This is a genomic window from Azospirillum sp. VT-I1 (assembly GCF_055698305.1).
The window spans coordinates 1-57671 of record NZ_CP168804.1; the positions used below are offsets into that span (position 1 = coordinate 1).

General features: G+C 69.6%; 46 protein-coding genes and 4 pseudogenes (1 of these 50 running past the window's edge). 14 read left to right on the forward strand and 36 right to left on the reverse strand.

Translation table 11 applies throughout. The features are described 5' to 3' along the window. Nucleotides 1-240 (forward strand): annotated as a pseudogene (locus AB8P05_RS22495) (ABC transporter ATP-binding protein/permease); the annotation flags it as partial. A gap of 636 nt (nucleotides 241-876) precedes the next feature. Here the strand turns inward: AB8P05_RS22495 and AB8P05_RS22500 are convergent. The 3 genes and pseudogenes from AB8P05_RS22500 to gcvA form a co-directional block, all read right to left on the reverse strand. Then, a pseudogene (locus tag AB8P05_RS22500) lies at nucleotides 877-972 on the reverse strand (glycosyltransferase family 2 protein); the annotation flags it as partial. A 17-nt stretch (nucleotides 973-989) separates the two neighbouring features. After that, nucleotides 990-1163 carry a glycosyltransferase family 2 protein gene (locus tag AB8P05_RS22505; RefSeq protein ID WP_472760962.1) on the reverse strand — a complete coding sequence of 58 codons (174 nt, stop codon included), beginning with the start codon at nucleotides 1161-1163 and terminating at the stop codon, nucleotides 990-992. 53 nt (nucleotides 1164-1216) lie between these two features. Further along, nucleotides 1217-2125 carry a transcriptional regulator GcvA gene (gene gcvA, locus AB8P05_RS22510; RefSeq protein ID WP_472760963.1) on the reverse strand — a complete coding sequence of 303 codons (909 nt, stop codon included), beginning with the start codon at nucleotides 2123-2125 and terminating at the stop codon, nucleotides 1217-1219. Nucleotides 2126-2242: 117 nt separating this feature from the next. Here gcvA and AB8P05_RS22515 point away from each other — a divergent pair, with 117 nt between their 5' ends. The 5 genes from AB8P05_RS22515 to AB8P05_RS22535 all read left to right on the forward strand — a co-directional run bounded on the left by AB8P05_RS22515 (nucleotide 2243) and on the right by AB8P05_RS22535 (nucleotide 8783). Beyond that, entirely contained in the window at nucleotides 2243-3901 is a 1659-nt protein-coding gene (locus tag AB8P05_RS22515) for a thiamine pyrophosphate-binding protein (protein ID WP_472760947.1), read from the forward strand. Nucleotides 3902-4105: 204 nt separating this feature from the next. After that, nucleotides 4106-5602 carry an L-piperidine-6-carboxylate dehydrogenase gene (amaB, locus tag AB8P05_RS22520; RefSeq protein WP_472760948.1) on the forward strand — a complete coding sequence of 499 codons (1497 nt, stop codon included), beginning with the start codon at nucleotides 4106-4108 and terminating at the stop codon, nucleotides 5600-5602. Nucleotides 5603-5677: 75 nt separating this feature from the next. Further along, a complete protein-coding gene (locus AB8P05_RS22525) occupies nucleotides 5678-6934 on the forward strand; it encodes a hypothetical protein (RefSeq protein ID WP_472760949.1) in 1257 nt (418 codons plus the stop codon). Nucleotides 6935-7045: 111 nt separating this feature from the next. Beyond that, nucleotides 7046-7897: a motility protein A gene (locus AB8P05_RS22530; RefSeq protein WP_472760950.1), complete on the forward strand. Its 852-nt coding sequence runs from the start codon at nucleotides 7046-7048 to the stop codon at nucleotides 7895-7897. Beyond that, entirely contained in the window at nucleotides 7884-8783 is a 900-nt protein-coding gene (locus AB8P05_RS22535) for an OmpA/MotB family protein (protein WP_472760951.1), read from the forward strand. The genes AB8P05_RS22530 and AB8P05_RS22535 overlap by 14 nt, the downstream gene beginning before the upstream one ends. 193 nt (nucleotides 8784-8976) lie before the next feature. On the opposite strand, the gene xdhC is transcribed toward AB8P05_RS22535, so the two are convergent. The 10 genes from xdhC to AB8P05_RS22585 all read right to left on the reverse strand — a co-directional run bounded on the left by xdhC (nucleotide 8977) and on the right by AB8P05_RS22585 (nucleotide 19054). Then, complete coding sequence (xdhC, locus tag AB8P05_RS22540; RefSeq protein ID WP_472760952.1) at nucleotides 8977-9807, reverse strand: xanthine dehydrogenase accessory protein XdhC; 831 nt, start codon at nucleotides 9805-9807, stop codon at nucleotides 8977-8979. Beyond that, nucleotides 9804-12188: a xanthine dehydrogenase molybdopterin binding subunit gene (xdhB, locus tag AB8P05_RS22545; protein ID WP_472760953.1), complete on the reverse strand. Its 2385-nt coding sequence runs from the start codon at nucleotides 12186-12188 to the stop codon at nucleotides 9804-9806. Before xdhB ends, xdhC begins: the two co-directional genes overlap by 4 nt. Next, entirely contained in the window at nucleotides 12181-13653 is a 1473-nt protein-coding gene (gene xdhA, locus AB8P05_RS22550) for a xanthine dehydrogenase small subunit (RefSeq protein ID WP_472760954.1), read from the reverse strand. The genes xdhB and xdhA overlap by 8 nt, the downstream gene beginning before the upstream one ends. 124 nt (nucleotides 13654-13777) lie before the next feature. Next, entirely contained in the window at nucleotides 13778-14437 is a 660-nt protein-coding gene (locus tag AB8P05_RS22555; RefSeq protein ID WP_472760955.1) for a hypothetical protein, read from the reverse strand. Nucleotides 14438-14499: 62 nt separating this feature from the next. Continuing rightward, nucleotides 14500-15519, reverse strand: coding sequence for a cytochrome d ubiquinol oxidase subunit II (gene cydB, locus AB8P05_RS22560; protein ID WP_472760956.1), 1020 nt, complete (start codon nucleotides 15517-15519; stop codon nucleotides 14500-14502). 5 nt (nucleotides 15520-15524) lie between these two features. Beyond that, entirely contained in the window at nucleotides 15525-16922 is a 1398-nt protein-coding gene (locus tag AB8P05_RS22565) for a cytochrome ubiquinol oxidase subunit I (protein WP_472760957.1), read from the reverse strand. A gap of 192 nt (nucleotides 16923-17114) precedes the next feature. Further along, a complete protein-coding gene (locus AB8P05_RS22570) occupies nucleotides 17115-17741 on the reverse strand; it encodes a MarC family protein (protein ID WP_455174663.1) in 627 nt (208 codons plus the stop codon). A 37-nt stretch (nucleotides 17742-17778) separates the two neighbouring features. Then, on the reverse strand, nucleotides 17779-18549 hold the full coding sequence (locus tag AB8P05_RS22575; RefSeq protein ID WP_472760964.1) for a DUF2161 family putative PD-(D/E)XK-type phosphodiesterase: 771 nt from the start codon (nucleotides 18547-18549) through the stop codon (nucleotides 17779-17781). Next, nucleotides 18546-18866, reverse strand: coding sequence for a CcdB family protein (locus AB8P05_RS22580; protein ID WP_472760959.1), 321 nt, complete (start codon nucleotides 18864-18866; stop codon nucleotides 18546-18548). Before AB8P05_RS22580 ends, AB8P05_RS22575 begins: the two co-directional genes overlap by 4 nt. Next, entirely contained in the window at nucleotides 18863-19054 is a 192-nt protein-coding gene (locus AB8P05_RS22585; protein WP_472760960.1) for a type II toxin-antitoxin system CcdA family antitoxin, read from the reverse strand. The genes AB8P05_RS22580 and AB8P05_RS22585 overlap by 4 nt, the downstream gene beginning before the upstream one ends. Nucleotides 19055-19331: 277 nt before the next feature. Here AB8P05_RS22585 and AB8P05_RS22590 point away from each other — a divergent pair, with 277 nt between their 5' ends. Beyond that, complete coding sequence (locus AB8P05_RS22590) at nucleotides 19332-19550, forward strand: hypothetical protein (protein WP_472760961.1); 219 nt, start codon at nucleotides 19332-19334, stop codon at nucleotides 19548-19550. Nucleotides 19551-19659: 109 nt separating this feature from the next. On the opposite strand, the gene scpA is transcribed toward AB8P05_RS22590, so the two are convergent. The 3 genes from scpA to AB8P05_RS22605 form a co-directional block, all read right to left on the reverse strand. Next, nucleotides 19660-21813, reverse strand: a complete 2154-nt coding sequence (gene scpA / locus AB8P05_RS22595) for a methylmalonyl-CoA mutase (RefSeq protein ID WP_472760965.1) — start codon at nucleotides 21811-21813, stop codon at nucleotides 19660-19662. A 180-nt stretch (nucleotides 21814-21993) separates the two neighbouring features. Next, on the reverse strand, nucleotides 21994-23994 hold the full coding sequence (locus AB8P05_RS22600) for an acetyl-CoA carboxylase biotin carboxylase subunit (RefSeq protein ID WP_472760966.1): 2001 nt from the start codon (nucleotides 23992-23994) through the stop codon (nucleotides 21994-21996). An 11-nt stretch (nucleotides 23995-24005) separates the two neighbouring features. Beyond that, complete coding sequence (locus AB8P05_RS22605; protein WP_455174659.1) at nucleotides 24006-25538, reverse strand: acyl-CoA carboxylase subunit beta; 1533 nt, start codon at nucleotides 25536-25538, stop codon at nucleotides 24006-24008. 232 nt (nucleotides 25539-25770) lie between these two features. On the opposite strand from AB8P05_RS22605, the gene AB8P05_RS22610 reads away from it, so the two are divergent. Next, on the forward strand, nucleotides 25771-27231 hold the full coding sequence (locus AB8P05_RS22610; RefSeq protein WP_472760967.1) for a helix-turn-helix domain-containing protein: 1461 nt from the start codon (nucleotides 25771-25773) through the stop codon (nucleotides 27229-27231). A gap of 134 nt (nucleotides 27232-27365) precedes the next feature. Continuing rightward, nucleotides 27366-28247 (forward strand): response regulator, encoded by an 882-nt coding sequence (locus tag AB8P05_RS22615; RefSeq protein WP_472760968.1) that lies wholly within the window; start codon nucleotides 27366-27368, stop codon nucleotides 28245-28247. Here the strand turns inward: AB8P05_RS22615 and AB8P05_RS22620 are convergent. The 4 genes and pseudogenes from AB8P05_RS22620 to petA form a co-directional block, all read right to left on the reverse strand. Next, complete coding sequence (locus tag AB8P05_RS22620; protein ID WP_472760969.1) at nucleotides 28244-28795, reverse strand: DUF924 family protein; 552 nt, start codon at nucleotides 28793-28795, stop codon at nucleotides 28244-28246. The two genes, AB8P05_RS22615 and AB8P05_RS22620, sit on opposite strands and share 4 nt — an antisense overlap. A gap of 113 nt (nucleotides 28796-28908) precedes the next feature. Further along, nucleotides 28909-29670: a cytochrome c1 gene (locus AB8P05_RS22625; RefSeq protein ID WP_472760970.1), complete on the reverse strand. Its 762-nt coding sequence runs from the start codon at nucleotides 29668-29670 to the stop codon at nucleotides 28909-28911. Continuing rightward, nucleotides 29670-30938, reverse strand: coding sequence for a cytochrome b (locus AB8P05_RS22630; RefSeq protein ID WP_472760971.1), 1269 nt, complete (start codon nucleotides 30936-30938; stop codon nucleotides 29670-29672). The genes AB8P05_RS22625 and AB8P05_RS22630 overlap by 1 nt, the downstream gene beginning before the upstream one ends. 28 nt (nucleotides 30939-30966) lie before the next feature. Beyond that, a pseudogene (petA, locus tag AB8P05_RS22635) lies at nucleotides 30967-31535 on the reverse strand (ubiquinol-cytochrome c reductase iron-sulfur subunit). Between the two features lie 271 nt (nucleotides 31536-31806). Between petA and AB8P05_RS22640 the strand changes: the two are divergent. Continuing rightward, nucleotides 31807-32285: pseudogene (locus AB8P05_RS22640) on the forward strand (tRNA (cytidine(34)-2'-O)-methyltransferase). Continuing rightward, entirely contained in the window at nucleotides 32282-33169 is an 888-nt protein-coding gene (gene hemF, locus AB8P05_RS22645; protein ID WP_472760972.1) for an oxygen-dependent coproporphyrinogen oxidase, read from the forward strand. Before AB8P05_RS22640 ends, hemF begins: the two are co-directional and overlap by 4 nt. 1 nt (nucleotide 33170) lies before the next feature. Here the strand turns inward: hemF and AB8P05_RS22650 are convergent, their stop codons facing one another. After that, nucleotides 33171-33515, reverse strand: coding sequence for a hypothetical protein (locus AB8P05_RS22650; protein ID WP_472760973.1), 345 nt, complete (start codon nucleotides 33513-33515; stop codon nucleotides 33171-33173). Nucleotides 33516-33700: 185 nt separating this feature from the next. Here AB8P05_RS22650 and AB8P05_RS22655 point away from each other — a divergent pair, with 185 nt between their 5' ends. Next, the gene (locus AB8P05_RS22655; RefSeq protein ID WP_472761192.1) at nucleotides 33701-34753 is read left to right on the forward strand and encodes a DNA topoisomerase IB; all 1053 of its coding nucleotides are present in this window, start codon (nucleotides 33701-33703) and stop codon (nucleotides 34751-34753) included. A gap of 147 nt (nucleotides 34754-34900) precedes the next feature. Here the strand turns inward: AB8P05_RS22655 and AB8P05_RS22660 are convergent, their stop codons facing one another. Then, nucleotides 34901-36886, reverse strand: a complete 1986-nt coding sequence (locus AB8P05_RS22660; protein WP_472760974.1) for a PP2C family protein-serine/threonine phosphatase — start codon at nucleotides 36884-36886, stop codon at nucleotides 34901-34903. Nucleotides 36887-37169: 283 nt separating this feature from the next. Here AB8P05_RS22660 and AB8P05_RS22665 point away from each other — a divergent pair, with 283 nt between their 5' ends. Further along, a complete protein-coding gene (locus tag AB8P05_RS22665) occupies nucleotides 37170-37544 on the forward strand; it encodes a hypothetical protein (protein ID WP_149226757.1) in 375 nt (124 codons plus the stop codon). A 9-nt stretch (nucleotides 37545-37553) separates the two neighbouring features. On the opposite strand, the gene AB8P05_RS22670 is transcribed toward AB8P05_RS22665, so the two are convergent. The 3 genes from AB8P05_RS22670 to wrbA are packed head-to-tail and all read right to left on the reverse strand — an operon-like array spanning nucleotide 37554 to nucleotide 39590. Further along, nucleotides 37554-37928, reverse strand: a complete 375-nt coding sequence (locus AB8P05_RS22670; protein ID WP_472760975.1) for a hypothetical protein — start codon at nucleotides 37926-37928, stop codon at nucleotides 37554-37556. Between the two features lie 60 nt (nucleotides 37929-37988). Further along, nucleotides 37989-38954, reverse strand: a complete 966-nt coding sequence (locus tag AB8P05_RS22675; RefSeq protein WP_472760976.1) for a glutathione S-transferase family protein — start codon at nucleotides 38952-38954, stop codon at nucleotides 37989-37991. A 33-nt stretch (nucleotides 38955-38987) separates the two neighbouring features. Continuing rightward, entirely contained in the window at nucleotides 38988-39590 is a 603-nt protein-coding gene (wrbA, locus tag AB8P05_RS22680) for an NAD(P)H:quinone oxidoreductase (RefSeq protein WP_455174646.1), read from the reverse strand. A 142-nt stretch (nucleotides 39591-39732) separates the two neighbouring features. On the opposite strand from wrbA, the gene AB8P05_RS22685 reads away from it, so the two are divergent. Continuing rightward, entirely contained in the window at nucleotides 39733-40683 is a 951-nt protein-coding gene (locus tag AB8P05_RS22685; RefSeq protein ID WP_455174645.1) for a LysR family transcriptional regulator, read from the forward strand. Between the two features lie 7 nt (nucleotides 40684-40690). Here AB8P05_RS22685 and AB8P05_RS22690 read toward each other — a convergent pair whose 3' ends face one another. The 11 genes from AB8P05_RS22690 to AB8P05_RS22740 all read right to left on the reverse strand — a co-directional run. Beyond that, nucleotides 40691-41083, reverse strand: a complete 393-nt coding sequence (locus AB8P05_RS22690) for a hypothetical protein (protein WP_108549148.1) — start codon at nucleotides 41081-41083, stop codon at nucleotides 40691-40693. A gap of 128 nt (nucleotides 41084-41211) precedes the next feature. Further along, entirely contained in the window at nucleotides 41212-41976 is a 765-nt protein-coding gene (locus AB8P05_RS22695) for an alpha/beta fold hydrolase (protein WP_472760977.1), read from the reverse strand. Between the two features lie 82 nt (nucleotides 41977-42058). Beyond that, complete coding sequence (locus tag AB8P05_RS22700) at nucleotides 42059-43699, reverse strand: alpha/beta fold hydrolase (RefSeq protein ID WP_472760978.1); 1641 nt, start codon at nucleotides 43697-43699, stop codon at nucleotides 42059-42061. Between the two features lie 8 nt (nucleotides 43700-43707). Then, nucleotides 43708-46035: a serine/threonine-protein kinase gene (locus AB8P05_RS22705; RefSeq protein ID WP_472760979.1), complete on the reverse strand. Its 2328-nt coding sequence runs from the start codon at nucleotides 46033-46035 to the stop codon at nucleotides 43708-43710. Between the two features lie 58 nt (nucleotides 46036-46093). Further along, nucleotides 46094-47719 (reverse strand): type VI secretion system-associated FHA domain protein TagH, encoded by a 1626-nt coding sequence (tagH, locus tag AB8P05_RS22710; protein ID WP_472760980.1) that lies wholly within the window; start codon nucleotides 47717-47719, stop codon nucleotides 46094-46096. A gap of 43 nt (nucleotides 47720-47762) precedes the next feature. Beyond that, entirely contained in the window at nucleotides 47763-48053 is a 291-nt protein-coding gene (locus AB8P05_RS22715) for a PAAR domain-containing protein (protein WP_472760981.1), read from the reverse strand. A 24-nt stretch (nucleotides 48054-48077) separates the two neighbouring features. Further along, nucleotides 48078-48641: a DUF4123 domain-containing protein gene (locus AB8P05_RS22720; protein WP_472760982.1), complete on the reverse strand. Its 564-nt coding sequence runs from the start codon at nucleotides 48639-48641 to the stop codon at nucleotides 48078-48080. Nucleotides 48642-48708: 67 nt separating this feature from the next. Further along, nucleotides 48709-51378, reverse strand: coding sequence for a type VI secretion system-associated protein TagF (gene tagF / locus AB8P05_RS22725; protein ID WP_472760983.1), 2670 nt, complete (start codon nucleotides 51376-51378; stop codon nucleotides 48709-48711). Continuing rightward, a complete protein-coding gene (gene tssM / locus AB8P05_RS22730; RefSeq protein ID WP_472760984.1) occupies nucleotides 51360-54869 on the reverse strand; it encodes a type VI secretion system membrane subunit TssM in 3510 nt (1169 codons plus the stop codon). Before tssM ends, tagF begins: the two co-directional genes overlap by 19 nt. Before the next feature lie 64 nt (nucleotides 54870-54933). Continuing rightward, nucleotides 54934-56316: a type VI secretion system protein TssL, long form gene (tssL, locus tag AB8P05_RS22735; protein WP_472760985.1), complete on the reverse strand. Its 1383-nt coding sequence runs from the start codon at nucleotides 56314-56316 to the stop codon at nucleotides 54934-54936. Between the two features lie 162 nt (nucleotides 56317-56478). Further along, on the reverse strand, nucleotides 56479-57671 hold the final stretch of the coding sequence (locus tag AB8P05_RS22740) for a caspase family protein (RefSeq protein ID WP_472760986.1). Its footprint extends 2212 nt past the window's final position; 1193 of the gene's 3405 nt are visible here — the last part of the coding sequence; the start codon falls outside the window, past its right edge; the stop codon is at nucleotides 56479-56481.

Genomic DNA, 57671 nt, shown 5'->3' on the forward strand with positions numbered 1-57671 from the left:
CAGCGCATCGCGGTCGCCCGCGCCCTGCTGCACGAGCCCGGCTGGCTCTACCTGGACGAGGCGACCTCGGCTTGCGACCCGGAGACGGAGGAGCGGCTCTACCGCCTGCTGCGCGAACGCCTGTCCGGCACCGCCCTGGTCAGCGTCGGTCACCGACCGAGCCTCGCCGCCTTCCACGACCGCAGGCTGACGGTGCACCGCAACGGTGAGGGGACGGCGGAGCTGGTGGCGGCAGGGTGACCTTGACTTACCCCTGCCGCAGGATCGCCTGTTGGAAGCGCAGCACCCGGTTGTTGACGATCTGGTCGAGCACCGAGCGCGCTTCGCCGAAGACCGGCTCGGTCCACCGCTTCGCCTTGGTTGCGGCGGCCACAGCTTCGCACAATGAGGAAAAGCTGAAGCTGCCGCCCCCGGCGGGCCGCCGGCGAACAGGTTGGCCAGCGCCGTCACCTCCAGTTGGGTCAGGTGGGGATAGAAATCAGCGATCAGCCCCTTGCGGATGCGATAGATGGCCGACGCCGTGCCGGCGGCGTTTCGGGACAGCGCCGTCGGGTAACGGCGGTAACGCAGCAGGGGCTTCTTCACGTTGGTGAAAACGGCGCCGGCCCGCATGCGATCGATCCAGAAGGCAAGATCACCGCCGGACACATAGGCCTGGTTCCAGCGGATCCGATGCTTCATGACGAAGTCGCGGCGGAACACGGAGGTCGGGTCATAGATGTTCCGCGCCGCCTCCAGGAACAGCGCCTTGATGTCGCAATCGGCAACGGGGGCGTCGCTCGCCCCGGTGTCGTCGCCGAACATCTCCAGATCGGCGCCGCAGACCGTCACCTCGGGCCGGCTGTCCAACACCGCCACCTGCAGCGCCAGGCGATCGGGTGCCGAGATGTCGTCGCTGTCCATGCGCGCGACAAATTCCCCCTCCGCCAGCGCCAGCCCGACATTGAGGATGCCCGACAGGCCGAGCTGCACCGGATTGCGGAAGACCTTCAGCCGCGATCCCCCATGGCAAGCACCCGGTCGGCCGTCCCGTCGGTCGATCCGTCGTCCAGCACCAGAAGCTCGAAGTCACCATAGGTCTGGGCCAGGATCGACTCCACGGCCTCCTCGACATACGCCGCCGCGTTCCAGGCAGGCAGCAGAACCGAGACGCGCGGAGCCATTCAACAATCCTCGAAATGGAATCGGCACAACCAAGCATGGAAGCGCCTTAGGATCATACTGCACATCCGCGCGCCTCCGCCAGCAGCCACTGCCGGAACGCGGCGAAGGGCGGGTGGTTGGCCTTGCCGCGGGGGTGGACCAGGTAATAGGCACGCGCGCTGCGGTGCGGCCGGTCGATGGCCGGGACCAGGGTGCCGTCCTCAAGCTCGGCGCGGACCAGCAGGGTCGGCAGCAACGCCACGCCCAGCCCGGCCTCCGCCGCCTGGGCGGTGGTGGCGAACTGTTCGAACACCATGCCGGCGCCGGGACGGGGCGCAAGGCCCTGGGCCGACAGCCACTGGTTCCAGGCGTCGGCGCGGGTGCTGGTGTGCAGAAGCGGCAGCGCCGGCAGGTCGGCCGGCTCCGCCACCGGATGCGCCGCAAGGAAGGCGGGGGAGCAGACCGGCAGCACCTCCTCGTCCAGCAGATGGTCGCAGACGGCGTCGGGCCAGTCGCCGAAGCCGTAATGGATCGCGGCGTCCAGGTCGTGCAGGCGGAAGTCGAAGGGCGCCAGCTTGGTGGTGAAGTGGATCGTCACCTGCGGGTGCGCCGCCTGGAAGGCCGGCAGCCGCGGCACCAGCCAGCGCGTGCCGAAGGTCGGCAGGATGGCAAGGTTCAGCACGCCGCCCTTGGGTGCGGCGATGGTCCGCACGGTGGCCGCCGCGATCTGGCGCAGCGCGTCGCGGATCGGGTCGGCATAGAGCGCCCCGGTCGGGGTCAGGCTCACCCGCTGGCCCTTGCGGGTGAACAGCGGGGTGCCGATCTGGTCCTCCAGCGCCTTGACCTGCCGGCTGACTGCCCCTTGCGTCAGCGACAGCTCCGCCGCCGCCGCGGTGAAGCTGCCGGTGCGGGCCGCCGCCTCGAAGGCGGTCAGCATGCTCATGGAGGAGGAGGCGGCGCTGCAGATCCATGACCGCTTCATTACCAAAGCTCATGACCTGTGGAAAGAAAGTCGTTTGCACCCTGGCGCCGGGCGCGGCACGGTCGGTATCCTGGAGATCCGGAACAATTCCCACAGGCAGGGCGGGGCGGCATCGCGATGAAGACCGGTGGTCAGTTGATCGTCGAGGCGCTGGAGGCGCAGGGCGTGCGGCGGGTGTTCGGCGTTCCGGGCGAGAGCTATCTCGCCGTGCTGGACGCCCTGCACGACAGCCCGATCGAGATGGTCGTCGCCCGTCACGAAGGCGGTGCTGCGATGATGGCGGAGGCGCAGGCGAAGCTGACCGGCCGCCCCGGCGTCTGCCTCGTCACCCGCGGCCCCGGCGCCACCAACGGCGCGTCGGGCATCCATGTCGCCCAGCAGGACGAGACGCCGCTGGTCGTGCTGGTCGGCCAGATCGAGCGCGGCATGCGCGGCCGCGACGCCTTCCAGGAGGTCGATTACGGCAAGCTGTTCGGCGGCATGTGCAAGTGGGTCGCGGAGATCGACAGCGCCGACCGTGTGCCGGAGATGATCTCGCGCGCCTTCCACACCGCGATGGCCGGCCGCCCCGGCCCGGTGGTGCTGGCCCTGCCGGAGGACACGCTGACCGAGACCGCGGACGTGGCCGCGGCCCCGCTGGCCGTGGCGGTGGACAGCGCGCCGACGCCGGCCCAGGTGGCCGCCTTCGGCGATCTGCTGGGCAAGGCGGAACGGCCGCTGCTGGTCGTCGGCGGCTCCCGCTGGACCGAGGAGTCTGTCGCCGCGCTCCGGGACTTCGCCGAGCGGCTGTCGCTGCCGGTGGCGGTCACCTTCCGCCGCCAGATGCTGTTCGACCATTGCCACCCGCTCTATGCCGGCGACATCGGGCTGGGCATCAACCCGAAGCTGACGGCGCTGGTCAAGGACAGCGACCTGCTGATCTTGCTGGGCGACCGCTTCTCCGAAGTGCCGTCGCAGGGTTACGGGCTGCTCGGCATCCCCGATCCCGGCAAGGCGGTGGTGCATGTCCACCCCGGCGCTGAGGAGATCGGCCGCGTCCATCGCCCGACGCTGGGCATGGTCGCCACGCCGGCCGCCTTCCTGGAGGCGATGGCCGGCCTCACCCTGGCGGCGAACCCCGGCTGGGCCGCCCGCGCCGAAGCCGCCCATGCCGCCTACGAGGCGTGGAGCACGCCGCCCGACGCCGGTCCCGGCGAGGTGCAGATGGGCCGCATCATGGCGTGGCTCGACGACCGGCTGAAAGATGACGCCATCTTCACCAACGGCGCCGGCAACTACGCCACCTGGATCCATCGCTTCCACCGCTTCCGCCGGTTCGGCACCCAGGTGGCGCCGGCCTGCGGTTCGATGGGTTACGGCCTGCCCGCCGCCATCGCCGCCAAGCTGCAGCACCGCACCCGCGACGTGCTGTGCTTCGCCGGCGACGGCTGCTTCCAGATGACCGGTCTGGAGTTCGGCACCGCCGTGCAGGAAGGCGCCGCCGTCATCGTGCTGGTCGTCGACAACGGCATGTACGGCACCATCCGCATGCATCAGGAGCGCGAATATCCCGGCCGCGTGTCCGGCACGCAGCTGAAGAACCCAGATTTCGCCGCTTTCGCCCGCGCCTATGGCGGCCATGGCGAAACGGTGGAGACCACCGACCAGTTCGCCCCGGCCTTCGAACGCGCCCGCGCGTCCGGCCTGCCGGCGATCATCCACATCAAGCTCGACCCCGAAGCCCTGACCCCCAGCCGGACGCTTTCCGAAATCCGTGCGGCGGGAAAGGGGACGTGATTTAGGAAACTTACCCTCTCCCGTCCCGGGAGAGGGAGGGGCCCCACGAAGTGGGGAGGGTGAGGGGCGACCAAGAATCCGGAACCGCATGGTTCCTTGCACTCCCCTCACCCTTCCCACCGCTTCGCGGCGGGCCCCTTCCCTCTCCCGGGGCGGGAGAGGGAACATCTAACGCCTCGCTTTTTGACCCAAGGAGCCACCCCGGTGCAGCACAGCGACATCCTCTCCCGTTTCGGCCTGACCTCCAGCGGAGCCGGGCTGACCGCCCGGTCGCCGGTCGACGGCGCCACGCTCGCCACGGTGGCGGAGACCGCTCCGTCGCAGGTGTCGGACATCGTCGCCAACGCCGCCCGCGCCTTCGAGGCATGGCGCTCCGTGCCGGCCCCGCGCCGCGGCGAGCTGGTCCGCCTGCTGGGCGAGGAACTGCGCGCCGCCAAGGAGGATCTCGGCCGTCTGGTTTCGCTGGAGGCCGGCAAGATCTACCAGGAAGGCCTGGGCGAAGTGCAGGAGATGATCGACATCTGCGACTTCGCCGTCGGGCTGTCGCGCCAGCTCTACGGCCTGACCATCGCCTCGGAGCGTCCGGGCCACTCGATGCGCGAGACCTGGCACCCGGCCGGCCCCTGCCTCGTCATCTCCGCCTTCAACTTCCCGGTGGCGGTGTGGTCGTGGAACGCGGCGCTGGCGCTGGTCTGCGGCGACCCGGTCGTCTGGAAGCCGTCGGAGAAGACCCCGCTGACCGCCGCGGCCTGCCAGGTGATCTTCGAGCGCGCCGTCGCCCGTTTCGGCGATGCGCCGGCCAACCTGTCCCAGGTCGTCCAGGGCGGCCGTGAGATCGGCGAGGCGCTGGTCGCCCACCCCGGCTTCCCCATCGTCTCGGCCACCGGCTCCACCCGCATGGGCCGCGAGGTCGCCAAGGTGGTGGCGGAGCGCTTCGGCCGCTCGATCCTGGAGCTGGGCGGCAACAACGCCATGATCGTGGCACCGTCGGCCGACCTCGACATGGCGCTGCGCGCCATCCTGTTCTCCGCCGTCGGCACCTGCGGCCAGCGCTGCACCACGCTGCGCCGGCTGATCGTCCACCGCTCGGTCAAGGACCAGCTGCTGCCGCGCCTGAAGGCGGCCTACGCCTCCGTTCCGATCGGCAGCCCGCTGGAGTCCGGCGTGCTGATGGGCCCGCTGGTCGATGCCGACGCCTTCAAGGCGATGCAGCGCGCGCTGGAGGCCGCCAAGGCCGAGGGCGGCACGGTGAGCGGCGGCGAGCGCACGCTGACCGACCGCTTCCCCGACGCCTACTACGTCACGCCGGCCATCGTCGAGATGCCGGGCCAGACCGAGGTGGTGCGTCACGAGACCTTCGCGCCGATCCTCTATGTCCTGACCTACGACACGCTGGAGGAAGCCATCGCGCTGCAGAACGCGGTTCCGCAGGGCCTGTCCTCCTGCATCTTCTCCACCGACGTCCGTGAGACGGAGCGCTTCCTGTCGGCCGCCGGGTCCGACTGCGGCATCGCCAACGTCAACATCGGTCCCAGCGGTGCGGAGATCGGCGGCGCCTTCGGCGGCGAGAAGGAGACCGGCGGCGGCCGCGAGTCCGGCTCCGACGCCTGGAAGGCCTACATGCGCCGCCAGACCGCGACGGTGAACTACTCCTCCGCGCTGCCGCTGGCCCAGGGCATCAAGTTCGAGATCATGGGCTGATCGACGGCTGAGGCACACCACCCCGCGGCGTCATCGCCCCTTGCGACCGGCCCCGCCTGGCGCGACACTTCCGCCATGAACGGTCGGGAGCATGGGGCGATGGCGGATGCGGCGGCTCATACGCTTCTGGCACGCCTGCAGTCCCTGCGGGCGGCGCCGGAACCGCTGGCGGCCCTGCTGGCCGACCTGCGCGGGATCGAGCATGGCGGCGATCCACGCTTTGCCATGACTCTCGACCATTATCTGGAAAGCTGGCTGGGCAGCCGGCCGCGCGAAGTGTTCCGGCTCGCCGGTCCCCGCCTGCTGGTCCTCGCCCCGGCCGAGGCCGCCCCGCTGCTCGACGCCGGGGCACGGGCACTGGCGCACACCCTGCTGTCCCACGGTTTCGGCACGTTGCGCACCGCCAGCTACGATATGGCGACGGACGCCGAGCGCCTGTTCGCCGACCTCTTCCCCAACGACGCCACCGCCGCCCTGCGCGAAGCGGCGGAACGCGCGCCGACCGCGGCGCTCGCCCATCTGCTGGAGGTGGAGCGGGTCCTGCACGGCGCCGACATCGACAGCATCGTCCGCGAACAGCCGGTCTGGTCCTTCTCCGAAGACGGCCCGGCGGTCGTCACCACGGAACTGGCCGTGTCGCTGGAGGAGCTGGAATCCCGCCTCTCCCTGTCGCTCCGCCGCGATTCCTGGCTGCGGCACGAGGTGGCGGTGCGGCTCGACCGCGGGCTGTTGCGCCATATCGCCCGCGACCGCGGCCAGGATCCCCGCCCCTTCGCCATCGACCTGCACACCGCCACCGTGCTGGAGGACGGCTTCGACGATCTGGCGCGCTCGATCCCGGCGGAGATGCGCGGCCGGATCACCGCCGAGCTTCCCTGCTGGGAATTCTCCCTCGCCCCGGCACGGGTGGCCGCGGCGGCCGGGCGGCTGGCCGATGCCGGCTTCGCCGTGGCGCTCGACCATGTGCCGATGACGGCGCTGGGCGGGCTGGATTTGGGCGGGCTGGAACCCGCATTCATCAAAACGCAGTGGATCCGCGGGACCGCCAGTGCGGCCGATCTGCTGGCCGCCGCCGTCGCCCGGTTCGGGACCGAACGGCTGGTCCTCTGGCGCTGCGACGAACCCGCGGCATTGGAAACCGGACGCACTGCCGGGGTCAGCCTGTTCCAGGGCCGCGCGGCGGATGCCGCCGCCGCCGCTCCCCGGCACCCAACCGAAAGGTCGCAACTCCCCGTGGCGGAGGAACCGGAAGAGCCCGCCGTAGCCGAAACGGCGGAAGCCGCACCGCCCCCGCATCCCGGCCTGCTCGGCCGCCTGTTCGGGCGCGGCTGACCGCCGCAGGATGGCTGGCGAGGTCAGGCCAGACACCCGCCACCCCCGATTGACAGCCGGTCATTACGGGTTCCTAATGATTAAAATGCCAATGAAAGACGAAGGCGTCGGATGTCCATCCAAACGCCCGGCCAAACGCCCGGCCAAGCGCCCGCCAAACCCGCCCGCCCTGCGGCATCGCCCCGTTCCACCGGCCTGCTGAACGCCACGGCCGTCGGACTTCTCGGTGCGGTCGCGCTCCTGTCCTACATCGGCCTCGGCCATGGGATGGGGGTGCTGTGGAACCCGACCGGGGCCGTCATCATCGCCGGCGGCATCGCCGTTTCCGCCCTGATGGCCTTCCGGGCGAGCGAGCTGCGCGCCGCCCTCGCCGCCCTCCGCGCCATCTTCCGGGAGGACGAGTCCATCGCCGCCGACATCGCGGAGCTGGTGGCCTTCGCCCGGCTCTACCAGCGCAGCCAAATCCAGCGGGCGGAGGAACAGGGGACCAGGGCCGGCAGCCCGTTCCTGCGGCTGGGTCTGCAGCTGATCGCCGACGGCACGCCGGTCAACGACATCCTGCATGTGATGAACTGGCGCATCCAGAAGCTGATCGAGCGGGAATCGGTGCAGTCGCGCCTGTTCCGCACGCTGGCCGGGCTGGCCCCGGCCTTCGGGCTGCTGGCGACGCTGGTCGGTCTGATCGGCATGATGGCACAGCTGGGCACCGCCACCATCGCGCAGGTGGGAGAACACATGTCGGTGGCGCTGGTGGCGACGCTCTATGGCGTCGTGCTGGCCAACCTCGTCTTCAAGCCGATCGCCATCAAGCTGGAACAGCGCACCGCGCGGCGGGTGGCGATGCTGAACGTGCTGCTGGAGGGAATCATCCTGGTGCGGCTCGGCCGCTCGCCGACGGTGATCGCCGACGCGCTGGCCGAATTCGTGCGCGAGCGCGGGGACGAACTCCATGGCACCTCGTGACGACAGGCCCCCGGACGGCGCCCTCTCTCCGGACGATGCGCGGGATCTCGCGTCCCCGACCTGGATGACCGGGGTCGGGACCGGCCTCGGGGCGGCCGGCGGCCCGCCGCAGGCCGGAGCGGAGGACGACCAGGAGATCTGGCTGCTCAGCTACTCCGACCTCGTCACGCTGCTGCTGTCGGTGTTCGTCATGCTGCTGGCGATCACCAGCGTGAAGGACCAGCTGCCGACCACGCCGCAGCCGGAAAGCCCCGCCGTGGCCGTCCAGGCGGAGGCGCCGCTTGCTCCCCTGTTCGACGAACCGGCACCGGCCGCGCCGGCCGAACCAGCGCCGCCCGATGCGCGCCCGCGCCTGGACGACGGGGAGGTGGCGGTGACCGCACCCGACCGGGTGGCGGCACAGTGGCGCGATACCCTGGCGAAGCTGGGGGTGCCGCCCAGCGTGGCAGTCGACGTGCGGCAGAACCGGGTCGGCATCGTCATCGGCGAAGGGATCCTGTTCGCCCCCGGACAGGCGGACCTGACGCCGGGCGGCGACGGCCTGCTGCGCCGGCTGGCCCCGACCCTGACGGCGACGCGCGGCGAGGTGGTGGTTGAAGGGCACAGCGACTCCACGCCCATCGGCAACCGCCGCTTCCCCTCCAACTGGGAGCTGTCGGGCGGGCGGGCGGCCAGCGTGGTGCGGCGGCTGATCGACCTCGGCCTGCCGCCGGACCGGTTGTCGGCGGTCGGCTTCGCCGACACCCGGCCGCTCGCCACCGGAACAGATCCGGCATCGATGGCGCGCAACCGCCGCGTCGCCATCACCATCCAGGCCGACGGCCTTCCGGAGGGCCATGGCGATGGTCGTCCGGCCGCGCAAAGCCCCGGCCGGGCGATTCCATAGGGGCAGGGTTTGATTTGACGCAATGCCGCAACGCAACGAAGGGGGTTATGCTGGGATCCGGTGGTCGATCTGGTTGACGCATTGCCCTCCACCCCCCACGGCGCCGCCCCACGGGAGCAATCCACGGGAGCATCCAGGCGCCCCTTCCCCTTCCTCCGGGGGAAGGCGGGGCGGGGCCTTTCCGCTTGCCGCCTTAGGAAGACAAAAGCTGCCGGGATGGGTCGGCAAACGCCACCAGCAGTTCGGCCGCCACCAGGGCTGCGATCACCTCCGGCCGCTTGTCGGCAGTCAGCGCCGCACCGATGGGACAGGTCAGACGCTCCAGCGCACTCGCATCGCGACCGCGTGCCCGGAACCAGCGCTCGAACTTCGCGCGTTTCGTTGCCGAGCCGATCATGCCGACATAGGCGGCGTCGCCCCGGCGCAGCGCCGCCTCGGCGATCTCGAAGTCCAGCGCATGGCTGTGGGTCAGCACCAGATAGCCAGCACCGGCAGGGGCGCCCGCCAGCGCATCGAGCGGGCTGTCGGTCAGGATGCGCTCCACGCCTGCCGGGATCGCCTCGGGAAATTCCTGCGCCCGGCCGTCGATCCAGGTCAGGCGCAGCGGCAGCGGGGCGAAGGCCGTCGCCATCGCCCGCCCCACATGGCCGGCGCCGAACAGCAGCAGGCTGGGACACGCCGCCAACGCCCGGCTCTCCCGTTCCCGCAGGGCGGCCGCGGTGCCGCCGTCGGCCCGCTCCAGCCGCAGCACGACATGCCCGCCGCAGCACTGCCCGGTTGCCGGCCCCAGGGGCAGGTCGAGCGTTTCGGCGGCGGTTCCGTCCTCCAGCATCCGCCGCGCGGCGGCGATGGCCGTCCATTCCAGCCGTCCGCCGCCGACTGTGCCGACGCAGGTCTCCCGCCCCACCAGCATCCCGGCCCCCTCCTCCCGCGGGGTGGAGCCGCGCGCCTCGGCGACGGTGACGAGAATGGCGGGTGCGCCGCGGGACAGCCAGTCGGAGAGGGTGGCGGAGAGTGCGGTCATGGTTGGGGTTCTGCTTGCCCCCGGGAAACGCCCACCCGCTCCCGCAGCGCCGCGATGCAGCTCAGCACCCGCTCCGGCGTGGCCGGCGCGTCCAGACGCGGGCACACCCGGTGCCCGGCGACGCTCGCCACCGCGTCCGACAGGGCGTGGAACACCGACATGCCCAGCATGAAGGGCGGTTCGCCCACCGCCTTGGAGCGGAAGATGGTGTCCTCGCGGTTCGGCGCATTCTCAAGCAGCGCGACGTTGAACACGCGCGGGCGGTCCGAGCAGGCCGGGATCTTGTAGGTGCTGGGCGCATGGGTGCGCAGGCGCCCCTGCCCGTCCCACCACAGCTCCTCCATGGTCAGCCAGCCCATGCCCTGGATGAAGCCGCCCTCGATCTGCCCCCTGTCGATGGCCGGGTTCAGCGAGCGGCCGCAATCATGCAGGATATCGACCCGATCGACGACATATTCGCCGGTCAGCGTGTCCACCGTCACCTCGGCGCAAGCCGCGCCATAGGCGAAATAGTAGAAGGGCGTGCCGCGCCCGGCCGCGCGGTCCCAATGGATCTTCGGCGTCTTGTAGAAGCCGGTGGCCGACAGCTGCACCCGCGCCATATAGGCGGCGCGCACCAGATCGGCGAAGCTCATGTCATGGTCGCCGACCCGCACCCGGTTGCGCCCGAACTGCACCGCGTCGGGCGACACGTCCCACTTCTCCGCAGCGAAGGCGACCAGCCGCTCCCTGATGGTCCGGGCCGCCGCCTGCGCCGCCTTGCCGTTGAGGTCGGAGCCCGACGACGCCGCGGTGGCCGACGTGTTGGGCACCTTGCCGGTGCTGGTGGCGGTCGGGCGGATGGTGGAGATGTCGACCTGGAACTCCTCCGCCACCACCTGGGCGACCTTGGTGTAGAGCCCCTGCCCCATCTCGATGCCGGCATGGTTCAGCTGGATGCTGCCGTCGGTGTAGACATGGACCAGCGCGCCGGCCTGATTGTAATGGCTGGCGGTGAAGGAGATGCCGAACTTCACCGGCGTCAGCGCCAGCCCCTTGCGCAGGATGCGGCTGGTGGCGTTGAGGGCGCGGATTTCCTCCCGGCGCGTCCAGTAACCGCTGCTGTCCTCAAGCTGCGCGATCAACTGCGGCAGGATGTTGTCGGTGACGGTCTGGTGATAGGGCGTCAGGTTGCGGTCCCCTCCCTCGGCATCGGTCCCGTAGAAGTTCCGCTTGCGGATCTCCAGCGGGTCCTTGCCCAGCGCGAAGGCGATCTCGTCGATCACCCGTTCCGCCGCGACCATCCCCTGCGGCCCGCCGAAGCCGCGGAAGGCGGTGTTGGACACCGTGTTCGTCTTCAGCGGCAGCGATTCCAACCGCGCCGCCGGATAGAAATAGCCGTTGTCGGCATGGAACAGCGCGCGGTCGGTCACCGGGCCGGACAGGTCGGCGGCATAGCCGGCACGCGCCGCGAACAGCATGTCCACGCCCTGGATCAGCCCGCTGTCGTCGAAGCCGACGCGATAGTCGATCTCGAAGTCATGGCGCTTGCCGGTGATCTGGAAATCGTCGTCGCGGTCGGGGCGCAGCTTGGCGGCCCGGCCGGTGCGCCTGGCGACCAGGGCGGTGCAGGCGGCGAACAGGTTCGATTGCGTCTCCTTGCCGCCGAAACCGCCGCCCATCCGCCGCACCTCCACCGTCACCGCGGCGTCCGGCAGGTCCAGAACATGGGCGACGATGTGCTGCACTTCCGTCGGATGCTGGGTGGAGACATGGATCAGCACCTCGCCATCTTCGCCGGGCACCGCCATGGCGATCTGGCTTTCCAGGTAGAAATGCTCCTGCCCGCCGATGGCGAGCCGCCCCTCCACCCGATGGGGCGCCGCGGCCAGCGCAGCATCGGCATCGCCGACCCGCAAGGTCATCGGCGGGGTGACGAGCGTCCGCTCGCCGTCGCGGGCGGCGGCGATGGTCAGGACGGCCGGCAGCTCTTCATACTCGACCACCGCCAGCCTGGCGGCGCGGCGGGCCTGATCGCGGGTTTCGGCGGCGACGGCGAAGATCGGCTGGCCGACATGCTCGACCAGGGATGAGGCGAACAGCGGCTCGTCATGCTTGCCCATGCAGCCGATGTCGTTCACCCCCGGCACGTCTTCGGCGGTGAGGACCGCCACCACGCCCGGAGCCTGCCGGACCGGCGACAGGTCGATGGAGCGGATGCACGCATGCGCCCGGCTGCTGAGACCGAGATAGACGTGCAGCAGCCCGGCCGGCTCGGCGATGTCGTCGACATAGACCGCCTCGCCGCTGACATGCTTGTGGGCGCTTTCGTGCCGGCGGGAGTCGTGGACGGCGCCCTCGATCCGGGCCGCAGGCACGATTGGGGTCGTCACGTCAGGCATGTGCAAGCCTCCGGTCGCCGACCAGACGGGTGTCCGCCGTCGGGTCGCTGGTCTCGACATACAGCTTCATCAGCAAATTCGCGGCCACCATGGAGCGATAGCCCGCGCTGGCCCGCCAGTCGCTCAGCGGCGTGTAGTCGCCGGCCAGCGCGTCCATCGCCTGGGTGACGGTCTCCTCGGTCCAATGGCGGCCGAGCAGCACCGCTTCGGCCCCGCTGGCGCGTTTCGGCGTGCCGGCCATGCCGCCGAAGGCGATGCGGATGTCGGCCACCCGCCCCTCGCCGTCCAGCGTCAGGCGGAAGGCGCCGCAGACGGCGGAGATGTCCTGATCGAAGCGCTTGGCGATCTTGTAGGCACGGAAGCGCACCCCCGCCGCCGGTTTGGGCAGGATCACCGCCTCAACGAATTCGCCCTCGCGGCGGTCCTGCTTGCCGTATTCGATGAAGAAGTCCTCCAGCGGCAGCTCGCGCGTCTCGCCGCCACGGCGCAGGCGCAGGGTGGCGCCGCAGGCGATCAGCGCCGGCGGCGTGTCGCCGATGGGGGAGCCGTTGGCGATGTTGCCGCCGATGGTGCCCATGTTGCGCACCTGCTCCGCCCCGATGCGGCGGATCAGCTCGCCGAAATCGGGATAGAGCGCGGCGATCCGCTCCGCCCCGTCGCTGTAGGTCACGCCGGCCCCGATCACCAGCGCATCGCCGCGATCCTCGATCCGCCGCAGGTCGCGGACCCGGCCGGTATAGATCACCGTCGCCAGCACGCGCTGGAACTTGGTCACCCACAGCCCGACATCGGTCGCCCCCGCCACGATGGTGGCGCCGGGATTGTCGAGCAGGAGCTGCGCCAGCTGCGGCACCGTGGCCGGCGCCAGGAACCGCCGCCCGCCGGCGCCGACGCTGAGGATCTCCTCGTCCCGCAGGGCCGTCAGCTTTTCCGTCCACGCCTCGCGGTCGGCAAAGCGGTCGGTCGTCCTGTCACCGATCTCGTACATGGCGTGGGCGGCGCGGACGATGGGCTCATAGCCGGTGCAGCGGCACAGGTTGCCGGCCAGCGCGTCGTCGATGCGCTGGCCGTCCGGGCGCTCCTCGTTCAGGTAGAGCGCCAGCAGCGACATGACGAAGCCGGGCGTGCAGAAGCCGCATTGCGAGCCGTGGCAATCGACCATCGCCTGCTGCACCGGGTGCAGCGCGCCGTCCGGCCCCTTCAGATGCTCCACCGTCAGCAGCCGGCAGCCGTCCAGCGTGGCAAGGAAGCGGATGCAGGCGTTCACCGCCTCATAGCGCAGCGTGTCGCCGTCCAGCCGCCCGACCACCACGGTGCAGGCGCCGCAATCGCCCTCCGCACAGCCTTCCTTGGTGCCGACCCGCCGTTCCGACAGCCGCAGCCAGTCCAGCACCGTCAGGGTCGGATCGACCGCGTCGATCTCCCGAAGCTCGTCGCCGAGATAGAAGCGGAGGCGCTGGCGCATGGCTGCTCCCGATGAACTGGTGACGATGTGACGCAGTATTTCACTGACGTTAACTCTGTCACCAGATCGGCAGCGCGGGAAAGAGTTTCAAATGATTTGCAAAGGAGGGGGCACACGCCGACCCTCACGCACTCCCCTCCGGCGTCATCGTCGCCAGTCCGCCATCCGCCCGCACCGACGCCAGGGTCAGCGCATGCCAGTAGAGGTCCAGCAGCGCCGCCGGCATGCCGCCCTGCTCGTGACCCTCCATCGGCAGGATGGCGGCGGCGTGGGCCAGCGCCGCGGTGGCGGCGTTCGTGCTGCGCGACACCGCATCGCCCAGCAGTCCCAGCGTCTGGCCCAGCGCCGCGGCGTCGAACCGCAGAAGCGCCGGCGGCACGGTGATCTGCGCCTCTCCGCCGCGCAGCCGGCCGACGGCGATGTAGACATGCAGCAGGTCGGGCCGCTCCTCCGGCCGCAGCAGGGCGGCGACGATGCGGTTGCCGGTCAGCGCCCCGGTGCCGTCGAATTCGTACATCGTGGCGCGCTCGCCCTGGCGGGTGGCGGCGAGTCCGGCGAGGCGGGCGGGCAGCGGATCCCCGGCGCGGCGGGCGGCCTCGTCGAACAGGGCGGGATGGCTGCCGCCCTCGCTCAGCACCACCAGCGGCGCGTCGGTCGCCGCAGCGGCGGCCAACAGGCGGGCCAGCACGGCGAAAGGATCCGTTCCCGCCTCTCCCGCTTCCGCTTCCAGCAGGCCGGCGCCACGGCGCAGCATCGCCTCGGCAAAGCTGATGTCGATATCCATGGCCCCAACCCTTCCGCTTGCCTCGAACTCCGGCCCGTTTTAGGACGGGGCGCCGCCTCCGCTCAATGGTAACCGAAGCTGCCCGTCACCTTTCCCCGGAACACCCAGTAGGAATAGAAGGTGTAGCCCAGGATCGACGGGATCAGGAAGGCCATGCCGACCAGCAGGAACACCTGCGTCTCCGGCGGGCTGGCCGCCTCCCAGACGGTGACGCCGGGCGGGATCAGGTGCGGCCACAGGCTGATGGCGAGGCCGAGGTAGGACAGGGCGAACAGCGCCATCGAAAGCACGAAGGGCGCCACCTCCCGGCTGTTCTCGATGGCCCGCCACAGGGCGAAGGCCAGCACCGCGGTGACGATGGGCACCGGCGACAGCAGGATCATGTTGGGCATGGAGAACCAGCGCTCGGCGATCTGTGGCAGCAGGAAGGGCGTCCACAGGCTGACCACCGCGACGCCTGCCAGAACCACCAGCATCAACATCCGCGCCATGCGATAGCACCAGTCCTGCAGCGGTCCGATGGTCCGCCAGATCAGCCACGTCGCCCCCAGCAGCGCATAGCCGACCACCAGCGCCGCCCCGCAGAACAGGGCGAAGGGGGACAGCCAATGCAGCATGCCGCCGGCGAACTGCCGCCCCTCCACCGGGATGCCCTGGATGAAGGACCCCAGAACGACCCCTTGCGCGAAGGTCGCCAGCAGCGACCCGAAGAAGAAGGAGCGGTTCCACCAATGCCGGCCGGCCCGCGCCTTGAACCGGAATTCGAACGCCACCCCGCGGAAGATCAGCGCGATCAGCATGACCAGCAGCGGGATGTACATCGCCGGCAGAACCACGGCATAGGCGATGGGAAAGGCCGCGAACAGCCCGGCTCCGCCCAGGATCAGCCACGTCTCGTTGAAGTCCCAGACCGGCGCCACCGTGTTCATCATGGTGTCGCGGTCCTCCTCCGTCGGTGCGAACGGGTACAGGATGCCGATGCCCAGGTCGAACCCGTCCATCAGCACATACATGAACACCGCGAAGCCGACGATCCCGACCCAGATCAGGGTCAGAACGCTTCCTTCCGCAATCTCCTGCATGGGGCTCACTCCGCTGGTTCGATGGACTGGTCGGTGGCGGACAGCGGCCGTTTGGGCCGTTGCGCCTCCGGCGGCTGCTTGGCGTCATGCACAAGGGTCGGACCGGTGCGCAGCAGGCGGATCAGGTAATAGGTGCCGGCGCCGTAGATGATCGTGTAGGCGACGACGAAGGACAGCAGCGAGACAAGCGCCGCCTCCGTCGTCAGCGACGGCGTCACCGCGTCGGCCGTGCGCATATGGCCGTAGACGACCCAGGGCTGTCGCCCGATCTCGGTGGTGAACCAGCCGGACAGGATGGCGATGAAGCCGATCGGCATGCAGCCGACCAGAACGCGGAAGAACCAGTCGCTGGTGTAGAGACGGCCGCGGAAACGCAGCACCAGATGCACCACCGCCACCGCCAGCATCAGGAGGCCGATGCCGACCATCAGGCGGAAGGTCCAGAAGATGATGCGCGGGTCGGGCCGCTCGTCCGCCGGGAACTGCTTCAGGCCGGGAACGCTGCCGTTGAAGTCGTGGGTCAGGATCAGGCTGGACAGCGCGGGGATGCCGATCTCCCAGTGGTTGGTCTCCTTCTTCACGTCGGGAATGGCGAAGAGGACCAGCGGCGCGCGCGGCCCGCCCTCCCAATTGCCTTCCATCGCCGCGATCTTGGCCGGCTGGTGTTTCAGCGTGTTCAGCCCATGTTCGTCGCCCAGGAAGATCTGCAGCGGCGCCAGCACGGTGATCAGCGCCAGCGCCATGCCGAGGCCCAGCTTCGCATGGTCGAAATGGCGGCGCTTCAGCAGATAGAAGGCGCTGATGCCGGCGACGACGAAGCTGGTCGTCAGGAACATCGCCGTCACCATATGGGCGAGGCGGTAGGGGAAGGACGGGTTGAACACCACCTGCCACCAGTCGGTGACGAAATAGCGGCCGTCCCGGATCTCGAAGCCGGCCGGCGTGTGCATCCAGCTGTTGGCCGACAGGATCCAGAAGGAGGACAGCAGCGTGCCCAGCGCCACGAGGCAGGCGGCCATCAGGTGGATGCCGCGCGGCACCCGGTCGCGCCCGAACAGCATGATGCCGAGGAAGGCGGCCTCCAGGAAGAAGGCGGTCACCACCTCGTACTGGATCAGCGGGCCCAGGACGTTGCCCACCGTGTCGGACCAGCGGCTCCAGTTGGTGCCGAACTGATAGGACATGACGATGCCGGACACGACGCCCAGACCGAAGGACAGCGCGAAGATCCGCGTCCAGAACTCCGACAGGCTGCGGTAGATGCCCTTGCCGGTGCCGACCCAAAGCGCTTCCAGCAGCGCGATCCAGCAGGCAAGTCCGACCGTAAAGCTGGGAAAAAGGATGTGGAAGGAGATCGTGAACGCGAACTGAATTCGCGACAGAATCAATGGATCGAGTTCCATGGCCGCCGCCTCTTTTGTTGGGCGCGATGATCCGCTTGCGCCGGCGGGAAGCCCGGCGCCGGTGTGGCAGGAGGCCATGTAGAGTGTGCGACTGGCGCGGAAAGGGGGACTAGTCTTTCAGGCTTAAACCCGACAGCACAAGGTATTGGTGGGACATACGGAGTGATTGGGCATCGAGGTCTGGGGTGGCGGTCAGTGGGGCGGATAGACCGCGGTGATGCCGGAAATGATCGTCTGCGCCGCCAGCGCCGCCAGCACGATGCCCAGAACACGGCTGACCGTGTGGATCACCGTGCGGCCCAGCAGCCGCCCGACCCGGTCGGCGCCAAGCAGGATCAGCGTCACCCCGCCGATCACCGTCGCCGCCGCGCCCAGCACGCTGACCTGTCCCGCCACCGTGCCGCCGGTGCGGTCCATCAGCAGCAGGATGGAGGTGATGGCGCCCGGCCCGGCGATCAGCGGCACCGCCAGCGGAAAGACGGCGATGTCGTGGGCGTCCTCGTCGGTCATCGCCTCGCCGGTATCCCGCTCCTTCCGTTCGGAGCGTTTGGCGAACAGCATCTCGAAGGCGATCCAGAACAGCAGCGCCCCGCCGGCGATGCGGAAGGCCGGCATCTCGATGGACAGGGTCTGCAGCACCACCTTGCCGAAATAGGCGAAGAAGACCAGCACCACGAAGGCTATGGCGGTGCCGCGCAGCGCGATGATCCGCTTGTGCCGCTCATCGAAGCCGCGGGTCAGCGCGATGAACAGCGGCACCAGCCCCGGCGGATCGACGACGACGAAAAAGACGACGAGATTGCTGATGTAGTCCGACAAAGCGGGCTCCAGCCTAGGTGATCGTGGATTGGGTGCATCAATCATAGGCTTGGCGGTGCGGGGTGTCACCTCCGGACCGGGCATATCCCCTCACCCTAACCCTCTCCCCGGGGGGAGAGGGGACTGCCAGCGCATGGGCGAACGCCTCGACCCCCTGCAGGCCGGCCGGGGTCAGCGCATAGGTGCCGCGCCCCACTCGTTCGAACCAGCCATAGACGTTGCGCAACAGCATCGGCCCGACATCCTTCGGCGCCCCCGCCTTGCGCAGCGCCGCGACGGTCAGCGGCCCGTCGCGCAGCATGCGGGCGATGCGCAGCGCATCCTGGCGATAGGCGGTGACGATGGCGACCCGGGTGGAGCCGCCGCGGTTGGGATCGCCGACCCGCCGGGCATGCTCCCCCAGCAGCCGGTGCGTGCGCTTCCTGTCCTTGCGAGGGGTATAGGGAACCGGATCGAGCAGCACGGTGACCCGCCGCCCCTCCGCCAGCCCCGGATCGACCATCAGCAGCCCGAGCCCCAGCCGGCGGCAGAGCTTCTTGACATCGGGGTCCAGCGGCGACGGCCCGGTTGCCTTGCGCCCCGGCTGCGGCACGGCGAGATAGACGCTGTCGCTGACCGCCAGCCGGTCCACCCCTTGCAGCACGAGGTCGAGCGTGAAGCGCTTCTTCAGCTCGACGATCACCGGCGGCTCGGCACCGCGCGTGGCGACGAGATCGCAGCCATGGATCTCCGCCTTCACGTCATAGCCCTGGGCTTCGAGGAAGGCTTTGACCGGCGCGTAGAGGTCGGTTTCGGCGGTGACGGTCAAAAGTCGCCTGTCAGGACGTCGATGGCGCGGCGGATGTCGGAACGGGCGTCGGATGCGGACGCGACGACAGCGCCGATTTGCGCAACAGGCAAAGCGACGATCTGCGGCGTCACGACGACGAATTGCTCGTTCCCGACCATGATCGAGGGCATGATTTTGGAAATTGGAGCTTCAACTTCGGACGACCGGATCAACGGAACGACCACACGGGTTCTATCGATACCGACATAATCACCCTGAACGATTAGGAGATAGGGAATGGGGTGATTTTTCCTTCCCTTCGCTGCCGGATTGAGGCAAACGTCGAGAAATCTCATTCGAAGTTCCGGTACTCTTCACCGAAAAGACCAAGCCGGTCCACCAACGCATCGTAGGCTGCAAACGCCGCCCGATTGTCTTCCATCCACTTCTTCTTTTCGGCATCCATGGACGACACGCAGGATGCGTTTTCCAGCGTATCGGAAACGGGATGCTCATTCTTCTTGGCTGGATCTATCCTGGACATCGAACGGCTCCCGACCATGCGTCACCATACTGAGGATAGTGACGCAGCATTATCCTGTCCAGTTCGTGACCAGCTGGATGGTCTCTCAGTTCGAAATCCTCGGAGTTCCGACCGACACATTCCAACTTCGGGAACGAGAGCGTGACGCCGCCCCGACCCAATGCTACAATCCCGGCATGACGAATTCGGTCGCATCTCCTCCCAAGCCACGATAGCCCCGGCAGCGCCGTTCAATGTTGGACGGGACGCGCCGGGGCATCGAGCTTGGAGAGGCAAGATGTCTAAAGACATGACGCGGGCGCGCCGCCGGCATGAGCGTGCCCGTATGGTCGCAAAGGTTCGGCGTATTCTCCCTTGGGCCGACATTCCGCAGAAGGTCGCCGACAATATGGCAGTGTGCAGTTGCTGGATGTGCGGCAATCCACGGCGCTACAGAACTGAACTGACCATGCAGGAGCGGCGGCAAGCCATCCGGGAACTGGATTGGAATCACTGAAAGCGACGGGGCGATGCCTCTACCGCGCATCACCCCGTCAAATTTCAAAGGGCCCCCCGCCGCCTGACACAAAAGCGGGAAGAGCCTTCGCTCTTCCCGCTTCCGCTCATCACGCCGCCGCCTTCTGCTTGCGCAGGATGCCCAGGATGTCGGACGCCGCCTTCGGGATGTTGGTGCCCGGACCGTAGATGGCCGCGGCCCCCGCCTTGTAGAGGAAGTCGTAATCCTGCGGCGGGATCACGCCGCCGCACACCACCAGGATGTCGCCGGCACCCTGCTTGCGCAGTTCCTCGATCAGCTGCGGCACCAGCGTCTTGTGGCCGGCGGCCTGGGACGACACGCCGATGACGTGGACGTCGTTCTCCACCGCCTGACGCGCCGCCTCGTCCGGGGTCTGGAACAGCGGCCCGATGTCGACGTCGAAGCCGATGTCGGCGAAGCTGGTGGCGATCACCTTGGCGCCGCGGTCGTGGCCGTCCTGGCCCATCTTCACCACCAGGATGCGCGGCCGGCGGCCTTCCTCGGCGGCGAAGGCTGCCACCTCCTCCTGGATCTTCTTGAAGCCGTCGTCGCCCTCATAGGCCGAGCCATAGACGCCCGACACCGAGCGGATGACCGCGACATGGCGGGTGAAGGCCTTCTCCAGCGCGTCGGAGATCTCGCCGACGGTGGCGCGGGCGCGGGTGGCTTCGACCGACAGGGCCAGCAAATTGCCCGTCTTCTCGGTGGCCGCCTTGGTCAGCGCCGCCAGCGCCTCCTGGCACTTGGCCTCGTCGCGGCTGGCGCGGATCTGCTTCAGGCGGGCGATCTGCGCCTCGCGGACGGCGGTGTTGTCGATGTCCAGCACGTCCACCCCCTCGGGGTTCTCAGGACGGTACTTGTTGACGCCGACGATCACCTCCTCGCCGCGGTCGATGGCGGCCTGGCGGCGGGCGGCGGCCTCCTCGATCAGCAGCTTGGGCATGCCGCTCTCGACCGCCTTGGTCATGCCGCCCATTTCCTCGACGCGGCCGATCAGCTCCAGCGCGGCGTTGGCGAGGCTGTGGGTCAGGTGTTCGATATAGAAGGAGCCGCCGAGCGGATCGACCACCTTGGTGACGCCGGCCTCCTCCGCGATGATCAGCTGGGTGTTGCGGGCGATGCGGGCGGAGAACTTGGTCGGCAGGCCCAGCGCCTCGTCGAAGGCGTTGGTGTGCAGCGACTGGGTGCCGCCCAGCACCGCGGCCATCGCCTCGATGGTGGTGCGGATGACGTTGTTGTAAGGGTCCTGCTCGGTCAGGCTGACGCCCGAAGTCTGGCAATGGGTGCGCAAGGCCAGCGAACGCGCGTCCTTCGGCTGGAACTTCTCCTGCATCAGGGACGACCACAGCAGGCGCGCGGCGCGCAGCTTGGCGATCTCCATGAAGAAGTTCATGCCGATGGAGAAGAAGAAGGACAGGCGCGGCGCGAACTTGTCGACCGGCAGCCCCTTGGACATCGCGGCGCGGACATATTCGAGACCGTCGGCGATGGTGAAGGCCAGCTCCTGCACCGCCGTGGCGCCGGCCTCCTGCATGTGGTAGCCGGAGATCGAGATCGAGTTGAACTTCGGCATGTGCTGGGAGGTGTACTCGATGATGTCGGCGATGATCCGCATCGAGGGTTCGGGCGGGTAGATGTAGGTGTTGCGGACCATGAACTCCTTCAGGATGTCGTTCTGGATGGTCCCGCTCAGCTTGTCCTGGGAAACGCCCTGTTCTTCCGCCGCGACGATGTAGCCGGCCAGGATCGGCAGCACCGCGCCGTTCATGGTCATCGACACCGACATCTTGTCGAGCGGGATGTCCTGGAACAGGATCTTCATGTCCTCGACGCTGTCGATCGCCACGCCGGCCTTGCCGACGTCGCCGACGACGCGCGGATGGTCGCTGTCATAGCCACGGTGGGTGGCGAGATCGAAGGCCACCGACAGGCCCATCTGGCCGGCCTTGAGGTTGGCCTTGTAGAAGGCGTTCGACTCCTCCGCGGTGGAGAAGCCGGCGTACTGTCGGATGGTCCAGGGCTTCACCGCATACATCGTGGCGCGCGGGCCGCGGGTGAAGGGCGGGAAGCCCGGCAGCGTGTCCAGCTCCAGCCCTTCCAGGTCGGCGGCGGTGTAGAGCGCCTTGACGTCCAGCCCTTCCGGGGTCTTCCAGACCAGCTTGGAGATGTCGCCGTCGGCGCCGAGATCCTTGGCGGCCAGCTTGTCCCAATCGGCAAGGGTCTTCTTCGGGAACTCGGTCATCGACGCCTCCTGAGGGCTTCTTATGGCGCAGGTAGTAATGGTGGCAGTGCGTTTCCTCCCGACACCCCTCTCCGCCCTCGGTGGACCGTGGTCCATCCGTCGGACGGACCTCCGGTCCGCCGAGGGCGGAGAGGGGCTGGGGGTACGCTTCCTCTCGGTACTGTTCTTCTTATTATACGGTTACGCGAATTCCACGATCTTCTGATCGACCGCCAGGCTGCTGCCCGGGGCTGCGTGGATTTTCGCGACCGTTCCGTCCTGCGCGGCGCGCAGGATGTTCTCCATCTTCATGGCCTCGACCACGGCCAGCACCTCGCCGGCCTTGACCTCCTGGCCTTCCGACACCGCCAGCGACACCAGCAGGCCCGGCATCGGCGACAGCAGGAACTTCGACATGTCCGGCGGCGCCTTGACCGGCATCAGGGCGTCTAGCTTCGCCGCCTTCGGGGTCAGTACCTTGACGATGGCCTGCGACCCGCTGTGGTGCAGGCGATAACCGACGCCGACGCGGTCGATCTGGACGCAGACATGATTGCCGTTCACCGTGCCGCGGAACAGCGGCTCGCCCAGCTGCCAGTCGCTCCACACCGTGTGGTGCTTGCCGTCGATGTCGACGGTGTAGCCGATGCGCTGCGGGCTGCCGTCCGCCGGGTGCAGATGCACCGGATGCTGGGTGCCGTCCAGCACCACCACCCAGTCGTCGCGCACCTTGGCCTTGTTGCCGGGCATCTTACCGGAGATCTGGATGTCGCGGTCGTTCAGGCTGCGGTGGATCACCGCGGCGACCGCGATCAGCACCGCCGGATCCTCCGGCGGCAGGTCCGAGGCATGGAAGCCGTTCGGATATTCCTCGGCGATGAAGTTGGTGGTCAGCCGCCCGTCGACGAAGCGCTGGTTCGCCATCAGCGAGGCCAGGAACGGGATGTTGTGGCTGACGCCGCGGATGTAATACTGGTCCAGCGCCTCGCGCATGCCGGCGATGGCCGCGTCGCGCGTCGAGCCCCAGGTGCAGAGCTTGGCAATCATCGGATCGTAGTACATCGAGATCTCGCCGCCCTCGAACACGCCGGTGTCGACGCGGACATGCGGGTCGGCGGCCGGCGGCCGGTAATGGGTCAGGCGGCCGGTGGAGGGCAGGAAGTTGCGGAAGGGATCCTCCGCATAGACGCGCGCCTCGATGGCCCAACCATGCAGACGGACGTCCTCCTGTTTGATCGTCAGCTTCTCGCCAGCCGCGACGCGGATCATCAGCTCGACGAGGTCGAAGCCGGTGATCAGTTCGGTGACCGGATGCTCGACCTGGAGGCGGGTGTTCATCTCCAGGAAGTAGAAGTTGCGCTCGGCATCGACGATGAATTCCACCGTGCCGGCCGACTTGTACTGCACCGCGTTGGCCAGGGCCACCGCCTGCTCGCCCATCGCCTTGCGGGTGGCGGCGTCGAGGAACGGGCTCGGGGCCTCTTCGATGACCTTCTGGTGGCGGCGCTGGATCGAGCATTCGCGCTCGCCCAGATACAGGCAGGTGCCCTGCCCGTCGGCCAGCACCTGGATTTCGATGTGGCGCGGCTGCTGGATGTACTTCTCGACGAACACGCGGTCGTCGGCGAAGCTGGAGCGCGCCTCGTTCTGGGCGGACCGGAAGCCCTCGCGTGCCTCCTCGTCGTTCCAGGCCACGCGCATGCCCTTGCCGCCGCCGCCGGCCGACGCCTTGATCATCACCGGATAGCCGATGTCGCGGGCGATGGTCACCGCCTCGTTGTCGTCGGCGATGACGCCGAGATAGCCTGGGACGGTGGAGACGCCGGCTTCCTTGGCCAGCTTCTTGGACTCGATCTTGTCGCCCATGGCCTGGATGGCGTGGGCGTCCGGACCGATGAAGGCGATGCCGGCGGCCGCCAGCGCCTCCTGGAACTCGCGCTTCTCCGACAGGAAGCCGTAGCCGGGATGCACGGCCTGGGCGCCGGTCTGCTTGCAGGCCTCGACGATGCGGTCGACCTGCAGATAGCTCTGGGCCGACGGCGCGGCGCCGATATGGACGGCCTCGTCGGCCATCTCGACATGCAGCGCGTTCTTGTCGGCGTCGGAATAGACCGCGACGGTCTTGATGCCCATGCGGCGTGCCGTGCGGATGACGCGGCAGGCGATCTCGCCACGGTTGGCGATGAGGATCTTCTCGAACATGCTGCCGGCCCTCACAGCGGAATGTTGTCGTGCTTGCGCCAGGGGTTCTGGAGCTGCTTGTTCTTCAGCATGGACAGCGCCTTCGTGATGCGGCGGCGGGTTCCGTGCGGCATGATGACGTCGTCGATGTAACCGCGCGATGCGGCGACGAAGGGATTGGCGAACTTCTGCTTGTACTCTTCCGTACGCGCCTCGATCTTCTCGGCGTCGCCGATGTCGCCGCGGAAGATGATCTCGACGGCACCCTTCGCACCCATCACCGCGATTTCCGCCGACGGCCACGCATAGTTCACGTCGCCGCGCAGATGCTTGGACGACATCACGTCGTACGCGCCGCCGTACGCCTTGCGGGTGATGACGGTCACCTTCGGCACGGTCGCCTCGGCGTACGCGTACAGCAGCTTGGCGCCGTGCTTGATGATGCCGCCATATTCCTGGCTGGTGCCGGGCATGAAGCCGGGGACGTCGACCAGGGTCAGGATCGGGATTTCGAAGGCGTCGCAGAAGCGCACGAAACGCGCGGCCTTCTTGGAGCTGTCGATGTCCAGGCAGCCGGCGAGCACCATCGGCTGGTTGGCGACGATGCCGACCGTGGAGCCGTTCATGCGGGCGAAGCCGATGATGATGTTCTTGGCGTATTCCGGCTGAAGTTCGAAGAAGTCGCCCTCGTCGACGATCTTGAGGATCAGCTCCTTCATGTCGTAGGGCTTGTTCGGGTTCTCCGGCACCAGCGTGTCGAGCGAGAAGTCCTCGCGGTCGAGCGGATCGACGCAGGGGCGGACCGGCGCCTTCTCACGGTTCGACGACGGTAGGAAATCGATGAAGCGGCGCAGCTGCAGCAGGGCCTCGACATCGTTCTCGAAGGCCAGATCGGCCACGCCCGACTTGGTGGAGTGGGTGACGGCGCCGCCCAGCTCTTCCGCCGTCACGACCTCGTGGGTGACGGTCTTTACCACGTCGGGGCCGGTGACGAACATGTAGGAGCTGTCCTTCACCATGAAGATGAAGTCGGTCATGGCCGGCGAATACACCGCACCGCCGGCGCACGGCCCCATGATGAGGGAGATCTGCGGGATGACGCCCGACGCGTCGACGTTGCGCTGGAACACCTCGGCATAGCCGCCGAGCGAGGCCACGCCCTCCTGGATGCGAGCGCCGCCGCTGTCGTTCAGGCCGATCACCGGTGCGCCGACCTTCAGCGCCTGGTCCATGATCTTGCAGATCTTCTCGGCATGCGCCTCCGACAGCGCGCCGCCGAAGACCGTGAAGTCCTGGCTGAAGACGAAGACGAGGCGGCCGTTGACGGTGCCGTGGCCGGTCACTACGCCGTCGCCCGGGACCTTCTGGTTCTCCATGCCGAAGTCGATGCAGCGATGTTCGACGAACATGTCGAACTCCTCGAACGACCCTTCGTCGAGGAACAGCTCGATCCGCTCGCGCGCGGTCAGCTTGCCTTTGGCGTGCTGGCCGGCGATGCGCTTCTCACCGCCGCCCAGCCGCGCCGCGGCGCGCTTGGACTCCAACTTGGCCAGAATGTCTTGCATCGGGCGTTCCCATATCTTTGGCATCGCAGTGACGGTCCCCGCTCCGGCGCCGAGCGACGCAATCATTCACCGGAACGCCGCGGATTATTCACAAACTTCGCAGCGCTTCAAACAGCCTCTTCGCAAAAAGGTGCGAAGTTGCGAAGCCCTTTGCAAATGCGGCTTTGCGCTTGCTAAGATTGCGAAGAACGGCGGATTTGCAAGGCCGTCAGGTGGGCGGGATTTTATACGCATGCAAAAGAAGCTATTCCTTGGCTACAAGCTGCGCCGCCTGCGCGAACAGCGCGGACTGACCCAGGCGTCGCTGGCCAAGACGCTGGAGCTTTCTCCCAGCTATCTCAACCAGTTGGAGAACAACCAGCGCCCGCTGACCCTGCCGGTGCTGATGCGGATCGCCGCCACCTTCGAGCTGGAACTGTCCGCCTTCCTGGAGGACGAGGACAGCCGGCTGGTCTCCGACCTGCGCGAGGCGCTGGCCGACCCGCTCTTCGCCGGCGCCCCGCTGACCGCCGGCGAGCTGCGCAGCGTGGTCGGCTCCAGCCCCGAACTGGCCCGCCGGGTGCTCAGCCTGCACCAGGCCTATCAGAAGCTGCACGAGCGGGTGCAGTCGCTGGCCGACAGCCTGTCCAACCGCGAACCCAGCAGCCAGGAGGGCGACAGCTTCGCCGGGCCGCAGTTTCCCTACGAGGAGGTCCGCGACTATTTCCACTACTGCAACAACTACATCGGTCCGCTGGACGAGGCGGCGGAGCGGCTGTGGGATGCCGAGAAGATCCATTCCGGATCGCTGCTGAACGAGCTGGCCGCCTATCTGAAGCGCCGCCACGACGTGCGGGTGAAGATCGTCGCCGACGAGGCGGGCGAGACCGCCATGCGCAGCTACGACGCCTCCACCGGCACGCTGCGGCTGTCGGCCCTGCTGACCAGCTCCAGCCGGGCCTTCCACATGGCGAACCAGATCGCGCTGCTGGAGTTCGGCGACCAGATCGACGAGCTGGTCGATCAGGCGAAATTCTCCAGCGAGGATGCGCGGTCGATCTGCCGGGTCGGGCTCGCCAACTATTTCGCCGGGGCGCTGGTCCTGCCCTACCGCGCCTTCGCAGCGCAGGCCCGTGCCCTGCGCCACGACGTGGAACAGTTGCAGAGCCGCTTCTCCGCCAGCTTCGAGCAGGTCTGCCACCGGCTCTCCACCCTGCAGCGGCCGGGGGCGCGCGGCCTGCCCTTCTATTTCGTGCGGGTCGACATGGCCGGCAACATCACCAAGCGCCATTCCGCCACCCGCTTCCACTTCGCCCGTTTCGGCGGCGCCTGCCCGCTGTGGAACGTGCACGAGGCTTTCGCCCAGCCCGGCAAGATCCTGGTGCAGTTCGCCCAGATGCCCGACCGCACCACCTACATCAGCATCGCCCGCACGGTGACCAAGCGCGGCGGCGCCTATCTGAAGCCGTCACGCCAGTTCGCCGTCGGGCTGGGCTGCGAAGCCAGCCATGCGCCGGAGCTGGTTTATGCCGCCGGCATCGACATCACCGACGTCAAGGCGGCCGTCCCCATCGGCGTCAACTGCCGCCTGTGCGAGCGCACCGATTGCCAGCAGCGCGCCTTCCCGCCGATCGGCAGCGAGTTGCGGGTGAACGAGCATCACCGCAGCTTCGTGCCCTACCTCTTCAACCCTCCGGACGCACCGCCGCGCTGACCGGACCACCGGAGGGAGAGGCCGGTTGGCCCGCCGCTTGCTGAGAACGGGTCGCAAGATCGCGAAAGCTGTGTCCGCGGGCATTTGCGGCCGCGATCTCTGCAAGCTGCATTGCATTTTGCCAATGGCGGGTCATGGACGGTGACAATCTGCATCACGCCCCCGGCGGGCGGGTGACGGCCTTCGCCCCTGAGGCGCTGGCCCGCATGCTGTCGGTATCGACCGCGGCGCCGGCCCACGCGCGCGACGTCGCGCTCACGGTCGGCGTGCTGACCGGCACGCCGCCGCGGCTGGTCGGCGATGCCGAGACCGCGGGCGCGCTCTGCACCGCCATCGCCGCCAGCGCCATCGCCACCACCGATCCGGGCGGCCGGCTGGAGTTCCGCCTGTCGGCCCTGCCGGTGGGGGAGGAGCGGGTGACCCTGCGGGCGGAGCTGGCCGGCCGCTTCGACACCCAAGACGGGTCCGGATTCTGCCACGAACTCGCCCGCCGCCTGCTGACGGCGCTGGGGGCGCAGATGGGCATGGCGCAGGGTGCGGACGGGCTGTGGCGGGTGACGCTGGACATGCCGGTCGCCCTGCCCTCCCGCACCACCGATGCCGACCGGCTGATGAGCTGGGCGCGCTCGCGCGGCGGTCGTCTGCTGGTGGTGGACGACAGCGCCACCAACCGGATGGTGGTGGCCGGGCTGCTCGCCAAGGCCGGCTTCTCGGTCGAGACCGCCACCGGCGGGGCGGAGGCGGTGGAGGCGGTCGCCCAGGCGCCGGTGCCGCCCGAAGCGGTGCTGATGGACGTCGCCATGCCGGACATGGACGGGGTGGCGGCCACCGCCACCATCCGCTCGCTCGGCGACGAGCGCGCGCGCATCCCGATCATCGCCGTCACCGCCAACGCCCAACCGGAGGACCGCGTCCGCTGCCTCGCCGCGGGCATGAACGACTATTTGACCAAGCCGGTCCGGCGCGCCGACCTGCTCGGCGCGCTGGAACGCTGGCTGGCGCCGCAACCGGCCTAAAAAGACGAGTCCGGCTCCTTCAGGAACGCCTCCTCCTCCGGCGTGCTCGGGCGACCGAGGACGGCGTTGCGGTGGGGGAAGCGGCCGAAGCGCTGGATGATCTCGCGGTGGCGCAGGGCGTAGCGCACCGTGGTCTCGTCGCCCACCCGCTCGGTGAACAGCGCCACCGACCGCTCCTGGCTGGCGAGATCCTCGTGATGCTCGTAGGGCAGGTAGAGGAAGATCCGCTCGTCCGTGTTGCACTCCAAATCGAATCCGTTGGCGACCGCATGGTCGCTCACGGCCCGCGCCTTGGCATCGGTGGCAAAGGCGCGCGGATCGTCGCGGAACATGTTGCGCGGCACCTGATCGAGCAGGACGCACAGTGCAATGCAGCCGTCGACATCCTCCATCCAGCGGTCATAGTCGCCGCGGGCCGCCGCCTCGTAATGGGGCCCCAGCGTGTCGGCCACCGCCCGGTCGAAGCTTGCCGATTTGCGGAACCAATAGGGTTTCGTCGCCTCGTCGAACCAGAAATCGACGATCTCGTCGATCAGCTTGTCCACCATCCGTCTTCTCCGCCGTAAGTCCGCCGCCCGGACGACCCGTTTCCCCATAAACGAACAGGGCGCCCGATGGGGCGCCCTGTCCAGGTCCGAATTGCCTCACCGAACCGCCGGGCTCAGTGCAGCGTGCTCCACAGCTTGCGCTTGGTGGCGTACATCAGGCCGGCTAGCACCAGCAGGAACAGGATGACCTTGACGCCCATCTGCTTGCGGGCGTCCAGGTGCGGTTCCGCGGCGAAGGTCAGGAAGGTCGCCACGTCGTGCGCCTGCTGCTCCACCGTCGCCTTGGTGCCGTCGGCGAAGGTGACGCCGTCGGGCTGCAGGATGTTCGGCATGCCGACCTGATGGCCGGGGAACACCTTGTTGTAGTTCATGCCGTCCATCAGCTTGACGTCGGCCGGCGGCTCCTCGAAGCCGGTCAGGAAGGCGTAGAGGTAATCCTCGCCGCCGACGCGGGCCTTGGCCATCAGCGACAGGTCCGGCGGCAGGGCGCCGCTGTTGGCCGCGCGGGCCGCCTGGCTGTTGGCGAAGGGCGACGGGAAGCGGTCGGCCGGGACGGCCGGACGCATGAACATCTCACCCGAATCGTTCGGACCGGCCTGCACCTCGTAGCCGGCGGCGATCGCCTTCAGCTCATCCTCGGTGAAGCCGATGCCGGCGAGCGTGCGGATCGGAACCAGGCGCAGGGAATGGCAGGCGGCGCAGACTTCCTTGTAGATTTGGAAGCCACGCTGGGCCGACGCCTTGTCGATGGTCCCGAAGATACCGCTGTGCGGCCAGTTCTGCTTGGGAATGTGCACGCCTTCCGCGGCCTGCGCGGCCCCGGCGATGCCGAGAGCCAGCGCCGCCGAGAGGATAGCAGTCTTCAACGCGCGCATCAGGCCTTCTCCATCGGCTTGGCATGGGCACCGGCGGCGATGCCGCCCCCGCCCTTCAGAACGGACTCGGCGATGCTGTTGGGGAGCGGACTCGGCCGTTCCAGCTTGCCCAGCACCGGCAGCAGGACCAGGAAGTGGAAGAAGTAATAAGCGGTGCCGATGCGGGCGATGACCAGCCAGGCGCCTTCGGCCGGCATGGCGCCGGCATAGCCGAGGACCAGCGCGTCGAGGGCGAGGATCCAGAAGAACTGGCGGTAGATCGGCCGGAACTTGCAGCTGCGGACCTTGGAGCGGTCGAGCCACGGCAGGAAGGCCAGCAGGGCGATGGAGCCGAACATCGCCAGCACGCCGCCCAGCTTGTCCGGGATCGCGCGCAGCATGGCGTAGAAGGGCAGGAAGTACCATTCCGGCACGATGTGCGCCGGCGTCACCAGCGGGTCGGCCGGGATGTAGTTGTCCGGATGGCCCATGTAGTTCGGCATGAAGAACACGAACGCCGCGTAGATGATCAGGAAGATCACTACGGCGAAGCCGTCCTTGACCGTGACGTACGGGTTGAAGGGGACGGTGTCCTGCGGGCCCTTCGGGTCGATGCCGAGCGGGTTGTTCGAGCCGCAGACATGCAGCGCCGCGGTGTGCAGGATCACCAGACCCAGCAGCACGAAGGGCAGCAGGAAATGCAGCGCGAAGAAGCGGTTCAGCGTCGGGTTGTCGACCGAGAAGCCGCCCCACAGCAGCGTCACGATCGGGTCGCCGACGATCGGGAAGGCCGAGAACAGGTTCGTGATGACGGTGGCGCCCCAGAAGCTCATCTGGCCCCAGGGCAGCACGTAGCCCATGAAGGCGGTGCCCATCATGACGAGGAAGATGATGACGCCCAGGATCCACAGGATTTCGCGCGGGGCCTTGTAGGAGCCGTAATAGAGGCCGCGGAACATGTGGATGTAGACGGCGATGAAGAACATCGACGCGCCGTTGGCGTGGACGTAGCGGATCAGCCAGCCGTAATTCACGTCGCGCATGATGCGCTCGACCGAATCGAAGGCCAGCGAGGTGTGGGACGAGTACTGCATCGCCAGGAACAGGCCCGTGGCGATCATGATGACCAGCATGATGCCGGCGATGGCACCGAACGCCCACAGATAGTTGACGTTCCGCGGCATCGGGTAGTGGTTGTACTCGTGATCCAGCATCGTGAAGATCGGCAGGCGGCTGTCGATCCAGTTCACGACCGGATTCTTGAACTTGGTGGCTTGAACCTGAGCCATCTCGGGGTCTCCAGAACCGTTGGGCCGCTTAACCGAGCCGGATCTTGGTATCGCCCGTGAAGGCGTACGTCGGAAGGACAAGGTTTGCGGGGGCCGGGCCCTTGCGGATGCGCCCAGCGGTGTCGTAGTGCGAGCCGTGGCAGGGGCAGAACCACCCGCCATACTCGCCGCGCGGATCGGTGACCTTCTGGCCCAGCGGCACGCAGCCCAGATGCGTGCAGATGCCGATGACGATCAGCCATTCCGGCTTCTTCACGCGGGCATCGTCGGCGGCGGGATCGCGCAGTTCGCCCAGGTTGACCTGCTTGGCGGCCTCGATCTCCTCGGCGGTGCGGTGGCGGACAAAGACAGGCTTTCCGCGCCAGGTGACCGTGATCGCCTGCCCCGCGGCGACCGGAGCCAGATCAACGTCGATGGAGGCAAGCGCCAGGGTGTCGGCCGCCGGATTCAGGCTGTCGATGAAAGGCCAGGCCGCGGAGGCCGCCCCGACGACGCCGACCGCACCGGTGGCAAGATACAGAAAATCGCGGCGGGAACCCCCTCGCCGCTGGAGGCCGCGTGGCCACCCGTCCCGGGCGGATGCGTGGTCTGAGCCATAAGCCTGTTTCTCCTCAAGGCATGCCCGACGCCCTTTGCCCGCGCCGGACGACCGATGGACCATTTTTATGCATGACACGGCAAGCCCGCCCGCCGAAGGAAAAACCCTCAGGCATGCCGCATCGGTCCGGAGTGGGTATCTCCAGCTTCTGCGCTGCGGTATACCGTCGCGTCGACATCTTGAAAAGTCCTTGGCCGGGAGACAATTTGTCGCGTGTGTCGGGGCTGGACTATTTGTATGCAAAACAAACACTTCGAGGCAAGGCCCGCGTTGCGCCTTGTTCTGTTCGAGCCCGACATTCCGCAGAATGCCGGTACATTGATGCGACTCGCGGCCGGGCTGGGGGTGGCGCTCGACCTGATCGAGCCTTGCGGATCGTGCTGGACGACCGCCGTCTGCGCCGTGCCGGGATGGATTACCTGGACCATCTCGACTGGGTCCGGCACAGCTCATGGACCGCCTATCGCGCGGCGCCGCAGACGGGGCGGCTGGTGCTGCTGACCACGCGGGCGGCAATCCCCTACACCGACTTCCGCTTCGCCCCCGGCGACTGCATCCTGGTCGGGCGCGAGAGCGCCGGCGTGCCCGACGAGGTGCATGAGGCCGCCGACGCCCGGCTGGTGATCCCGATGGTTCCGCCCGCCCGCTCCTTGAACGTTGCGGTCAGCGCGGCGATGGTGTTGGGTGAAGCCCTGCGGCAGACCGCCGCACGAGAGACGCGGCAAGCTGCCGGACAGGAAACGCCATGACCGCCGAATCCACCGCCGACCCCAGCCTCATCGAAGACCGCAAGACCCGCGCCGCATCCTGGTTCCGCGAGCTGCGCGACCGCATCTGCGCCGCCTTCGAGGCGCTGGAGGACGAGCTGACCGGCACCCATGCCGACCTGCCCCCCGGCCGGTTCGAGCGCAAGAGCTGGTCCCGCCCGGATCATGGCGGCGGCGAAGGCGGCGGCGGCACCATGTCGGTGATGAAGGGGCGGGTGTTCGAGAAGGTCGGGGTCAACATCTCGACCGTACACGGCACCTTCAGCCCGGAATTCCGTGCCAACATCCCCGGCGCTGCCGAAACCGGCGAGTTCTGGGCGGCGGGCATCAGCCTGGTGGCGCACATGCGCTCGCCGCTGGTTCCGGCCACCCACATGAACACGCGCCACATCGTGACGACCCAGGGCTGGTTCGGCGGCGGCGCCGACCTGACGCCGATGGTCGCCGACGACCGGGACACCGCGGATTTCCACGCCGGCCTGCGCGCGGCATGCGACCGCCACCACCCCGACTATTACCCGCGCTACAAGGAATGGTGCGACCGCTATTTCTTCCTGCCCCACCGGGGCGAGGCGCGCGGCGTCGGCGGGATCTTCTTCGACAACCTCGATTCGGGCGACTGGGAAGCCGACTTCGCCTTCACCCGCGACGTCGGCACCGCCTTCCTCGACACCTACACTGCCCTGGTACGCCGGCACATGAACCGGCCCTGGACGGCGGAGCAGCGGGAGCACCAGCTGATCCGCCGCGGCCGCTATGTGGAGTTCAACCTGCTCTACGACCGCGGCACCACCTTCGGCCTGAAGACCGGCGGCAACACCGAGGCGATCCTGATGAGCCTGCCGCCCGAGGTGAAGTGGCCTTGAGCTAGCGGCGGGTTCCCATCTGGACCCAGGGCGCCCAGGCCTGCCGCACCATCTCGCCCCACAGCCGCATCGGCGCCATCCACAGCTCGGCCATGCCGGCGGCGGACATCATCGGATTGGCGCCGAACGGATTGGCTCCCGGCTTCCCGCCGGCAGGCCGCGCCAGCAGGAGCGGGTTCGTCAGGGCCGGCGCCAGCAGGCCGGCGACCGCATCGAAGGACGGGGTGGCACGGAACTGGATGGCGATCACCTCCGCCCCATCCTCCCCGGCCTCGCGGTGGCGGATCTGGATTTCCAGGTTCGGCAGACGGGCGGTCAGGGTCGTCTCGTCCGGCTTGCGGTCCATCTTCGCGGCTCCCTTCTGGATCTGGGTGGCGCGAGGATACGGCTTTTGCAACTGCGAAGTAACCCTCTCCGAAGGAGGTGGCGGCAACCAACGCCCGCGTTGGCCGTTGATGGCCGCATGGACAGCACCATCCCCCGTCCGATCCGGACACCCCCTCGCCCGAACAGGAAGCCGCCTGCGCCGGGCTGACCTATAGTTCCGACGACACGCCCGGCATCCGCCGGCGGCGCTACGGCAAGGGCTTCCGCTTCCTGTGGCCCGACGGCGCCCAGGTGACGGAGGAGGACACGCTGGCGCGCATCCGCAAGCTGGCGATCCCGCCCGCCTACCGCGACGTCTGGATCTGCCCCGATCCCGACGGCCACCTGCAGGCCACCGGCCGCGACGCCAAGGGGCGCAAGCAGTACCGCTACCACCGCCGCTGGACCGAGCTGCGCGAGGGCACCAAGTTCGGCCGCATGCTGGATTTCTGCCGGGCGCTGCCCGCCCTGCGCGAGCGGGTGACCGCCGATCTCGGCCGGCGCGGCCTGCCGCGGGAGAAGGTCCTGGCCGCGGTGGTCCGGCTGCTGGAAACCACCCTGATCCGCGTCGGCAACGAGACCTACGCCCGCGAGAACCAGAGCTACGGCCTGACCACGCTGCGCGACGGCCACACCGAAATCGAGGGGTCGGAGGTCCGCTTCTCCTTCAAGGGCAAGTCGGGCAAGGAATGGAACGTCGCGTTGAAGGACCGCCGGCTGGCCCGCGTCGTCGCCGCCTGCCGCGACGTGGCCGGCGACGAGCTGTTCCAGTATCTGGATTCGGACGGACAGCGCCACGCCGTGACGTCGGGCGATGTCAATGCCTACCTGCGCGAGGCCACCGGCGCCGACTTCACCGCCAAGGATTTCCGCACCTGGGCCGGCACCGTCCTGGCGGCGATGGCGCTCAGGGAGTTCGAGGCGTTCGACAGCGCGACCGGCGCCAAGCGCAACGTCACCCGCGCCATCGAACAGGTCGCCACCCGCCTGGGCAACACCCCCAGCGTCTGCCGCAAGAGCTACGTCCACCCCGAGATCCTGGACGCCTATGTGGAAGGCGACCTGCTGGAGTCGCTGAAGCGCGAGGTGGAGGCGGAACTGCGCGACGAGCTGGCGGGATTGAGCGGGGAGGAGGCCGCGGTGCTGGCCTTCCTGCGCGAAAGGCTGGAGCGGGAGACGGCGTCGCGGGCGCGGGAGGGGGCGCGGGGGAAGAGGTAGGGGGTGTGGGAGGTGTCGGCTTGCGAATGCCCCCACCTAACCTCTCCCGCTGAGCGGGGAGGAACTGCCGCCACTCTCCCGTACAAGCGCTTACTCCCTCCCCGCCCAGCGGGGGAGGGTTGGGGTGGGGGCAACCACCGCGACACCTCAAACCGCCTCCACCGCCTCCGTCACCGGCAGCAGCCGCCGCACCGCCAGACACACCAGATCCCCGGCAATCACCCCCTCCGCGGCATGGGCCTGGACGCTGCGCAGGACCAACTCCGCACGGTCGCGGGCCGACATGCCGCGGCTGTGGGCGAGTGCCGCGGCGAGGCGGTCCTCGCCGAAGGGCTCGCGCTGGCCGTCGGCGGACTGCAGGACGCCGTCGGTGCACAGGAACAGCGTCTCGTCCTGGTTCAGCACCAGCGTGGCCTCGCCATAGGGCGCGCCGCGGCGGATGCCCAGCGCCGGGCCGCCGGCGGCGGACAGGAACTCCACCCCGCCCTCGGCGGTGACGCGGCAGGCGCCGCGATGGCCGGCGGCGGCATGGACCAGCGTGCCGGCGACGCGGTCATAGATGGCGACGAAGGCGGTGGCGAAGCCGTTGAAGGGGCTCTCGCCGCACAGCCGCTCGTTGGCGCCGGTCAGGATGGCGGCCGGGCCGACGCCGGGGCGGGCGGTCTCGCGGATGGCGGCGCGCACCATCAGCATCAGGAAGGCCGCCGGCACGCCGCCGCCCGACACGCCGGCGGTCACCAGCAGGCTGTGGCGCTCGTCCAGCTCGACCACGTCGTAGAAATCGCCGCTGACGGCATGGCCCGGCACCAGCGCGCCGAAAAACTGGCTGTCGCGGCCGACCGGCAGCTGGCGCGGCAGCAGGTTGGACTGCACGTCGCGGGCGGCGCGCTGCTCCTCCTCGATCAGCTGTTCGGCGGCCGCCAGCTTCTCGCTCTTGGTCTCCAGCTCCGCCCCGCGCATGACCAGCTGGGCGTCCAGCGTCTCCTCGCGCGCCGTCGCTTCCATCGCCATGCGGCGGAAGACGCGGGACAGCCGGCCGAACTCGTCGTCGCGGTCCGCCGCCTCGTTCAGGCTGAGGGGGTTGAAGCGCCCGGCCTCCACCGCCTTGACCGCCTCGCTCAGCCGTTCCACCGGCGCCATCTGGTCGCGGGCGAAGCGCAGGCTGAGATAGACGCCCAGCGCCAGCACGAAGATGCCGACCAGCCCGCCGATCTTCAGCTGCCGGCCCAGCATCGCCCCCGGCTCGGTGTAGGGAAGGCGGACCGCGGCGACCGCCGGCAGGCCGGCCGCAGCCGCGGCGTTGGCGGCGGTGTAGCGGATGGGCGCCAGCGCCAGCAGCCCGTCGCCCGACACACGGACCGTCACGTCGCTTGCGGTCGCCGCCGCCTTGACCGCGGCGGTGTCGGCATCGCTCAGCGGGCCGCCCGAGCCGTTGGCCACCACCGCGCCGCGCGCCAGCACCCGGCCGTCGCGGTCGAGCAGCCAAGCCGCCTCCACCGCGCGGGTGGCGATCAGCCCGTCGATCACGCCCTCGGCGCCCGACTTGCGCAGCAGGTCGCCCAGACGCCGCATGTCGGCGCCGACCTGGACGATGCGCGGGCGGTCGACCCCGGCCACCCCGGCGAACTTCATCAGCCGGCCGTTCTCCATCGCCGGTTCCGACGCCAGCGACGCGGGCGAACGGTTCAGCAGGCCGCTGTAGGCGCCGTGGCGCGGACCGCCCTTGGCATCCTGGCCGAAGACCGGGTCGGGGCCCGGCACATTGTGCAGATAGGCCCGGCCGCGGTTGTCGGTGATCCACATCTCGTCCGGACCGCCGGATTCGGCGATCTGCTTCAGCCGGTCGTTGATGGCCTTGGGCGCCAGCTTCGCCGTTTCCGCCAGCGCCACCAGATGGGCGGTCAGCGTCGCTTCCGACAGCAGCCGTTCCGACAGCAGGGCGTCCACCTCCCGCGGCAGGTCGCCGGCCTGGGCGGCACCGCGGGCGAGCAGGCCGGCGGTCAGCCGCGCCTCCGCCTCGATCCGCTCGGTCAGAGCCGCGCGCGTGGTGAATGCCATCGTCGTGGTGACCACCACCACCGCCAGCAGCACCAGACCGGTGACCAGCAGGATCAAACGCTGTTGGAACGTCATGGGATTGCGCCCGCCCCCTCTGGCTGAAGCAAATGGCCGAAGCCATGGCCGATGCGACCGCTTCTACCGGTCCGGAGCACGCAAGTCCAGTTGCCGGGCCGCCGCACCGGTCATGGTCACGCCGGCCGGGGGCGGAGGTGAGGCGGCCGCGCAAGATTCGACCGCAGGCGCGACATTATCTCTTTCGTAACCACATGGTCCGTAAGACGGAAGGACCGCGGGCGGTTTCCCGCCGCGGTCCCCTGCCGTTTTGAACCCGCCACCCCTCAACCGGTGCACGCCCATGCCGCTCAACGTTCTGGAAGTCGCCGTCTATGCGATGGTCCTCACCGCCAGCCAGCCCAGCTCGTTCGAGTGCGTGGCCGTGAAGCCGGAGGGCGTGAACTGCACCAACGGCCTGTCGGCGAAGCAGGACGGGCCGAACCTGCTGTTCAGCACCGGCATCCAGGTCATCAAGGACAATCAGGGCCGGGTGCGGCTCAGCAACGGGCTGCAGACCCGCTTCGACAGCTCCGCCTGGGTGGAATTCCAGGATACCGGCAAGAAGCCGGTGGTCAGCGTCCGCAAGACCGGACCGTTGCGCTTCAAGTTCTCCAACGGCTTCCAGTGCGAAGCGATGGGCAACCCGGAAGACATGGCCCGCTGCCACAAGCCCTGACGACCGTCGCTAGCGGCTGATGCCGCGGCGGTCCATTTCGTCCTCGATGGCGCGGCGGTTCTGCCGGATCTGGCGCTGTTCCTCGTCCAGCCTGTCATACTGGTTGCGCAGGTCGCGGTCGGAATAGTCGCCATAGGCTCCGGCGCGGCGGTTGCCGGCGGAGTTCCCTGACGAGCCTTCATAACGGCGGCCTTCGCGGTTCATCTCGCGGTCCTCGGCCGTGCGGTCCTGCGGATAGTTGTTCGGGTTGACGGCGCGGTTCAGCTGGTCGAGCGCCCCGCCCCAGCCGCCTTGCGACTGGCCGTTCTGCGATTGGCCGCTCTGGGCCAGGGCGGGCGACGAAAGAGCCAGGACGGCCGCGGCCGCCAGAATGACTGTACGCATCGGACGAACTCCCTCATGCGGTTGTCGTTTGCTTCTGACAACCGCCGGGGAGCCGATCCGTCACGCCGCCAGCGGTTCCGGTCCCAGATCGCCCCGCCCATGCGGCGCGTCCAGATCCAGCGCCGGCCCCTTCGGCACGATGCCGGTGGGGTTGATGGTGGCGTGGCTGCCGTAATAATGCTGCTTGATGTGGTCGAAATTCACCGTCTCCGCCACGCCCGGCACCTGATAGAGGTCGCGCAGATAACCGGACAGGTGCGGATAGTCGGCGATCCGCCGCTTGTTGCATTTGAAATGCCCGACATAGACCGCGTCGAAGCGGACCAGCGTGGTGAACAGCCGCCAATCCGCCTCGGTCAGACGGTTGCCGACCAGCCAGCGCCGGGTCGCCAGCTTGGCGTCGAGGCCGTCCAGCGCCGCGAACAGGGCGTCGAAGGCGGCTTCGTACTTGTCCTGCGAGGTCGCGAAGCCGGCCTTGTAGACGCCGTTGTTGACGGCGTCATAGACGAAGGCGTTCTCGCGGTCGATCTCCTCGACGAGGTCCGGCGGGCAGAAGTCGGTGCGCACGTCGGTGAAGGCGTCGAACTCGCGGTTGAGCATGCGGATGATCTCCGCCGACTCGTTGTTCACGATGCTGCCGGTCTTCTTGTCCCACAGCACCGGGACGGTCACCCGGCCGCTGTAGCCGGGCTTGGCCTTCAGATAGACCTCATACAGCCGGCGGGCGCCGGTCACGGGCTCCGGCTCCGCGAAGGTCCAGCCTTCCGACAGCATCAGCGGATCGACCACGCTGACGCCGATCACCTCGTCCAGCCGCTTCAGCTTGCGGAGGATCAGCGTGCGGTGCGCCCAGGGGCAGGCCAGCGACACCATCAGGTGATAGCGCCCGGCCTCCGCCGGATAGGGGGTGGAGCCGTCGGCCGACACCCGGTCGCGGAACTGCGCCTCCGTCCGGACGAACGCGCCGCCGGTCTTCTTGGTGTCGTACCACTGGTCTTGCCATTGTCCGTCGATCAGCAGGCCCACGGCTCCCTCCCCTTTTTCAGCGTCTACCCGTCATCAACCGTGCAGCTTCGTCGCGATCTCGGCGACATGACGGCCCTGGAAACGGGCGCCGTCCAGCTCGACGGCACTCGGCCGGCGCGAGCCGTCGCCGCCGGCGATGGTGCTGGCGCCGTAGGGCGAGTTGCCCATCACTTCCGAAACGCCCATCTGGCCCTGGAAGGAGTAAGGCAGGCCGACGATCACCATGCCCAGGTGCAGCAGCACGGTGTGGGTGCTGAGGATCGTGCTCTCCTGCCCGCCATGCTGGGTGGCGGTGGAGGTGAAGGCCGCGCCGACCTTGCCGTTCAACGCGCCCTTGGCCCACAGCCCGCCGGTCTGGTCGAGGAAGTTCTTCATCTGCGAGGCCATGTTGCCGTAGCGCGTCGGCGTGCCGATGACGATGGCGTCATACTGGGCCAGCTCGTCCACCGTGGCGACGGGGATGTCGCTCTCGTCCTTGTAATGGGCGGACTGGCGGACCGCTTCCGGCACCAGTTCGGGCACGCGCTTCACCGCCACCTCGGTCCCGGCGACGGAGCGGGCGCCCTCGGCCACCGCCTGCGCCATCTCCGACACATGGCCCCAGCTGCTGTAATAGAGGACCAGAACCTTCGCCATCGTCGCCACTCCCTGTCCGTTTGGTGAATCGGGCCGCCGCGGCCGGTTCCGGCCCGGCGGTGACACCAGAAATAGGGCGCGGCGGCGCTTCCGGTAATGCCGGATCTTGGCACCTCATTGTTTCCGGGTGTACAACAATGCCATGGATCGCCTCGACGACATGCTCGCCTTCATCAAGGTGGTGGACACCAAGAGCTTCACCGCCGCCGCCGACAGGCTCAACCTGTCGAAGTCCGTGGTCTCCCGCCGCATCGGCGAGCTGGAGAACAGGCTCGGCGCGCGCCTGCTGAACCGCACCACCCGCAAGCTCAGCCTGACCGAGGTGGGGCAGGCCTATTACGAGCGCTGCACCCGCATCCTCGCCGATCTGGAGGAGGCGGAGCAGGCGGTGGCCGACCTGCATGCCGCCCCGCGCGGCCGGCTGCGGCTGAACGCGCCGGTCAGCTTCGGCATCATTCATCTGGCCCCGGCGGTGGCGGAGTTCCTGGAGCGCTATCCCGCCATCGAGATCGACATGGACCTGAACGACCGCACGGTCGATCTGGTGGACGAGGGCTATGATCTGGCGGTCCGCATCGGGCGGCTGCGCGACAGCTCGCTGATCGCCCGGCGGCTGGCGCCGGCCCGCATCGCGCTGTGCGCCAGCCCGGCCTATCTGCAGAAGCACGGGGTGCCGGAAACGCCGGACGATCTCGCCCGGCACAGCTGCCTGCTCTACACCAACGTGCCGACGCCCGACGTCTGGCAGTTCACGGTGGATGGCGAGACGCGCAACATCCGCGTCTCCGGCCCGATCCGCAGCAACAACGGCGACCTGCTGCGCGAGGCGGCGATGTCCGGCGTCGGCTTCATCATGTCGCCGACCTTCCTGTGCGGACAGGCTCTGACCCGCGGCGAACTGGTCAGCGTGCTGCACCGGCACATCCCGACGGAACTGTCGGTCAACGCGGTCTATCCGCAGAACCGCCACCTGTCGCCGAAGGTGCGGGTGTTCGTCGATTTCCTGGTCCAGCGCTTCGGCCCGCGCCCCTATTGGGACTGCGCGCTGCTCGACACGCTGCCGCAGGAAATGAGGCCGCAGGAGGCCGGCTGAAGGATCCTTATGACGGAGAATTCGGCCGGCGGCGGGAGCGCAGGTTCAGTGCGGTGATGAAGTTCGGCTGCTGGCCGACCACCGGGCCCTGGGGCACCGGCTTCTTCGGGGCGGTCGACAGGAAGCCGCCGACCCGGCCGCGCAGTTCCACCGCATGGTGCGCCGCCTCGTCCGCGCTTTCCGCCACCTGGCGGCGCACCGACGGGTCCAGCGTGTTGAAGGCACGGGAGGCGAATTCGAAGGCCGGCTGCGACTTGGTGGCGATCACCTGACGCAGAGCCTTGGACACTAGCACCGTGTCGAGACCGCCCGGCCCCTCCACCCCGTCCAGCACGTCGGCGAGGATGCCGATGGCCTGGATCGTGCCGTTGTCGTCCAGGGAAAGGTCGTGAGCGTCCATACGGGTCTTCCGATCGTCTCAAGCGGTACGGGTCTCGCCCCTGCGGACACCCGGGTTGCACCTGCGGAATCATAGTGTTTGCGCCCGCGTCTGGCAATGGACGCCCGCAGGGGCCGGCGGTGAAATCGTTAAGACCCGGCTTGTCCCGACCCCAGCGACGCCGGAAATGCGGCCCTGAGCGACGGCCACAGCGCCGCCCAGTCGCCGTCATGCTCCATCCCCGGCACCACCCGCACCGGCGCGCCGACACGGGTCCCGAAGCCGCGCACCACTTCCGACGGCACCACCCGGTCGTTGCCACCGGCGATGTGCCATTGCGGCACCACGGCCAGCCGCCCGGTTTCCCGCGCCGGGTCGAGGGATCCGGTCAGCGGCGTCAGCCGCTTCGCCGCCGCCCAGCCCGCGAGGTCGAGCGGCGCCACCACCGTCACCAGCGCCGCCACGTCGCTGCGCCGCGCCGCCAGCAGAGCCGCCGCCACTCCACCGCCGGAATAGCCGACCAGCACCAGCCGGTCCGCCCCGCTCTGCCGCTTCGCCTCGTCCAGCGCGCGGCCGAGGGCGGCGATCACCTCCGGCGCATAACGGTGGGAGGTCCAGATGCGGGTGGAGCAGGCGGCGTCGGTCGCCACCCCGCCATACTGGCAGGGCCGCGCGAGATAGAGCAGCCGCGGCGCCGGGTCGGTCAGCGCCAGCGACAGAGCCACCGGGTTGAAGGGGGTCGGATCGCGCGACGGCTCGGTCGGGCTGTTCCAGGCCCGGCCGTCGCCCTCGATATAGACCAGCAGCGGACCCGCCGTGCCGGAGCGCAGCCAGCCTGCCAGCGTGAAGGGCGCCGCCGCGAAGCGCCGCGGCAGCAGGCCGGCGGCCCCGGCCGCCTCGTTCACCGCCGCCACCTGCTCCCGCGGGACCGCGGCGCAGCCGGCCGGCAGCAGCAGCGCGGCGGCCAGGAGCGTCCGCAGGAGGGGGCTGGCGGCCTCACCGTCCGGGCAGCCGGGTGGCGAAGGTCGGCGGCAGCAGCCGTTCGACGCAGGCCCCGGTGTCGCCGGTGGACAGCGTCTCGACGAAGCGGGCGGCGGCGGCCCGGCCGCAGGGGCTGACGCCCAGCACGTCATGGCCGATGCCGCGGAAGGACATCAGCGTCGCCAGATGCAGGCTGCGCCCCATCGCCTCCGCCCGCGCCGGGACGGTGAAGGTGTCGTAGGCGCCGGTCAGGATCAGCGCCGGCACGTCGGACTCGACCGGCCGGTAGAAGGACGCATCCACCGGTGGCAGGTTCAGCACCGGACAGGCGGCGTCGTAATCGGTCTCCACCGCATCCGCCACCACATGGGGGCGCAGGTCGGCCGCGGCGCGCCGGGCGGCGGCGGCATCGATGCGCGGACGGTTCTCCCGGCATCCCACCGTCAGGTTCAGCCCATAGGCGAGGCTGTCCAGCACCCCCCAGATGCCCGGCGGCACCACCAGCGACAGGGCCGCCGCATCCTCCAGCCGCACCGTTCCGCCAGCCCGCATGACGGCGCGGTCGAGATGGTCGAGCAGGGCCGGGACCACCACCATCCCGTCCGCACTGCCCAGCCGCAGGGCCAATACACTCGCCAACATCGGCCAGGTGAGTTGCAGGTCGCTCTCCCGCCCGGTGCCGGGATGGCGCAGGCGAAGCTCCAGCGGCCGCCGTTCCAGCGCCGCGGCCAGCCGCTCCACCGCCTGCCCAAGCTGGGGGAAGGCGCGGGCGCAATCGGGCTGGGCGGCGCAATCCTCCACCATCCGGCGATGGGCCTGCCGGATGGCGGTCAGCCGGTCGAGGTCGAGCCATGTCGCATCCGGCGCCGCCGGGGAGTTCAGCACGAGGCTGCGCACCGCCGCCCCATCGACGCGCAGCAGCGCCTGGGCCAGCACCCCGCCATAGGAGGTCGCGACGACGTTCCAGCGCTCCACCCCCAGCGCACCGCGCAGCGCCCGCAGGTCCGCCGCACTCTGCCCGCTGTCGAAATCCTCCAGCCGGTAGCCGGCGCGGCGCAGCGGATCCAGGCAGGCGACGGCATCCTCCGCCGTCACGCCGCCGAACCAGGCGCGCAGCGGGTCGAGCGCCGGGCAGCGCAGCGACGGCGCCGACCGGCCGGTGCCGCGCTGGTCCACCAGGATGACGTCACGGGTCGCGAGCATCGGCGCCAGCATCGCCGCGGTGCCGCGCGGATCGTCGCTGCCGCCCTGCCCCGGCCCGCCGGCCAGCAGCACCACCGGATCGGCGGCCGGCGCGCCGTTCAGCGCCGGCAGCACCATCACGAACAGGTCGAGCGGCAGGCTGTCAGGTCGCCGCCAGTCCGACGGCACCCGCAGGCCGTGGCAACGTGGCGCCAGCCCATCGGGCAAGCCCGCGGGGCATGACAGGTCCGAGAGCGCCGGACGCTGGGTGGGCGCCGGACTTGCGGCCGGGATCCCTGCGGCCGGAACGGCGCTTGGGACCGGAATCGGCGGCGGCGGCTCCACGACCACGACCGGCGGCGGCCCCTTGGGTCCGGCCAGCCAGTCGATGCCGATCCCCAGAAACCCGCCCGCCAGCGCACAGAGCGCCAGTGCGCCGCCGATGACGGCGAGACGCCGACCGCCGCTGTCCATCGGCCGGGCTACTCGGCCACGGTGGTGAAGAAGGCGGACTGGACGACGACGGTCCCCTTCGCCTCGGCCTTGGCGATGGCCGCGCGCAGGTTCGCCAGATAGGAGCCGGCCGGCTCCACCTCCTCGCGCTCCGCCGGAAACAGCGGCTCGCGCGTCACCAGCGCCAGGATCATCGCCGGGCCATAGGGCGGCGCAATGGTGTAGACGCGGTCGCTGGCCGACCTCGCGACCCCCAGCGTAATGGGGCGGCCGGCATCGACGCGGTCGTCGCGGCGCAGGCGCATCGGCACCATGTGGATCGCGTTGCCTTCGATGTCGATGTAATCGACGGTCAGATAGCCCGACATGCCGGGGGTCACCGTGACCTCCAGCTTTTCGCCCTGGCGATAGACCATCGACGGCCGGTTGAGGCCCAGCCCCAGCGCATCGGCCCCCTGCCCCTCCGCCCGGGCCGGCAGCCCGGCGACGCCCAGCGCCTCGCAGAGCGGCCAGGGGCGGACGGCGACGCGCGCGTCGATGTCGACGCCGCCCGGCAGGCCGGTGATCGCCGCCTTCAACGCGCCGGCATCGGCATCGCTGCCGACATAACCGCCGATCCGCAGGCCCTTGCCGGTCTCCACCGCCCTGACACCGGAGCAGGTGAAGCCGCCCGCCGCGGCCTCCACCCTCTTGCGGGCCTCGGCCAGCGTGATCGTCGGCACAGGCGGAGCGGCCGGAACCGCGGCCGGCACGACCTGGGCCGGTGCGGGGGTTGGCGAAGGTGCGGGCGGTGCGACGGTCTGGACGGCCGGAGTGACCGGCAGCGGCGGCACGGGAACGGCGGGAGCCGGCACCTCCGCCTTCACGGGCTCCGCAGGCGTTGGAGACGGGGATGGGGATGGTGCCGGAGGGGTGGGCGCGCCCAGCGGCGCCGTCGTCATGGCCGGCGGCGGGGCGGCGGGAGTTGTGGGGGCGGGAGTCGCGGGAGCCGCGACCTCCTTCACCGGCGCCTGCGCCGTCGATTGTTGCGCCGTCGGTTGGGCCGGCGGCTGCGACTGTCCGAACAGCAGGAAACCGGCGACGCCGGCCGCCACCAGACCGCCGACGCCACCGGCGATCAGCCCGACCGGCGCCTTCTTCGTCGGCCCGGCCGGCGCCTCTACGGTTTTCGCCTGGGCGGTCTTCGCCGGCCTGTCGGCCGCCACCGGCTTCGGCTTCTCCTCCGCCGCCGGGGTCGCGGCCGGGAAGGGGGTGGCGTCGAAGGGCGTGATCTCCGCCGGGCGGCGGGTCAGCGCGCCGACCAGCTCCGTCATCGTCCTGGCGCGGTTCTGCGGGTCCGGTTCCAGCATGGAGCACAGGACCCCGCGCAGCGGCTCGTCCAGCGCCGACAGGTCGGGCACCGCCATGCGCCGCTCGATCATCGCCTGCGGCGTGCGGCCCATGTCCAGCGGCCGGCCGAGCGCCGCCGCGGCCAGCACGAGACCGGCGCTGTAGATGTCCGACTGCGGCCCGACCTGCCCGCCGAACAGCCCGAACTGCTCGGGCGAGGCATAGCCGTACTTGCCGGCGAAGGCGTCGCCGATGACGGTCCCCGCCCCGCCGGCGGTCTGCTTGGCGATGCCGAAATCGATGATCTTGGCGTTGGCGATCCCGCGGCCGGGCAGGATGACGTTGTCGGTGGACATGTCGCGGTGGACGATACCGCGCTGGTGCGCCGCCGCCAGCCCCGAGGCGATGCGGTCGAGCAGGATGGCGACGTCATCCGGGTCCAGCGGCCCGCCCTGCAGCACCTCCTGCAGCGACGGCCCGTCGAGATACTCCATCGACAGCAGGATCCGGCCATACTCGTCGCGGAAGACGCCGTCGTAGGACACGACCGCCTCGTGCCGGATCTCGCGCAGCGCCGCCGCCTCGCGCCGCAGAAGCTCGACCATCTTGGCGTCCTGCGCCAGTTCCGGCCGGATCACCTTCACCGCATGCCAGGTGTTCATGTCGACATGGCGGGCGCGGTGAACCTCGCCCATGCCGCCGCGGGCGATCAGTCCCGCCACCTCGTAGGTGTGGCTCAGCAGGGTGCCCGGCCCGATGGGCGCCGGCGCCCCCCGCCCGCCCGACGCCTCGACGCCGGAGACGGACGACGCAGTGACGGAGGATGAGGTGACGGAAGATGAGGTGACCGACGTGGGAGCGACGGAGGCCCCCGGCACCGACGTGGCAGCGGCCGGCGGCGTGGTCAGCCTCGTCGCCTCGGCATCCATCCCCTGACTCGCGCCCCCGGTCGCCGCCGGCAGGATGGCGGTGGGCTCGTGGCCGTCGGCGGCGCGGTCGTCGGGGGTCTCGTCGGGGGTCTGGGCCATGGCGGGAAGCGGTCCGGTTCGGGAAGGGGCAGGCGGCGGAGGATGGAGCGGCGGCGGATCAGTCGGGCTTTCCGCCCTCCCGAGCACCGCCGGTATCCCCGCGCACGAAGCGGTCGTATTCGCGGGCGATGGCATCGCCGACGACCCGGTCGAAATCCTCTTCCAGCTCGACCACCAGATCCTTGTAGAGCGCCTCGTACTGGTCCCAATAGCGGGCCTTGCGCGCCGCCGGGACGATGCTGTCGAGCAGCCGCGTCTCCAGCCGCTGGCTGAGCGCGCCGGGATCGAACTTGGCGACCACCTGCTTCAGCGCGGTCTGCAGTGCCGCGGCATAGGCGAGGTGGTGGACCTGCACGTCGCTCGCCGCCTCGCGCACCGCGTCGGCCATCGGCAGGAAGCCGCGCAGGCGCGGGTTGGCCAGCACCGACACCGCCTCGTCCAGCGTCTCGCAGCGCTTCAGCGGGTTCTCCCCCGCCGGGCGGAAGCTGGTCTGCTCCAGATGGAATTCGTCCTTGAAGCGGGAGCGCGCCCGCAGCGAGCCATGCAGCGCCCCCAGGCTGGCGCGCAGCGCCTCGCCCAGGCTGCGCATCATCGCGTTCGGGTCGGGCAGCCCCTCCGGCGGCAATGGCGCGCCGAACCCCTCATAGAAGGCGGCGAGCGCCGCACCCGCGTCGGCGGCAGGCGCGGCAACGGGCGCGGAAGGGGCCGCGGTCACGGGCGGCGGCGGGGCGAATTGCTGCGCCGCGTGCGGAACGATGACGGAGTCGTCCGGCAACGGGATCGGTTCAGCCATCCGGACAGGCGGCGGTTCCGCGCGCAACGGCTCCGCCGGCAGCGGGTCGGCCGCCGGATCGGGCAGCGTCTCGTCGATGTTCCAGTCTTCCGGCAAAGGCTGGGCCGCCTTCGCCGCGGCGGGAAAAACCGGATCCGGAAAGGCCGGAGACGCCGGTTTCGGCGGGGCGAACAGCTCGTCGTCCCAGTCGTCGGGGATTCCGCCGCCCGAGGGCTGCGGCGTCGCGGCCGGCTGCTGGGCCGGCTGCTGGTAGGACACGCCGATCGACAGCGACTGGTTCAGCGGGTCGGAATGGTCGTCCACCGTGCCGAACCGCCAGTCCTCCGCCCGTTCGCGCGGGGCCGCACCGCTGCTGGAGGCGGTCCAGGCATCGAAGGGCGCTTCCTCCGACCGCAGCGGCTGGTGTTCGAACGGGCGCACCGCGGGATCGGCGAACATCTCGTCGAACTGGTCCGGTGCCGCGGCATGGGCCGGGGGCGTGACGGAGGAATGGGGACCGAAGGGATCGGCTGCGGCCTCCGTCCCGCCCAGCCGGAAGGCGCCGGAGATCTCGGTGAAGCTGGGGGCGGACAGCGACTCCACCGTCGCCTCGATGATGAAGCGGCCGATGCGGACGCGGTCGCCCGACCTCAGATCGGCCGGCACATTGCGGCCGAGCGGCCGGTCTGACCCGTTGAGGAAGACGCCGTTGGTGCTGGTGTCGATCACCCGGTAGCCAGCCCCGGTCTTCTCGAAGACGCAGTGCTGGCGCGACAGCAGCAGGTCGGGATCGGGGAGGATCCAGCCATTCTCGACCCCGCGCCCGACGGTGAGGTCGCCGCCATGCAGCGTCTTCTCGGCATTGCCGCCCAGCGACGCCCGATGGTCCGAAACGATCCTCAGCCTCAGCATTCCACGCTCTCCACCCCGCTGCCAGAACCCTCTTGCCCGGCGGTCAGCCGCCGATCACCACCGTCGGCGCCCCGGTCACGATCACCCCGCCATGGGCGGTCTGGTCGCCCAGCCGCGCCGCCGGCCGGCCGCCGACCATCACCGTCGCCGATCCCTTCACGATCACGTCCGGCGGGCCGACACAGACGCACATGTCCGTGACCACCGCGGCCGGTAGGAACTCGATCAGGACCGCCGGCACGCCCGGGCTGACGATGGGGCCGCCGACATGCGGGACCGGGCCGGTCGTCATCGGGCAGGTGTGCATGTCGGTCAGGCGCGCGGCGGGCGGCATGGGCGGTCTCCTCCGGCCTCGGGATCAGCGGATACGGGGCGCGTCTGCGCCTGGGGTGGTCCGCAGCGGAATTTCGACGCGGCGCAGGTCGCCGTTCACCGATTCGAACAGGACCAGCGCGTCGGCGCCCGCATCCTCCATCATGAACCGGATGCCGGGGCCGAACAATGCGGCGCGCTGGGCCTCGTCGCTGATCGGCAGGAAGCTGCCCAGCACCGCCGGATCGTAGAAGCGGAACAGGTAGGTCGCCCCGCCCTCGCCGTTGACGATGGTGAATTTGCGGAAATGGCGGCGCACCGCTTCGATGTCGCCGTCGGCCTGCACCAGGATGCCCCAGCCGCGGCCCCAGCCCTCCCCCACCAGCCAGTCGGCGACGGCGCTGCCGCGCGTCAGCCGGACCAGATAGGGCGCCACCTCCGCCAGTTCGCTCGCCGTGTCGCCCTGGTAGAGGGAGCGCATGTCGGCCTCCTCCTCCCGCGCCAGCAGGCCGGGATAGAGGCCGGGATCGCGGGCCGCATCGACGATCATGTAGAGCGCGCGCGCCTCATCCCCCGGCGGCCACAGATGATGGCCGAGGCGCGCTATCACCTCCTGCGGGGACCGGCGGGGGAAGGCTCCGTCATCGCCCTGCCTGTGCCTGAATTCATGCCTGGGTTCATGTCTGGCAGATCTCGCACAGCGGCGTGTTGGACGCGGCGGCGCTGCGCATCACCATGGCCTGGGCCGCGGTCTTCGGGGTGTGACTTTGCGCCGGGCGCGGCAGCTTCGCCTTCGGCGGGGCCGGGATCGTCCCGCCCTTGTCCTTGTCGGCGGGCGACGGCTTGTCCGGCTTGGCCGGCGAGGCGCTCAGCCCGTTGGCGGCACCGCCGCTGTTGATCAGCACCATGGTGCCGTTCATGGCGATGCCGGCCGGGCTCAGCGTGATGAAGTTGCCGCCCACCTTCAGCGTCAGCGAGGCACCGGCCTCCAGGCACAGATTCGCCCCGGCATGGACGGCATAGTTGGTGCCGATCTTGTCGTGCAGGTCGACGCCCACCGTGCGCGACACGCCGCCGCCGATGGATTCCACATGGTCGCCGTCCACCGTCGCGTGGTGGTTCTTGCCCACCCACTCCCACAGGCCGCCGGCGACGTTCACATGCTGGCCTGACGCCACGGACGTGCGGCTGTCATGGCCGATGCGCAGGTCGTAGTCGCGCTGGGCATGGACGAAGACCTGCTCCTTGCCGGCCTTGTCCTCGAAGCGGATTTCGTTGAAGCCGCGCCCGCCGGGCGAACTGCGAGTCTTGATGCCGGAGCGCGTCTTGTGTTCGGGCAGGGCGTAGGTCGGCAGCGCGTCGGCGTTGTTGACGACGCCGATCACCATCGGGCGGTCGGGGTCGCCGTCGACGAAATCGACCAGCACCTCCATGCCGATGCGCGGCACCGTCTGCATGCCCCACTGGTGCCCGGCCCAGCTCTGCGCCACCCGGATCCAGCAGGAGCTTTTCTCGTCCGACCGGCCGCGTCGGTCCCAATGGAACTGCACCATGATGCGGCCGAACTTGTCGGTGTAGATCTCCTCCCCCGCCGGGCCGACGACGAAGGCGGTCTGGATGCCGCGCACCGACGGCTTGGGCGTCCGCCGCGCCGGCCGCACCACCGCCTTGGCCGGCAGGGCGCGGAAGCTGTTGCCGTAGGACGCCTTGCGCTTGTCGCCGGGCAGGAAGCCCTCGTTGCAGGCATCGAACTCCAGTTCCGCCACCACCACGGGCTGGTTGTTCTCCGCCGCTATCGGGTGTTCGGTCAGGGCAAAGGTCATGCCGGGATGCAGGCTGCGGCAGGCGCCGACGCCGCGCACCCCCTCCAGCCCGCGCTCCTCCGTCTCCATCCGGCGGCGGGCGAGCGCCGATCCGGCGTCGCGCGTGGCGAAGCGGCCGGGATATTCGAACAGCTCATACTTGGTGGAAACCGGCACCTTGGCGACCGACGCCTCGCCGCTGTCCAGCGCGGTGCGCGGCGCCTGGAAGTCGTAGTCCTTGGTCGCCCAGCGGCCCGACGCGATGGAATAGACCCGCTCCCACCGCTCGATCTGGTCGGCATACTGGCCGCTCGGGTTGAAGCGCAGGGTGGCCGGCGACAGCTTGGCATAGCCGGCGGCGCTGTCCGACAGGATCAGCTTGTGGCGGTCGCGTTCATGCGCGAAGTAGTAATAGATGCCCTCTTCTTCCAGCAGCCGGCTGATGAAGTCGAAATAGGTTTCGTTGTACTGGACGCAGTACTCGCGCGGCTGGTAGGTGCCGCTCAGGCTGCGGAATTCGAAGTTGGAGAAGCCGAATTCCTGGAAGATCGTCTCGACGATCTTCGGCACCGCCATCGGCCCGCCGCCGCCCAGGCTGTGGAAGATGCGGCAATCGCTGGTATAGGACAGCAGCGACAGCCAGGGCACCACCTCGATCGTGTAATAGCGCTGGTCGCGCCCCACCGGCACGCCGACGCCGAGCGAGCGCGCGATGCCGTTGACGTAGTGGCGCTGCCCGTCCAGTTGGCGGAAGCCGATGTTGACGCTGTTGCCGACGATGGTCTCGGCCGCCAGCGGCTCGATGGGGCCGAGCGCGTCGATGCGGTAGAGGAAGGGGCTGGACAGCGCCTCGCGCCCCTGCACCCGCTCCACCAGCAGCACGTCGGGTCCGGCCGGGGTTTCCAGCGACAGCAGACGGTCGTCCTGCGTGAACTGCATCACGCCCTCCTCCTCGGCACGGCCGGTCAGGAAATCGACGAAGGATGCCGCCGGCGGCAGGCCGGCGGTGGTAAAGCCTTGCTCCGCCACGCCCTCCCCGCCCAGCGTCCACCAGCGGGCGCCGGCAGAAGGAGCCGCTCCCGACTGCTGCGGCACCGACAGGGCGGCGACGGAGCCGACGAAGGCCTCAACGTCCAGCGTGTGGGTCAGGACCGACAGCGCCAGCTCCTCCGCCGCCTCGAACCATGCGGCGTCGGTTTCGGCTCCGGCGACGGTCTGGCCGGGGGCGAACAGGGCGACCAGCGCCAGCGGGAACTGCCGCCCGGCCTTGTCGACGCTGGGCATCATCACGCCGGCCGCCGCCTGCGGCCCGCAGACCCCGGCCTCCAGCGTGAAACGCCAGATCGGCGCGTTGAGGTAGCGGTCCATCCACCCCTCGCCCAGCGCGGCGCGGCTGGCCTGCAACCCGTCGAGCAGCCAGTCGTGCCACGGGTCGGCGAAGCTGCGCGGCAGCCCGCGCAGCAGGAAATCGCCACGCGCCGGCAGCTTCCCGAAACAGCCGGTGTTTCCGATCACGGACTGGCCCATCACAGACTGTCCGGGCATCGGAAGTCCTTGAGGTCGCGGATCGAGAAGGGGTTGACGGCACTGGTCATCCGCACGTCGAAGCTGGCCGACTTGCCGGCGGCGCCGAAGCTCAGCGGGATGCGGTCGGGCACCGAGCCCTTGCGGCCGCGGTTGGCGTCCAGCGTGCGGAACCATGCCCAGCTGCCGGTGCGCTGGGTCATCTCCGGCGGCTCGGTCGGCTGGCCGGTGAAGGTGACGCGCAGGTCGCCCGCCCCGCCCGGCTTCGGCCACTGCAGCCCCTGCGCCAGCGTGGCGTTGCGGGCGAAGGTCATGCGCTGGCCGTCGATGTCCAGATCCACCTGCTCCACCCCGGCGCCGAGATAGGTCGGGCGCAGCTCGAAGCGCAGCGACGGCACCCGACCGCCGTCGGGGAAGAAGGCGTCGCGGATCATCGCCGCATGCTGGAAGGCCGGCAGCACCGACGACGGAATGCCGAGGTCGGCGGCCGACGGCTGCCAGCGCCACGGCTCCCGCGTGGTGTCGACGAAGGGGCGCAGCCGGTTGGTGAAGAAGGCGTCGATCAGCCCGCCGGGGGCGAACATCCGGGCGAAATCATCCATGCCGACATCGGCCGAGGCGCCCTTGACGAAGGGATAGCGGTTGTCCAGCGCGCGGCGGCACCAGGGCAGCACCGTGCTCTGCCATTCCGCGTTGATCTGCGACCGGGCACCGCTCAGCGTGCGCGCCGTGCCCTGCTCCACCAGCTCTTCGGTCCAGCGGCGGACCGGCTGCGGGTAATAGGCCATGTCGGTGGCGAGCTTCTGGAACACCTCGCCGCCGCCGCTGGCCGCCAGATCGAACAGCTTCTGCCCGCTTCCCGCCCCCAGCGACAGCCGGGCCAGCACGGCGTGCACGCCCTCCAGCTGGCGCAGCAGCTCCTCCAGCCGGGCATTTCCGCTGTTGCGGGTGAAGTCGTTCAGCGGACGGAAGCGGTCGTCCACCATCTGGCTGACCAGCTTGGCGACGCCGCTGTCGGCGACCGCCGCGGCGACCGCCGCCACGGCGGGAGCGGCGCCGGCCGGCGCCTCCGGCACGCGCTGCAGCGTCGTCTCGTTGGCCACCGCCGCCAGCAGCTTCTGCAGGGGAGAGTTGCGGCCGGACAGGATGTTGACCGCCTCGCCCAGCGCCTGCGGGTTGGCCGCCGGCACCAGGGTGATGTCGTTCAGCAGAGCGTCCCAGCGGCCGGCATAATCGCGCAGATAGAGGGTCAGTGCCGCCGTCTCCAGCTCCGGCCCGGCCTCCTCCCCGCGCGGGGGGCCGAGCAGCCAGCTGAGGTCGCGCACCGACCGCGCCGCGCCCGGCAGGCCCGGCAGCATCACGCCGGTGAAGCCCTGCAGGGTGTAGAAGCCCGGAACGCCGTCGCTGAAGCGCGCACCGGAGGAGCGGCGGAACACCCGGTCGCCTTCCGGCCCGGCCTGGTCGGACGGGCGCCAGTCCGGCAGCTTGCGCGCGGCCTCGCCGTCGCGGATGGCGGCATAGGCGCGGGCGGCCAGCGGCGTGCGGGCCAGCACCTCGCGCGCCTGCCGGACCAGTTCGGCGTCGAGGTTAAGCTTCGGCAGGCCGGCGGGGGCGCCCAGCCCGGCGTCGATGTGGCCGAGGATCGCCTTGGTCTCGTCCTCGCCCGGCGGGGGCGAGACGCGGCGCAGCCAGCCGGCGGTCCAGGCCTTCACCTCCTCGCCATTGACCGGTCCGGCGCCGCCCAGCGTCAGGTAGAGCCGCAGCAGCGCCTCCACCGCCGGGGCGTCGTCGGCGATCAGCCGGTCGCGCAGGTCGCGCTGCACCCGCACCAGCATGCGCGGCACCAGCAGCCCGTTGACCGCACGGCGGTAGAGCGCGTCGCCGGCTTCCTCCAGCTTGTCGCCCTGGTAAAGCCCGAAATCGAGCGCCAGCTTCTGCTTCAGCGCCAGCGTGTCGTGGCCGGCCGGCAGGGCGCGCAGCTCGTTCAGCACCGGCAGCACGCGGCGGATGTCGTCGTCGGCGACGGTGCCGGCGGCCAGCGCCTCCGCCTTCGGGCGATAGGCGTCGACCGCCTGCTGTTCGCGCTCGATCAGCCCGGCATTGCCGAGATAGCTGGCGACCCAGGCGGCGGTGGCGGTGACCGTCACCAGCCCGAACAGGCCGTAGGCGATGCGCGGCACCCAGATGCGCCGCCGCTCCGCCGACGGGTCGAAGCCGACCAGATTGGCCTCGCGGAACACCAGATCGTTCAGCAGCCCGCCGAGGAAATAGCTGCGCTGCTGCCCGGCGGCGACGGCGCCGCCGCGGAAGGGTGCGGCCGGCAGGCCGAAGCTCTCGGCCAGCCCGCCGATCAGCCGGTCGATCTGCGTGCCTTCCTGGGTGCCGCTGGTGAAATAGATGCCGCGCAGCCGCAACGCCGGCTCATACCGGTTGGCCTTGAAGGCGGCGGCGACGAAATCCAGCAGCGGCTCCTTCAGGGAGGCCAGCTGCGACGGGAAGGCGAAGATGGCGCCGCGGCGCTCCTGCGCATGCTCCTGCTGGATGCGGTCGACCGCGCGGGCGGACAGCCGGCCGGCGATGCCGTCCAGCTCGCTGCCCAGCGTCGCCATGCCGGCATCGCCCAACTCGCTTTCGGCCGCCGGCAGGGTGACGCCGACGATCTGCCGGCGCTCGTCCCGGTTCAGGTCGTGGAAGAACTCGTTGAAGCCGGCGATCAGGTCGGCCTTGGTCAGCAGCAGATAGACGGGCGCCTTGATCTTCAGGGTCTCGTACAGCTCGCGCAGGCGGCGGCGGATGGCGGCGGCATGCTGCGCCCGCTCCTCCGGCCCGGCGGCGGCGAGGTCGGGGACCGCCATCGCCACCAGCACGCCGTTGATCGGCTGGCGCGACCGCGCGTCCTTCAACAGCTTCAGGAAGGCGCCCCAGCCGGTCTGGTCGACCGCCTCGTGGCTGTCCTGGGTGGTGTAGCGCCCGGCGGTGTCGAGGAAGATCGCCTCGTCGGCGAACCACCAGTCGCACTGGCGGGTGCCGCCGACGCCCTTCAGCGGCTTGCCGCCCGTATGGTCGGCCAGCGGGAAGTTCAGGCCGCTCTTCAGCAGGGCCGTGGTCTTGCCGGCACCCGGCGGGCCGATGATGACGTACCAGGGGGTGGAATAGAGATAGCCGTCGCCCAGCCCCCGCTGCTTGCGCCCGGCCTTCAGCAGGGCCAGCGAGTCCGCGAAGGTCTTGCGCAGGCCGGCGACCTCGTCGGCCTGGTCCATCGCCGCCATGCGGGCCGCGTCGGTGCCGCCGGTCAGCTCCGCCGTCATCCGCTCCTCGGCCTTGGCGTCGCGGCGCTTCAGCAGCACCAGCACGACGGCCAGGATCGGGAAGGGCACGGCGGCGGCCACGGCCAGCCAGGGCATCTCCAGCCCGGCCAGCGGCGCCAGCAGCGCGATCAGCGCCGCCGCGATCGCCGCACCGATGAAGCCCAGCACTGCGCGGGAGAGCAAGATGGCGGTCAGCCGACTCATTCCGATACCCCTGTCCCTGATCTTTTCCGGCCGCTGGCACCGTCCCCGTCCGGGACGGCTCCGCTCACTTCTTCAGGATGATGTCGATGCGGCGGTTCGCCGCCCGGCCTTCGGGCGTGTCGTTGGACGCCACCGGCTCGGTATCGGCCTTGCCCTCCGCCTTCAGGCGGGACTTGTCGGCGAACAGCGGGTCGAACTCCGCCATCACCGACTCGGCGCGCGCCTTCGACAGGTGCCAGTTCGACGGGAAGCGCAGCCGCCCGCCGCCGGTCATCGGCACATTGTCGGTGTGGCCGGTGATGAGCACCGCGCCCGGCTCCTCCGCCACGGCGCGGCCGACGCGCAGCACCGATCCCCGCACCTTGTCGTTCAGGCTGGCGCTGCCGCTGGCGAACAGGTTGCTGCCGCGCATGCGCACGGTGATGGACAGCGCGTCCTCCGTCACCTCGACCAGCCCTTCGGCGATCTCCGGCTCCAGGAACTTGCGCACGCGCTGGACCTGCGTGGTCTGCGGCGGGGGCGGTGGGGCGATCTGCGGCGGCGGCGGTGCGGCCTCCGCCAGCTTGACCGGGGCCGGCGTCTCGATCACCACACCACCGTGCGGCGGCAGGCCGCCCATCCCGGCGAACAGCCGGTCCGACGCGCCGTTCAGCAGGAAGCTGAGGCCCAGGAACAGCAGCAGCAGGAACAGCGCCGTGCCGGCCCCGGCCACCCAGACCGGCAGCGAGCTGCGCGGCGGACGGTAGTCCATCGCCAGCGCCGCCGCGTTCGGGCAGAGGATGCGGTCGGCATAGCCGCGATGCTTCACCAGGATGTTGTAGACGTCCTCGCGGATGCGGGCATGCTCGCTGTCCTGCCGGCCGGCGACGCGGTAGCGGCCGCGGAAGCCCAGCGACAGGCAGAGATACATCAGCTCCAGCAGGTCGCCGTATTTCCCCGGATCCTGCCGGGCGGAGGCGAGCCGCTCATAGAACTGGTCGCCGCCGACGACGTTCTTGTGGAACATGCTGGTGACGTTCTGGCGCGTCCAGGAACTCTGGCTGCCCCATGGCGAGTTCAGCACGATGTCGTCGATCAGGGCGCAGAGCGCGTAATGCGCGGTCGCCTGGGTCGCGGAGTCCATGCCGGACTTGGTCACCCAATGCTGGAAGTCGCGCAGGGCGGAGATCACGCGCTGGCGCAGAGACTCCAGGTCCGGAACCCCGGTCACGTCATTCAGCCGCGCCGCCAGCAGCAGCACCGGCGAGGCGGCGGCGGCCAGCGGTGAGCGGGCGGCGAAGATGCCGGCCAGCGCCGGTCCCGGCACGCCGACCGCCTCCACCCGCGCCGCGGCGGGCGGCTCCCCGCCGGGAGCACCGGGTGCGCGCCGGCCACCCGGCGTCGGCATCAGGACCGTGCGTTCCGTCTCCGGTCCGGGCGTGCCGCCAAACTGATCGCCGCCTTGCATGTCCACCCCAATCCCCGCGCCGCCGCGAAAGCGGTCCGGCCCCTCTTTTGTAAACACTGTGAACGAACTAACCGACGTTTATCTAGCCATTTCTGGCCGGCGAATCCGGGGGACGCGCGGCGGTTTGCCGTACCTCCGCGCCTCCTCGTCCGGGGTGCCCCGTCAGGGTTGGACCGGCTGCGGCGCCGCCAGCGGGAAGGGGTTCAGCTCGTTGCCGCCGGTCTTGAAAATGGCGGACTGGCTCCACTTCTTCTCGCGCGCCAGACGCGGCACCGCGCGGTTCACATACTGGCCGAGCGTGAGGTTGTAGATCGCCTCGTCCCCCGGCAGCAGCGCCTTGCCCTTCAGCCCTTCCAGCACCGCATGGGCGAAGATGCCGTTGCGGCCGTCATAGCTGTCCAGCGCCTCCTCCTGCTCCGACGAGGCGGCCAGCAGGTAGCGCTGCCCCATGTCCTGGTACAGCTTGTCGACCGTGCCGGCCGACACCGCGCCCGAATGGCAGGTGTCGAGCATCACCAGCACGTTGCGGGCGGAAATGGCGCTGACCAGCCGGTTCAGCTCCTTCTCCGACAGGCCCTGCTCGCTGATCGCCTGCGGGGTTGCGGCGGTCACGTTCTGGGTGATGAAGTGGTAGAGCTTGACCGACGGATCCTTCGGCGAGGGCACGATCACGCCATGGCCGGCGAGGTAGAGGACGACGGTGTCCTCCTCCCGCGCGTTGACGGCGAGATCCTCCAGCCCGGCGATCACGGCCTCGCGGCTCGCCTGCTCGTCATAGAGCGCCTTGGACAGCGCCCGCGACTGCTCCCGGTCGTAGCCGGCGGGGATCCGCCCGCCCAGCACCTCGGCGAAGGAGGAGGCGTCGGCGCGGGCGAAGCGCAACTGCGTGCCCTCCGGCCGGTACTTGTCGATGCCGACGACGAAGGTGATCAGCCGCGGCTTGGCCGGAGCGGCGCGCTCGGTCTTGGCGCCGGCCGTTGACGCATCGGCGGTCGCCACCGGCTTCGGCAGCACGAAATCGACCAGCGGCGAGCGCTCATAGATCGCGTCGCTGCCGTTGTAGGCGCGGATCTGCACCCGGTTGCTGCCGGGATCGAGGCGGACGGTGCTGACGCGCTCCTCCGGCGGCGGGGGCTGGTCCTTGTTGGCGTCCGCCGGCGTGGCGCCGGGCGCAGGCTGGGCCTGAACGGCGGGCTGCGGCGCCGGCTGCGCGGCGGGCGCCGGTTCCTTGGCGCGGGCGAAGGCTCGGGAGGTGTCCTGGCCGCTGACGTTGCGGCCGTTGCGGAACAAATCCACCGACCCGATGCCGCCGCCGGTGTCGGCCAGCCGGTAGCGCAGGCGCACCGCGCCGATCC

Bases quoted from the DNA above. Each gene is read 5' to 3' on its own strand.
- AB8P05_RS22505 (WP_472760962.1), bottom strand. From the start codon at position 1,163: ATGGCTCCGCGCGTCTCGGTTCTGCTGCCTGCCTGGAACGCGGCGGCG.
- gcvA (WP_472760963.1), bottom strand. From the start codon at position 2,125: ATGAAGCGGTCATGGATCTGCAGCGCCGCCTCCTCCTCCATGAGCATG.
- AB8P05_RS22515 (WP_472760947.1), top strand. From the start codon at position 2,243: ATGAAGACCGGTGGTCAGTTGATCGTCGAGGCGCTGGAGGCGCAGGGC.
- AB8P05_RS22525 (WP_472760949.1), top strand. From the start codon at position 5,678: ATGAACGGTCGGGAGCATGGGGCGATGGCGGATGCGGCGGCTCATACG.
- AB8P05_RS22530 (WP_472760950.1), top strand. From the start codon at position 7,046: ATGTCCATCCAAACGCCCGGCCAAACGCCCGGCCAAGCGCCCGCCAAA.
- AB8P05_RS22535 (WP_472760951.1), top strand. From the start codon at position 7,884: ATGGCACCTCGTGACGACAGGCCCCCGGACGGCGCCCTCTCTCCGGAC.
- xdhC (WP_472760952.1), bottom strand. From the start codon at position 9,807: ATGACCGCACTCTCCGCCACCCTCTCCGACTGGCTGTCCCGCGGCGCA.
- xdhB (WP_472760953.1), bottom strand. From the start codon at position 12,188: ATGCCTGACGTGACGACCCCAATCGTGCCTGCGGCCCGGATCGAGGGC.
- xdhA (WP_472760954.1), bottom strand. From the start codon at position 13,653: ATGCGCCAGCGCCTCCGCTTCTATCTCGGCGACGAGCTTCGGGAGATC.
- AB8P05_RS22555 (WP_472760955.1), bottom strand. From the start codon at position 14,437: ATGGATATCGACATCAGCTTTGCCGAGGCGATGCTGCGCCGTGGCGCC.
- cydB (WP_472760956.1), bottom strand. From the start codon at position 15,519: ATGCAGGAGATTGCGGAAGGAAGCGTTCTGACCCTGATCTGGGTCGGG.
- AB8P05_RS22565 (WP_472760957.1), bottom strand. From the start codon at position 16,922: ATGGAACTCGATCCATTGATTCTGTCGCGAATTCAGTTCGCGTTCACG.
- AB8P05_RS22580 (WP_472760959.1), bottom strand. From the start codon at position 18,866: ATGAGATTTCTCGACGTTTGCCTCAATCCGGCAGCGAAGGGAAGGAAA.
- AB8P05_RS22585 (WP_472760960.1), bottom strand. From the start codon at position 19,054: ATGTCCAGGATAGATCCAGCCAAGAAGAATGAGCATCCCGTTTCCGAT.
- AB8P05_RS22590 (WP_472760961.1), top strand. From the start codon at position 19,332: ATGTCTAAAGACATGACGCGGGCGCGCCGCCGGCATGAGCGTGCCCGT.
- scpA (WP_472760965.1), bottom strand. From the start codon at position 21,813: ATGACCGAGTTCCCGAAGAAGACCCTTGCCGATTGGGACAAGCTGGCC.
- AB8P05_RS22600 (WP_472760966.1), bottom strand. From the start codon at position 23,994: ATGTTCGAGAAGATCCTCATCGCCAACCGTGGCGAGATCGCCTGCCGC.
- AB8P05_RS22605 (WP_455174659.1), bottom strand. From the start codon at position 25,538: ATGCAAGACATTCTGGCCAAGTTGGAGTCCAAGCGCGCCGCGGCGCGG.
- AB8P05_RS22610 (WP_472760967.1), top strand. From the start codon at position 25,771: ATGCAAAAGAAGCTATTCCTTGGCTACAAGCTGCGCCGCCTGCGCGAA.
- AB8P05_RS22615 (WP_472760968.1), top strand. From the start codon at position 27,366: ATGGACGGTGACAATCTGCATCACGCCCCCGGCGGGCGGGTGACGGCC.
- AB8P05_RS22620 (WP_472760969.1), bottom strand. From the start codon at position 28,795: ATGGTGGACAAGCTGATCGACGAGATCGTCGATTTCTGGTTCGACGAG.
- AB8P05_RS22625 (WP_472760970.1), bottom strand. From the start codon at position 29,670: ATGCGCGCGTTGAAGACTGCTATCCTCTCGGCGGCGCTGGCTCTCGGC.
- AB8P05_RS22630 (WP_472760971.1), bottom strand. From the start codon at position 30,938: ATGGCTCAGGTTCAAGCCACCAAGTTCAAGAATCCGGTCGTGAACTGG.
- hemF (WP_472760972.1), top strand. From the start codon at position 32,282: ATGACCGCCGAATCCACCGCCGACCCCAGCCTCATCGAAGACCGCAAG.
- AB8P05_RS22650 (WP_472760973.1), bottom strand. From the start codon at position 33,515: ATGGACCGCAAGCCGGACGAGACGACCCTGACCGCCCGTCTGCCGAAC.
- AB8P05_RS22660 (WP_472760974.1), bottom strand. From the start codon at position 36,886: ATGACGTTCCAACAGCGTTTGATCCTGCTGGTCACCGGTCTGGTGCTG.
- AB8P05_RS22665 (WP_149226757.1), top strand. From the start codon at position 37,170: ATGCCGCTCAACGTTCTGGAAGTCGCCGTCTATGCGATGGTCCTCACC.
- AB8P05_RS22670 (WP_472760975.1), bottom strand. From the start codon at position 37,928: ATGCGTACAGTCATTCTGGCGGCCGCGGCCGTCCTGGCTCTTTCGTCG.
- wrbA (WP_455174646.1), bottom strand. From the start codon at position 39,590: ATGGCGAAGGTTCTGGTCCTCTATTACAGCAGCTGGGGCCATGTGTCG.
- AB8P05_RS22685 (WP_455174645.1), top strand. From the start codon at position 39,733: ATGGATCGCCTCGACGACATGCTCGCCTTCATCAAGGTGGTGGACACC.
- AB8P05_RS22690 (WP_108549148.1), bottom strand. From the start codon at position 41,083: ATGGACGCTCACGACCTTTCCCTGGACGACAACGGCACGATCCAGGCC.
- AB8P05_RS22700 (WP_472760978.1), bottom strand. From the start codon at position 43,699: ATGGACAGCGGCGGTCGGCGTCTCGCCGTCATCGGCGGCGCACTGGCG.
- AB8P05_RS22705 (WP_472760979.1), bottom strand. From the start codon at position 46,035: ATGGCCCAGACCCCCGACGAGACCCCCGACGACCGCGCCGCCGACGGC.
- tagH (WP_472760980.1), bottom strand. From the start codon at position 47,719: ATGCTGAGGCTGAGGATCGTTTCGGACCATCGGGCGTCGCTGGGCGGC.
- AB8P05_RS22715 (WP_472760981.1), bottom strand. From the start codon at position 48,053: ATGCCGCCCGCCGCGCGCCTGACCGACATGCACACCTGCCCGATGACG.
- tagF (WP_472760983.1), bottom strand. From the start codon at position 51,378: ATGCCCGGACAGTCTGTGATGGGCCAGTCCGTGATCGGAAACACCGGC.
- tssM (WP_472760984.1), bottom strand. From the start codon at position 54,869: ATGAGTCGGCTGACCGCCATCTTGCTCTCCCGCGCAGTGCTGGGCTTC.
- tssL (WP_472760985.1), bottom strand. From the start codon at position 56,316: ATGCAAGGCGGCGATCAGTTTGGCGGCACGCCCGGACCGGAGACGGAA.